This window comes from Enterococcus sp. AZ103 (genome assembly GCF_051714685.1).
Taxonomy (GTDB): domain Bacteria; phylum Bacillota; class Bacilli; order Lactobacillales; family Enterococcaceae; genus Enterococcus_A; species Enterococcus_A alishanensis.
In genome coordinates, this window is sequence record NZ_JBIOSI010000001.1 from 1,092,196 (window position 1) to 1,149,866 (window position 57,671).

A 57,671-nucleotide genomic window follows, 5' to 3' on the forward strand; every position below is an offset into this window, starting at 1 on the left:
GGTATTGGTCACAACTTACAAGAACATAGCGTGGTATTACTACGTGGTGGACGTGTAAAAGACTTACCAGGGGTACGTTACCATATCGTTCGTGGTGCACTTGATACTGCCGGTGTTAACGATCGTAAACAAAGCCGTTCTAAATACGGTACTAAACGCCCTAAAGCGTAATTATTCGAACTAAAAAAATTGAACATATTTCTCGTAAGAAGGAGGAGAGTTATTCATGACTCGTAAAGGTGCAATTGCAAAACGCGATGTTTTGCCAGATCCTATGTACAATTCTAAGTTAGTAACTCGTCTGATCAACCGAGTAATGGTTGACGGCAAACGTGGTACTGCTGCGAATATCGTATATAGCGCATTTAATACAATTAAAGAATCTACAGGAAATGATCCATTGGAAGTTTTCGAACAAGCAATGGAAAACATCATGCCTGTCTTAGAAGTAAAAGCTCGTCGTGTCGGAGGTTCAAACTACCAAGTCCCTGTTGAAGTACGTCCAGAACGTCGTACAACATTAGGTCTTCGTTGGGTAGTTAACTATGCTCGTCTACGTGGCGAACATACTATGGAAGAACGTATGGCTAAAGAAATCATGGATGCAGCTAACAATACTGGTGCTTCTGTTAAAAAACGTGAAGACACTCATAAAATGGCTGAAGCCAACCGTGCGTTCGCTCACTATCGTTGGTAAGATCCTCTTTTGTAGACAACGTCAATCAAAAGACAAGACGCAATTTTTATTTCAATTAAGAGGGGAGAAACAAAAGAAATGCCAAGAGAATTTTCGCTAGAAAACACTCGTAACATCGGTATCATGGCCCATATTGATGCAGGTAAAACAACTGCAACAGAACGTATCTTATACTACACTGGTAAAATCCATAAAATTGGTGAAACGCATGAAGGTGCATCACAAATGGACTGGATGGAACAAGAACAAGAACGTGGTATTACGATTACTTCTGCAGCAACAACTGCACAATGGAAGGGTTATCGTATCAACATCATCGACACTCCTGGACACGTGGACTTCACTGTTGAAGTTGAACGTTCATTACGGGTATTAGATGGTGCGGTTACTGTCCTTGATGCACAATCAGGTGTAGAACCACAAACAGAAACTGTATGGCGTCAAGCGACTACTTACGGTGTTCCACGGATCGTATTTGCTAACAAAATGGATAAAATCGGTGCAGATTTCTTATACTCTGTAGAAACTTTGCATGACCGTTTACAAGCAAATGCTCATCCAATTCAATTACCAATCGGTGCAGAAGATGATTTCGAAGGTATCATTGACCTAGTCAAAATGAAAGCTGAAATGTACACAAACGATTTAGGTACTGAAATTGAAGAAACTGACATTCCTGCTGATTATGTAGATTTAGCAACTGAATGGCGCGAAAAATTAGTGGAAGCTGTAGCTGAAACTGATGAAGAACTAATGATGAAATATTTAGAAGGCGAAGAAATCACTGAGGAAGAATTGGTAAACGGTATCCGTCAAGCGACAGTTAACGTTGAATTCTACCCTGTATTGTGTGGTTCTGCTTTCAAAAATAAAGGGGTACAATTATTGCTAGATGCAGTACTTGCTTACTTACCTTCACCATTAGATATCGAATCTATCAAAGGAATCGATCCTAAAACTGAAGAAGAAGTTGAACGTCCAGCCGACGACAGCGCACCTTTCTCAGCTTTAGCATTTAAAGTTATGACTGACCCATTCGTAGGTCGTCTAACATTCTTCCGTGTTTACTCTGGTGTTTTACAATCAGGTTCATACGTACAAAACGCTACTAAAGGCAAACGTGAACGTGTTGGTCGTATCTTACAGATGCATGCTAACTCACGTTCTGAAATCTCTGAAGTTTACGCTGGAGATATCGCTGCTGCAGTTGGTTTGAAAGACACTACTACTGGGGATACTTTGTGTGATGAAAAACAACAAGTTATTCTTGAATCAATGGAATTCCCTGAACCAGTTATCGAAGTTGCGATTGAACCTAAATCAAAAGCTGACCAAGATAAAATGGGTGTCGCTTTACAAAAATTATCTGAAGAAGATCCTACTTTCCGCGCTGAAACAAACGTAGAAACTGGCGAAACGATCATCGCTGGTATGGGTGAACTTCACTTAGATATCATCGTTGACCGTATGCGTCGCGAATTTAAAGTAGAAGCTAACGTTGGTGCACCACAAGTATCTTACCGTGAAACATTCCGTCAAGGTACGCAAGCTGAAGGGAAATTTGTCCGTCAGTCTGGTGGTAAAGGTCAATACGGTCACGTATGGATTGAATTTGAACCAAACGAAGAAGGTGGCGGATTCGCATTCGAAAACGCAATCGTCGGTGGTGTGGTTCCTCGTGAATACATTCCTGCCGTTGAAGCTGGTTTGAAAGATGCTATGGAAAATGGTGTCTTAGCTGGTTACCCAATCGTAGACGTAAAAGCAAAACTTTATGATGGTTCATACCATGATGTCGATTCAAATGAAACTGCCTTCCGTGTAGCTGCTTCTATGGCACTACGGGCTGCAGCTAAAAAAGCAAACCCTGCAATCTTAGAACCAATCATGGCTGTTGAAGTAGTTATTCCAGAAGATTACTTAGGTGATGTAATGGGACACGTAACTGCTCGTCGTGGTCGGGTTGAAGGTATGGAAGCTCGTACTGGTGGCTTACAAGTCGTCCGTGCAATGGTTCCATTAGCTGAAATGTTCGGCTATGCAACTACTTTACGTTCAGCTACTCAAGGTCGTGGTGTCTTCACTATGACGTTTGACCATTATGAAGCTGTACCAAAAGCTGTTCAAGAAGAAATTATTAAGAAAAACGGCGGAAAAGCTGAATAATTCTTAGAAATTTCTAGGAAAACAGTTGAATTTTGTCAAGAAAGCATTGCTTTTTTGCAAGTTTCAGATAAAATCTATAAATGATGATACGGGCTCACGCTGCTAGTCAGCGTGGACTTATCAGATAAAAAATATTATACATTCATCTAGGAGGAACATTTTTAAATGGCTAAAGAAAAATTTGACCGTTCAAAACCCCATGTAAACATTGGTACTATCGGACACGTTGACCATGGTAAAACTACTTTAACTGCTGCAATCACAACTGTACTTGCTAAAAAAGGCGGCGCAGAAGCAATGGATTACTCTCAAATCGATGGTGCTCCAGAAGAACGCGAACGTGGAATTACTATCAACACAGCTCACGTTGAGTACGAAACTGACGCACGTCACTATGCACACGTTGACTGCCCAGGACACGCGGACTACGTTAAAAACATGATCACTGGTGCTGCTCAAATGGACGGCGCGATCTTGGTAGTATCTGCTGCTGATGGCCCTATGCCTCAAACTCGTGAACATATCTTGTTATCTGGCCAAGTTGGCGTACCTTACATCGTTGTTTTCTTAAACAAAGTTGATATGGTTGATGACGAAGAATTATTAGAATTAGTTGAAATGGAAGTTCGTGACTTATTAACAGAATACGACTTCCCAGGTGATGACACTCCTGTTATCGCTGGCTCAGCTTTGAAAGCTCTTGAAGGCGAAGCTTCTTACGAAGAAAAAATCTTAGAATTAATGGCTGCTGTTGACGAATATATCCCAACACCAGTTCGTGATACTGACAAACCATTCATGATGCCAGTCGAAGATGTATTCTCAATCACTGGTCGTGGTACTGTTGCTACTGGACGTGTTGAACGTGGACAAGTTCGTGTTGGTGACGAAATCGAAATCGTAGGTATCGCTGAAGAAACTGCGAAAACAACTGTAACAGGTGTTGAAATGTTCCGTAAATTATTAGATTACGCTGAAGCTGGCGATAACATTGGTGCGTTATTACGTGGTGTTGCCCGTGAAGACATCCAACGTGGACAAGTATTAGCTAAAACAGGTACAATCACACCTCATACAAAATTCTCTGCTGAAGTTTATGTATTAAGCAAAGAAGAAGGTGGACGTCATACACCATTCTTTACTAACTACCGCCCACAATTTTACTTCCGTACGACTGACGTAACTGGAGTAGTTGAATTACCAGAAGGAACTGAAATGGTAATGCCTGGCGATAACGTAACAATGGAAGTTGAATTAATCCACCCAATCGCTGTAGAAAATGGGACTAAATTCTCAATCCGTGAAGGCGGACGTACAGTTGGCGCTGGTGTTGTAACTAAGATCGAAGCTTAATTCTGTAAAACAAAGCAACATTATACTCGGACGCAAGATCGCTGATTTTTTCAGCGATCTTTTTTTTCGCTTGAAAAAAAATAAGGCAAGCTAAATAATTTTTATGAAAACGCTTGTATTTTTCGTTAATCCATTGTCTAATTAAATTATATGAAGGACGATGAGGTGTTTTTATGAACATATTAGTTTTATTTCCAATACTAATGGGTGCTGGACTAGGCATGCAAACAGCTGTAAATGCGAAATTGAGAACTTTTGTTGAATCTCCCTATTTAGCATCGGCAATTTCATTTACAATTGGCACGATTTTTTTATGTCTGATCACACTCATTAGCGGAAGTGATTTATTAGTAACGGCAAGTGTTTTTCGAGATAATCCAGCTTGGATTTGGATTGGTGGATTATTAGGGACGATCGGCTTAACGATTAATCTTTTATTATTTTCAAAATTGGGTGGTATTCAAGCAGCGGTATTACCAATTTTCGGACAAATAATTATGGGCGTAGTCATCGATCAGTTTGGTCTTTTCAATGCACCGCAATCGATTTTAACTGTAAAACGTGGATTGGGATTGATGCTGGTAGTTATCGGTGTCTTTGTAACTATTGGTATGATGAAGAGAAATAAATTAGTTAAAAAGCCAAGAGAACAACAATTGTTGCCTTGGCAAATCATTGGGGTTGCTGGCGGTATGCTAACAGCTCTGCAAGCTGCGATTAATGGGCAATTGGGCACTGTTCTTGGTTCCCCGATTCAGGCTGCAGCAATTTCATTTACGATTGGAGCGATAGTATTAATTATCGTCTCAATTATAACAAAAGCTGACTTTAATAAAATTCAATCTACCATTAAAAATAGTAAAGATAGTTGGTGGATTTGGATTGGTGGATTCTTAGGTAGCATTTATGTTTTCGGGATGGCATGGCTCGTTCCTAAAATTGGTACTGGACAAGTGGTAGTGATGGCTTTATTTGGTCAGTTATTATTTAGTGCATTGGTTGAAAATTTTGGTTTATTTCGTTCAATTAAAATACCCATCAATTCCTCTAAAGTAATGGGATTAGTAATTATGCTAACGGGGGTCTTGATCGTTCACTTTTTATAAACTGAGATTGAAGGAATAAAAAGATAATCAAAATGTCTATATAATAGAAGAAAAAATAGTTCTCTTTATAATTGTGTAAGAAAATTATCTAGAAGTTGTCTGGTAAGGGCAACTTCTTTTTTTGAAAAAAAGTTGATTGAGTTCCAAATTTCAGAAAAAAGTAATGAAAACACGATTTAACAAAGAAAAACCTTGCAATAGCAGTCGAATTATAATATACTCATAAAGGCGCTGTTTACGAAAGTGAAACAGCACTGGGGGTTCCATTTGGAATCTACCGGCTTTGAAACGAGAGGTTGCGACACGCCCGGACGCTTTGCCACGGAAGGGCATGACGGAGATTTTCGTGGAGCTATGTCTACTTTTAAAATAGGCGAGGAGGGAAACAAGATGGCAAAACAAAAAATTCGTATCCGTTTAAAAGCGTATGAACATGGTATTTTAGACCAATCAGCGGATAAAATCGTAGAAACTGCAAAAAGAACTGGTGCTAGCGTGTCTGGTCCAATTCCATTACCAACTGAACGCAGTCTTTACACAGTTATTCGTGCGACTCATAAATACAAAGATTCACGCGAACAATTCGAAATGCGTACTCACAAACGTCTAATCGACATTGTGAACCCTACACCAAAAACAGTTGATGCTTTAATGAAGCTAGACTTACCATCAGGTGTAAACATTGAAATCAAACTATAATAAGAAATCGGAGGTGTAATCATGACCAAAGGAATCTTAGGGAAAAAAGTGGGAATGACACAAATCTTTACAGAATCTGGCGAACTAATTCCGGTAACTGTTGTTGAAGCAACACCAAACGTAGTTTTACAAGTAAAAACTATGGAAACAGACGGTTACGAAGCTGTGCAATTAGGTTACCAAGATATGCGTGAAGTTTTGTCTAACAAACCTGCGAAAGGTCATGTTGCAAAAGCAAACACGGCTCCTAAGCGCTTCATCAGAGAATTCAAAGATGTTGAGCTAGGAGACTATGAAGTAGGACAAGAAGTGAAAGTTGATACTTTCCAAGCTGGAGACATCATTGATGTTACCGGAACGACTAAAGGTAAAGGATTCCAAGGCGTTATCAAACGTCACGGACAAAGCCGCGGCCCAATGGCCCACGGTTCTCGTTACCACCGTCGTCCTGGATCTATGGGTCCTGTTGCACCAAACCGCGTGTTTAAAAATAAAAAATTAGCTGGTCGTATGGGCGGCAACCGCGTAACAATTCAAAATCTTGAAGTTGTTCGTGTGGATGCTGAACGTAATGTTATCTTAGTTAAAGGTAATGTACCAGGCGCGAAAAAATCATTAATCACTATCAAATCTGCTGTTAAAGCAAAATAATTGTTAAAGGAAAGGAGGAACTAAGGAATGCCAACTGTAGCATTATTTAAACAAGATGGAACTCAAAATGGAGACATCACTTTAAACGAAGAAATCTTCGGTATTGAACCAAATGAAAGTGTTGTTTATGATGCAATCATCATGCAACGCGCTTCATTAAGACAAGGAACACACGCTGTGAAAAATCGTAGCGCAGTATCAGGCGGTGGCCGTAAACCATGGCGCCAAAAAGGAACTGGACGTGCTCGTCAAGGTTCAATCCGTTCACCGCAATGGCGTGGAGGTGGCGTTGTATTTGGACCAACACCACGTTCATACAGCTACAAACTTCCTAAAAAAGTTCGTCGCTTAGCAATTAAATCTGTCTTATCAGAAAAAGTTGCTGAAAATAACTTAGTTGCTATCGATGCATTGAGCTTCGAAGCACCAAAAACCAAAGAATTTAAAGAAGTGTTAGCTAACTTATCAATTGACGCTAAAGTATTGGTAGTTGTTGAACCTGACAATGAGTTCGCTCAATTATCAGCTCGCAACATTCCAAACGTAGCAGTTGTAACTTCAGATAACGTAAGTGTTTTAGACGTTGTTTCTGCAAGTAAAGTCTTAGCAACACAAACTGCTCTTACTCAAATTGAGGAGGTGCTTGCATAATGGAATTATTAGACGTAATCAAACGCCCAGTTATCACTGAAAAATCTACTTTAATGATGGATGATAAAAAATACACTTTTGAAGTAGACGTACGTGCTAACAAAACATTAGTGAAACAAGCAGTAGAAGCTGCTTTTGATGTGAAAGTTAAAAACGTGAACATCCTAAATGCGAAACCAAAAGCTAAACGTGTTGGCCAATATCAAGGCTTCACGAAAAAACGTCGCAAAGCAGTTGTGACATTAACAGAAGATTCTAAAGACATTCAAATTTTCAGCGCTGAATAAGCCTGAAAAAAATCTCATTATAGGAGGGACATAGACGTGGCGATTAAAAAGTACAAACCTACCACAAATGGCCGTCGTAACATGACAAGTTCTGATTTCGCTGAAATCACTACTTCAACACCGGAAAAAACATTGTTGCAACCATTGAAAAACAATGCCGGTCGTAACAACAACGGTCGTATTACTGTACGTCATCAAGGTGGCGGTCATAAACGTCAATACCGTGTCATCGATTTCAAACGAAATAAAGATGATATTGTTGCTAAAGTTCAAACGATCGAATATGATCCGAACCGTTCAGCAAATATTGCATTAGTTCATTATACAGACGGAGTAAAAGCTTACATTTTAGCTCCTAAAGGCTTAGAAGTTGGCATGACTGTCGTTTCTGGACCTAACTCAGATATTAAAGTAGGTAACGCATTACCACTAGAAAACATTCCAGTTGGTACAGTTATTCACAATATCGAAATGAAACCTGGCAAAGGCGGACAATTAATCCGTTCTGCTGGTACAAGTGCACAAGTACTTGGTAAAGAAGGTAAATACGTTTTAGTTCGTTTGAACTCAGGCGAAGTTCGTATGATCTTAGCAACAGCTCGTGCAACAATCGGTTCTGTTGGTAATGAACAACACGAATTAATTAACATTGGTAAAGCTGGCCGTTCTCGTTGGATGCGCAAACGCCCAACAGTTCGTGGTAGCGTAATGAACCCTAACGATCACCCACATGGTGGTGGTGAAGGTAAAGCTCCAGTTGGACGTAAAGCACCAGTATCTCCATGGGGTCAACCTGCATTGGGTTACAAAACACGTAATAAAAAGGCTGCTTCAGACAAACTTATCGTTCGTCGTCGCAAAACTAAATAATTACATTGACCGTGTGTCGTATATTTTGAGAGGAGGTACACCATGGGTCGTAGTTTGAAAAAAGGACCTTTCGCGGATGACCATTTAATGAAAAAGGTCGAAGCGCAACAAGGTGTTGAAAAGAAAAAAGTTATTAAAACTTGGTCTCGTCGCTCAACAATTTTTCCTAATTTTGTAGGATTTACTATTGCTGTTTATGACGGACGCAAACATGTACCAGTTTACATCCAAGAAGATATGGTTGGACATAAATTAGGTGAATTTGCACCATCTAGAACTTATCGCGGACATGCTGCTGACGATAAGAAAACAAGACGTTAATTTTGAGGGGAGGAAATCATCATGGCAGAACAAATTACATCAGCTAAAGCAATTGCGAAAACAGTTCGCACTTCTCCTCGTAAATCTCGTTTAGTTATCGATCTTATCAGAGGAAAAAGCGTAGCAGAAGCAATTTCAATTTTAAAATTCACGCCTAACAAAGCGGCAGGAATTATTGAAAAAGTTTTAATGTCTGCAGTTGCTAACGCAGAAAATAACTTTGACTTAGACGTTGAAAACTTAGTGGTATCAGAAGCATTTGTAAATGAAGGACCAACAATGAAACGGTTCCGTCCAAGAGCAAAAGGTTCAGCATCACCAATTAACAAACGTACAAGTCATATCACCGTAGTAGTATCAGAAAAATAAGGAGGTATAATCAGTGGGTCAAAAAGTTAATCCTATCGGAATGCGTGTAGGCATCATCCGTGATTGGGATGCTAAATGGTATGCTGAAAAAGAGTATGCCGAATTTCTACACGAAGATTTAAGAATTCGTAAATTCATCGCGTCAAAACTTGCTGATGCTTCTGTGTCGACAGTTGAGATCGAACGTGCAGCAAATCGCGTGAACGTTTCAATCCACACAGCGAAACCTGGTATGGTTATCGGTAAAGGCGGATCTGAAGTTGAAAACTTACGTAAAGAATTAAACAAACTAACTGGCAAACGAGTTCATATCAATATTATTGAAATCAAAAAACCAGATTTAGATGCAAAATTAGTCGGCGAAGGAATCGCACGTCAATTAGAAAACCGTGTGGCATTCCGTCGTGCACAAAAACAAGCTATTTCTCGTACTATGAGATCAGGCGCTAAAGGAATCAAAACACAAGTTTCAGGTCGTTTAAACGGTGCTGATATTGCGCGTTCTGAAGGCTATTCAGAAGGAACTGTTCCTTTGCATACATTGCGTGCCGACATCGACTACGCTTGGGAAGAAGCAAACACAACATACGGAAAACTAGGAGTTAAAGTGTGGATTTATCGTGGAGAAATTCTTCCAACTAAAAAAAACGCTGAGAAAGGAGGGAAATAATCATGTTAGTACCTAAACGTGTAAAACACCGTCGTGAATTCCGCGGAAAAATGCGTGGGGAAGCTAAAGGCGGTAAAGAAATCGCATTTGGCGAATACGGTTTGCAAGCGGTAGATTCTCATTGGATCACTAACCGTCAAATCGAAGCTGCCCGTATCGCAATGACTCGTTACATGAAACGTGGTGGGAAAGTATGGATTAAAATTTTCCCTCACAAATCTTATACTGCCAAAGCAATTGGGGTACGTATGGGTTCTGGTAAAGGGGCTCCTGAAGGCTGGGTATCACCAGTAAAACGCGGTAAAATCATGTTTGAAGTTGCCGGTGTTCCTGAAGAAGTCGCTCGCGAAGCATTACGTCTTGCTTCTCACAAATTACCAGTTAAAACTAAGATCGTAAAACGTGAGGAAATGGGTGGTGAATCGAATGAAGGTTAAAGAAATCAGAGAATTAACCACTGCCGAAATGCTTAATCAAGAAAAGCAATTAAAAGAAGAATTGTTTAATTTAAGATTCCAATTAGCAACAGGTCAATTGGAAAACACTGCACGTATTAAAGAAGTACGTAAATCGATTGCACGCATTAAAACTGTATTGCGTGAACAAGCTGACAAATAGTGGAAGGAGGCCTTTTCTCGCATGACTGAAGAAAGAAATCAACGTAAAGTTTATCAAGGTCGCGTGGTTTCCGACAAAATGGATAAAACCATCACTGTTGTCGTAGAAACACAAAAGAATCACCCAATCTATGGTAAACGTATGAAATATTCAAAAAAATATAAAGCGCACGATGAAAACAATGAAGCAAAAACTGGCGACATCGTGAAAATCATGGAAACTCGTCCATTATCAGCAACTAAACGTTTCCGTCTAGTTGAAATCATTGAAAAAGCAGTGATTATCTAATCATCGAGATTTTCCTATAGATGTTCTTTTAAATCTGAAAGGAGGATACACTTGTGATCCAAACAGAAAGTCGTTTAAAAATTGCGGATAACTCAGGTGCCCGCGAAATTTTAACTATTAAAGTTCTTGGCGGATCTGGCCGTAAAACTGCTAACATCGGTGATATTATCGTTGCTACGGTTAAACAAGCAACGCCAGGTGGGGTTGTCAAAAAAGGTGAAGTCGTTAAAGCCGTAATCGTTCGGACTAAAACAGGCGCTCGTCGTGCTGATGGTTCTTACATTAAATTTGATGAAAATGCAGCTGTTATCATTCGTGATGACAAGAGCCCAAGAGGAACACGTATCTTTGGACCTGTCGCTCGTGAATTACGGGAAGGCAACTTCATGAAGATCGTTTCATTGGCACCAGAAGTACTATAATTGGAACTTTTAACCAAAGGAGGTGCGCAACAGTAATGTTCGTTAAAAAAGGCGATAAAGTAAAAGTTATTTCTGGCAAAAGCAGAAATAAAGAAGGCGTCGTATTAGAAGTCTTTCCTAAATTAGACAAAGTCGTTGTTGAAGGCGTCAATGTCGTGAAGAAACATCAAAAACCTTCTCAAACTTCCCCTCAAGGTGGAATCGTTGAAGTAGAAGCGCCAATCCATGCATCAAACGTTCAAGTAATCGATCCTTCAAACGGTGAAGCTACTCGCGTAGGATATAAAGTGGTTGACGGTAAAAAAGTCCGTTTTTCTAAGAAAACCGGCGAAGTTATCGATAAATAAAAAGCTAAGAAAGGAGGACTTCTTAAATGAACCGCCTAAAAGAAAAATATTTAAATGAAATTACACCATCATTGATGGAAAAATTTAACTATAATTCAGTAATGCAAGTTCCTAAAGTTGAGAAAATCGTTGTCAACATGGGTGTTGGCGATGCGGTATCAAACGCAAAAAACTTGGACAAAGCTGTTGAAGAATTAGCTTTGATTACTGGTCAAAAACCTATTATCACAAAAGCTAAAAAATCTATCGCTGGTTTCCGCTTGCGTGAAGGTATGCCAATCGGTGCGAAAGTAACACTACGTGGAGAAAGAATGTATGAATTCTTAGACAAATTAGTGTCTGTATCACTTCCACGTGTACGTGACTTCCATGGTATTAGCAAGAAAGCCTTCGATGGCCGTGGTAACTACACTTTAGGTGTGAAAGAACAATTAATCTTCCCAGAAGTTGATTACGATAATGTTGATAAAGTACGTGGTATGGATATCGTTGTCGTTACAACTGCTAACACTGATGAAGAATCTCGTGAATTATTATCACAACTTGGAATGCCATTCCAAAAATAATCAAGGAGGCGAAATAAATTGGCTAAAAAATCAATGATTGCTAAAAACAAACGCCCTGCTAAATTCTCAACTCAAGCATATACTCGTTGCGAACGTTGTGGACGTCCACATTCAGTTTATCAAAAATTTCATCTTTGCCGTATTTGCTTCCGCGAACTTGCCTATAAAGGTCAAATTCCCGGCGTGAAGAAAGCTAGCTGGTAAAAACAACAAGCGCAAAAAGGAGGTAAATAGTTCAATGGTCATGACAGATCCAATTGCAGATTTCTTAACTCGCATTCGTAATGCCAATATGGTAAAACACGAAGTAGTTGAAGTACCTGCTTCAAAAATTAAACATGACATCGCCGAAATCTTGAAAAAAGAAGGTTTCGTCCGTGATGTTGAATATATCGAAGATGACAAACAAGGCATGATCCGTGTATTTCTTAAATACGGAAAAAATGACGAACGTGTTATCACAAACTTAAAACGTATCTCTAAACCAGGCTTGCGTGCTTACGTTAAAGCTGACGAAGTGCCAAAAGTATTAAATGGTTTAGGTATCGCGATTATCTCTACTTCTGACGGTGTAGTCACTGATAAAGAAGCGAGATCTAAAAATGTGGGCGGCGAAGTGCTAGCTTACGTTTGGTAATTCTATAAAATTACAAGGAGGTGTCTTTAAATGAGCCGTATTGGTAATAAAATTGTCGTTTTACCTGCAGGAGTTGAAGTAACTCAAAAAGGTAATGACGTAACTGTTAAAGGTCCTAAAGGTGAATTAACTCGTACGTTCTCTTCTGATATTACAATGAATATCGAAGGTAGCGAAGTGACATTTACTCGTCCTGATGACAGCAAAGAAATGAAAACAATCCACGGAACAACTCGTGCCAACTTCAACAACATGGTAGTTGGTGTATCAGAAGGGTTCCAAAAAGCTTTAGAATTAATCGGGGTTGGGTACCGTGCACAATTACAAGGATCAAAACTTGTTTTAAGCGTTGGTTACTCACATCCAGTCGAAATCGTAGCACCAGAAGGAATTACGATTGAAGTTCCGGCAAACACTCAAGTAGTGGTTAAAGGTTCAGATAAAGAAGTAGTTGGTGAAGTTGCAGCGAAAATTCGTGGCACTCGTCCACCAGAACCATACAAGGGCAAAGGTGTTCGCTATGTTGGTGAATATGTACGCCGTAAAGAAGGTAAAACTGGTAAATAGTAGGTCGTACCTACAACATGCGGCTTAGGCCAGCTTAAATTAGAGGTGAAAATTGTGATTACAAAACCAGATAAAAACAAAACACGTCAAAAGCGCCACATGCGTGTACGTAAACAAATCTCTGGTACTGCTGAGCGCCCACGCTTGAACGTTTTTCGTTCTAACAAAAACATCTACGCGCAATTAATTGATGACGTAGCGGGTGTAACGCTAGCAAGTGCCTCTGCCTTAGATAAAGATATTTCAGGTGGAAACAAAACAGAACAAGCAAGTGCAGTTGGTAAATTATTAGCTGAACGTGCTATTGAAAAAGGTATTAAAGTCGTTGTCTTTGACCGTGGTGGATACCTTTACCATGGCCGCGTACAAGCTTTAGCTGAAGCTGCTCGTGAAAATGGACTAGAATTTTAGGGAAAAGGAGGAATACCATTCATGGTTTATATCGATCCAAAACATTTGGAATTAGAAGACCGCGTTGTTTCGATTAACCGCGTAACTAAAGTTGTTAAAGGTGGACGTCGTTTACGTTTTGCTGCTTTAGTCGTTGTTGGCGATAAAAACGGACATGTTGGCTTTGGTACTGGTAAAGCACAAGAAGTACCTGAAGCAATCCGTAAAGCAATTGAAGATGCTAAGAAAAACCTTGTGGAAGTACCAATGGTTGGTACAACACTTCCTCACGAAGTCATCGGAGTATTTGGTGGCGGACGCATCTTGATGAAACCTGCAGTAGAAGGTTCTGGAGTTGCGGCTGGTGGACCAGTTCGTGCCGTACTAGAATTAGCAGGTGTTGCTGATGTAACTTCTAAATCTTTAGGTTCAAACACACCAATTAACGTTGTGCGTGCGACAATCAAAGGTTTAACAGAATTGAAAAAAGCAGAAGATGTAGCACAATTACGTGGCGTCTCTGTTGAAAACTTTGCAAGATAAGGAGGACGAAAAAACATGGCTGAATTAAAAATTACTTTAAGACGATCAGTGATTGGACGTCCTCAAAACCAACGTGACACTGTTAAAGCGTTGGGTCTTGGAAAAGTGAACTCTACAGTTGTAAAACCTGCCAATGATGCAATCAAAGGTATGGTTAACACTGTGTCTCACTTAGTGGACGTAGAAGAAGTTAAATAAAGTGAAATTTTGAACTAAGGAGGTGCCAATCAATGAAACTTCATGAATTAAAACCAACAGAAGGTTCACGTAAAGTGCGTAATCGCGTTGGACGTGGTACTTCATCTGGTAACGGCAAAACAGCTGGACGCGGTCAAAAAGGACAAAACTCTCGTTCAGGCGGTGGCGTACGTTTAGGATTCGAAGGTGGACAAACACAATTATTCCGTCGTTTACCAAAACGTGGATTTACTAACGTAAATCGTAAAGAATATGCTGTTGTTAATTTAGATGTATTAAATCGTTTTGAAGACGGTGCTGAAGTAACACCTGTTGCTTTAGTTGAGGCTGGTTTTGTGAAAAACGAAAAAGCTGGAATTAAAGTCTTAGCTAATGGCTCATTAGAGAAAAAATTAACAGTTAAAGCTGCGAAATTCTCTAAAGCTGCCGAAGAAGCAATTAAAGCAGCTGGTGGATCAATCGAGGTGATTTAATGTTCAAGCTTTTAAAGGATTCTTTCAAAGTTAGAGACATTCGATCACGGATCTTTTTCACTATCATCATTTTATTAGTTTTTAGACTTGGTGCACAAATTACGGTACCTGGAGTAAATGTTAGTGGTTTGCAACAATTGAGTGATCTACCATTTTTCAACATGTTGAACTTGGTTAGTGGTTCAGCGATGCAAAACTTCTCAATTTTCTCAATGGGTGTTTCACCATATATCACCGCATCAATCGTGATTCAATTATTACAAATGGATATCGTACCAAAATTTGTTGAGTGGTCAAAACAAGGGGAAGTTGGTCGTAAAAAGTTAAATCAGGCAACGCGCTATTTAACTTTAGTATTAGCTTTTGTTCAGTCTGTTAGTATTACAGCTGGTTTTAACTATTTTGCATCTTATGGTTTCGTACCCGAACAAAATGTTCAAACATTTGTAACAATTGGAGTTATTCTAACTGGCGGAACAATGTTTGTTACCTGGTTAGGAGAACAAATCACCGATAAAGGAATCGGTAACGGTGTTTCAATGATTATCTTTGCGGGGATCATTTCTCGATTGCCAGAAAGTATTCAGGAAATTGCGGAACGTTACTTTATTAATATTGATCAAAGTGATTTATGGAAATCAATTATTTTTATCGCAGTCTTATTGATCGCGATTATTGCAATTGTCGTATTTGTAACTTTCTTTCAACAAGCTGAAAGAAAAATCCCAATTCAATATACTAAACAAATTGTCGGTGCGCCTACTAGCAGTTATTTACCATTAAAAGTAAATGCCGCTGGTGTTATCCCTGTTATCTTTGCCAGCTCGTTTATTGCAACTCCCAATGCAATTTTGCAAGCTTTAGCAAGTAGTTATCAAGCAGAAGATTGGTATTCAGTATTGCAAGACTTATTTAGTTACAATACAGTACCGGGTGCGACGATTTATACAGTTCTGATTGTTGCTTTTACTTTCTTCTATGCTTTTGTTCAAGTGAACCCTGAGAAATTAGCGGAAAACTTGCAAAAACAAGGAAGTTACATCCCTAGTGTAAGACCGGGTAAAGGAACAGAAGAATATGTATCATCTATTTTAATGCGACTAAGTGTAGTCGGAGCATTGTTCTTAGGATTAATTGCTTTACTACCAATCATTGCACAAATGGTTTGGGACTTACCTCAATCAATTGGTTTAGGTGGTACCAGCTTATTGATCGTAGTGGGGGTTGCATTAGAAACAGCAAAACAATTACAAGGACTTATGTTGAAACGACGTTATGTTGGTTTCATGGACGAAGACTAAACGGCATTGTTGAGGATTTCCTCAACGTCCGTGGTCTCTTCTTAAATAAATTCTTTGAAACAATCTAGGAGGGAATGCAATGAACCTCATCTTAATGGGGCTGCCAGGTGCAGGTAAAGGAACACAAGCAGAAAGAATTGTTGCTACATACGGTATTCCACAAATTAGTACTGGAGACATGTTCCGGGAAGCAATTAAAAACGAGACTGCTCTCGGTTTAAAAGCTAAATCATTCATGGATGCAGGCGATTTGGTTCCAGATGAAGTAACAAATGGCATCGTAAAAGAGCGTCTAGCGCAAAAAGATACTGAAAAAGGTTTCTTGTTAGATGGTTTTCCTAGAACATTAGATCAAGCAGAAGCTTTAGAAGCTATGTTAAAAGATCTAAACAAAAAAATCGATGCTGTAATTGAAATTCAAGTTGCAGAAAAAGTCTTAATCGAACGACTTGCCGGTCGTTATATGTGTCGTAATTGTGGCGCTACTTATCATAAAATTTTCAATCCAACAAAAGTTGAAGATACTTGTGATCGTTGTGGTGGCCATGAGTTCTATCAAAGAGAAGATGATAAACCTGAAACTGTTAAAAATCGTTTAGCAGTAAATATGGAAGCTAGTGCACCAATTTTAGACTTCTATAAACAAGCAGGGTTGTTACATTCGCTTGATGGTGACCGTGACATTGACGAAGTCTTTAGTGACGTAGAAAAGATTATTGGTTAATAATTTGACTACCGATTTGAAATGCAGTTTTTCTTGCCAAGTTCGTTAATTTGTGATAGACTATGTCAGTCCGACTTCTGGCTTTACAGAAGTAACGTCAAGAATTAAGGTGGGAACTGCAGGTTTCCGCCATTTTATCGTGTGAAAATGCGAAACAATAACAAGGAGGTACTCTGCGTGGCAAAAGATGATATGATCGAAATCGAAGGGACAGTCGTCGAAACTTTGCCGAATGCAATGTTTAAAGTCGAACTAGAGAATGGACATGAAGTTCTTGCTCACGTTTCTGGAAAGATTCGAATGCACTACATTAGAATTCTGCCTGGCGACAAAGTGACTGTGGAACTTTCTCCGTACGATTTGAGTCGTGGTCGCATTACCTATCGCTTTAAGTAAATTGTACTCCGTAAAACTTCAGGAGGTATTATCATGAAAGTAAGACCATCAGTAAAACCAATGTGTGAACATTGTAAAGTAATTCGTCGTAAAGGACGGGTTATGGTGATTTGCTCAGCAAATCCAAAACATAAACAACGTCAAGGATAATTTGGAGGTGTAATTAAGTATGGCTCGTATTGCAGGAGTAGATATTCCTCGTGAAAAACGCGTAGTAATTTCTCTTACTTATATTTACGGTATCGGAAATACTACTGCTAAACAAGTTTTAGCCAACGCTGGCGTGTCTGAAGATGTTCGTGTTCGTGATTTAACGAATGAACAAGAAGACGCTATCCGTGCTGAAGTTGATAAATTAAAAGTTGAAGGGGATCTTCGTCGTGAAGTGAACTTAAACATTAAACGTTTGATGGAAATCGGTTCATACCGTGGTATCCGTCACCGTCGTGGTTTGCCAACTCGTGGACAAAACACTAAAAATAATGCGCGTACCCGTAAAGGCCCAGCAAAAGCTATTGCAGGTAGAAAAAAATAATTAGTGAAGGAGGTTAAATCTTCATGGTAGCAAAAAAAGTTAATCGTAAACGCCGTGTGAAAAAGAATATCGAATCAGGTATTGCTCATATTCATTCGACTTTTAACAATACAATCGTCATGATTACCGATGCTCAAGGAAATGCTTTAGCATGGTCTTCTGCCGGTGCATTAGGCTTCAAAGGAAGCAAAAAATCTACACCATTTGCTGCACAAATGGCTGCTGAAACAGCATCTAAAGCTGCAATGGAACATGGTTTGAAAACTGTTGATGTAACTGTTAAAGGACCTGGTTCTGGTCGTGAAGCAGCTATTCGTTCATTGCAAGCAACTGGTTTAGAAGTAACAGCAATTCGTGACGTAACTCCAGTGCCTCATAATGGATGCCGCCCTCCAAAACGCCGTCGTGTTTAATGAGTGCCCCAATACATGAGTTTGATTTACCGGAAAACGTCATTGAACAAGACACTTTTCGTTTTGAAAGGGGTAAAAACTAAGAATGATTGAATTCGAAAAACCAAGAATCACAAAAATTGATGAAGACAGAGATTATGGCAAGTTCGTTGTTGAACCTTTGGAAAGAGGTTATGGCACTACCTTAGGTAATTCTCTACGTCGTATTCTACTTTCTTCTTTACCGGGTGCGGCTATTACCAATATCCAAATTGATGGTGTGCTTCACGAATTCTCCACTATCAAAGGTGTTAGAGAAGACGTCGTACAAATCATTTTGAATATTAAAGGCCTAGCTTTGAAATTATTCGCTGAAGAAGAAAAAACCCTTGAGATCGATATTACTGGACCAGCTATCGTAACTGCCGGCGATATTATCGTTGATAGTGACGTTGAAATCTTAAATAAAGATTTGTATATCTGTACTGTTGCTGAAGGCGCGACTTTCCATGCTCGTCTAACAGTAAGACCTGGTCGAGGCTATGTTCAAGCAGACGAAAATAAAAAAGAAGAAATGCCAATTGGCGTTCTTCCAGTCGATTCTATCTATACGCCTGTACGTAAGGTCAACTATCAAGTTGAAAATACTCGGGTTGGTCGAAGAGATGATTTTGATAAATTAACGATGGAAATTTGGACTGATGGTTCAATCATCACCCAAGAAGCATTGTCTCTAGCTGCGAAAATTCTTACTGAACATTTAGACATCTTCGTAAATCTTACTGATGAAGCGAAAAATGCCGAAATCATGGTAGAAAAAGAAGAAACGCAAAAAGAAAAAATGTTAGAAATGACCATTGAAGAACTTGATTTGTCTGTACGTTCATACAATTGTTTGAAACGTGCTGGGATCAATACGGTTCAAGAATTAACTAACAAGTCTGAACCAGAAATGATCAAAGTTCGTAACTTAGGCCGTAAATCACTTGAAGAAGTGAAAGCCAAATTACACGATCTTGGATTAGGACTACGTAAAGACGATTAATATTGTAACAAAGGAGGGAAACCTACGTGAGTTATCGTAAATTAGGACGCACATCTAGCCAACGTAAAGCGATGTTGCGTGATATCACAACTGACTTAATTATCAACGAACGTATCGTTACGACTGAAGCTCGTGCGAAAGAAGTTCGTTCAACAGCTGAAAAAATGATTACTTTAGGCAAACGCGGGGATCTTCATGCACGTCGTCAAGCAGCACGCTTTGTACGTAATGAAGTCGCTGATGTTCGCGAAGAAAACGACGATATCGTTGTAGAAACAGCGCTACAAAAACTATTTTCAGATCTTGGACCTCGCTATGCAGATCGCCAAGGTGGATACACTCGTATCTTGAAAACAGAACCTCGTCGCGGCGACAACGCCCCTATGGTAGTTTTAGAATTTGTATAATCACTCTTCACTTTATAGATGATTCAATTAGAGTGTTATGATGTTGGAGAAGATTCTCCGAGTCTAGCTCAGATCTGCTCCTCATGTATTTGAGGAGCAGACACTCTCATCATAAAGTGTTTTTTTATACCTAAATGATATGTCTTGACATTCAGTATAAAAAAGCATTTTAATAAAAAGCCGACTACTTGATTGAAAATAGTTGGCTTTTTTGCTAGTCTAAGAACAGATTTAAAAAGGATAAGGTGCTGTAATGGAGCCAATTATTGAAATCAATCAAATTGAATATAGTTATCAAGAAGATTTACCTGCAGCTTTAAAAAATGTTAGTCTTTCGATTGAAAAAGGCGAGTGGCTAGCCATCGTTGGTCATAATGGGTCTGGGAAATCAACGTTAGCCAAAACAATTAACGGTTTACATCTGCCACAAAAGGGCGAGGTTAAAGTTGGTGGTATGTTGCTCTCAGAAGAAAATGTCTGGGATATTCGAAAAATGGTGGGGATGGTGTTTCAAAATCCTGATAACCAATTTGTTGGGGCGACGGTGGAAGATGATGTTGCTTTTGGACTAGAAAATCAAGGTATTCCTCGAGATGAAATGTTGATTCGAGTCAAGGATGCTTTAGAAACTGTTAAGATGTCTAAATTTGCAACACGCGAACCTGCCAGATTGTCCGGTGGTCAAAAGCAACGGGTAGCCATCGCAGGTGTTGTTGCTTTGCGCCCTGATATTATTATTTTGGATGAAGCAACTAGTATGTTGGATCCAGAAGGTCGGCGGGAAGTGATTGAAACCATTCACCAGATCAAAGAAGAAAGTAATTTAACGGTTATTTCGATTACCCATGATATTGACGAGGCAGCCTCTGCAAGTCGTATATTAGTTATGCAAAAAGGCGAGTTAGTTCAAGAAGGAACTCCTGAAAAAATTTTTTCTGAAGGCCCACGTCTGGTGTCATTAGGATTAGATTTACCATTTCCTGAAAAATTAAAAGCAGCTTTAAAAGTGCGAGGCATTCAGGTACCAGAAAGCTATTTAGATGAAGAAGGGATGATGAATTGGTTATGGACATCCGTTTTGAAAAAGTAAGTTACGTTTATCAACCAAATACACCCTTTGAATCTCGTGCTTTATATGATATTGATTTAGAGATTAAAGAAGGTTCTTATACAGCATTAGTCGGTCATACCGGTAGTGGGAAATCGACACTCTTACAGCATTTGAATGCTTTATTAAAACCAACTGAGGGTGTCGTTAATATTGGTGATCGTAAAATTACACCAGAGACTGATAATAAGAATTTGAAACCTGTCCGGAAAAAAGTTGGGATTGTATTTCAATTTCCTGAAGCACAATTATTTGAAGAGACTGTGGCTAAAGATATTGCTTTTGGACCACAAAATTTTGGTGTGAGTACAGAAGAGGCACTGGAATTAGCCAAAAAGAATCTTGCTTTAGTTGGTTTAGATGAAAGTTATCTGGAGCGATCACCTTTTGAGCTTTCTGGCGGGCAAATGCGGCGAGTAGCCATCGCAGGTGTGTTGGCGATGGAACCAGAAGTTTTAGTCTTAGATGAGCCAACAGCAGGCTTAGATCCCCTTGGTCGTAAAGAGATGATGGAAATGTTTTGGCGTTTGCACAAGGAAGAAAATATTACCATTGTTTTGGTGACCCATTTGATGGATGATGTGGCAAATTTTGCTGACTTTGTTTATGTTTTAGAAAAAGGTCAAGTGATTGAAGGTGGCTCACCACAAGTTGTGTTTCAAAAAGTTGATTGGTTAAAGGAAAAGCAACTAGGTGTGCCGCAAGCAACGGATTTTGCAGAAAAAATGCAAACAAATGGTGCGCACTTTGCTCATTTACCACTGACAGCTGAAGAATTAGCTGATTGGATTGTCGAGGAAGGGGCGAAGAATCGTGGATAAATTGATTTTTGGCCGTTTTATTCCCGGAGATTCTGTGATTCATCGGATGGACCCTCGAGCGAAATTAGCAGGTAGTTTTTATTTTATTGCGATTGCTTTTTTAGCAAATTCTTGGCCTAGCTTTTTATTTTTAGGAGCAGTAGCCATTTCCGGGGTATTGTTATCTAAAATTGATTTACGCTTCTTTTTAAAAGGAGTACGTCCATTAATTTGGTTAATCATTTTTACAGTTGCCTTACAGATGTTGTTTACGCGTGGTGGTACTATTTATTGGTCGTGGGGTATATTTAGTTTGTCGCAATATGGCGTTCAAAATGGTTTGTTCATTTTTTGCCGCTTTATGTTGATTATTTTTACTTCTACCTTGGTGACTTTAACTACACCGCCGTTGTCGATGTCAGATGCGATTGAATCATTATTAAACCCGTTAAAAAAAATTCACGTACCGGTGCATGAAATTGCTTTGATGTTATCGATTGCTTTGCGTTTTGTGCCCACTTTAATGGATGAAACGGAAAAGATTATGAATGCCCAGCGTGCTCGTGGAGTGGATTTTGGTGCCGGAAGTATTATTCAAAAGATTAAAGCGATTGTGCCATTACTGATTCCTTTGTTTGTTTCTAGTTTTAATCGTGCCGAAGAATTAGCTACGGCGATGGAGGCACGTGGGTATCGTGGCGGCGAAGGTCGGACAAAATATCGGCGTCTAAAATGGGGCAGAAATGATTCTATTTTGGTAGTTATATTTGCAATCGTTACAGTTGGTTTATTATTTTTACGGAAGACTTAGCGTTTACTAAGTCTTTTTTTATGAGGAGAATTTATGAGATATAAAGCGATTATTGCCTATGATGGAACCAATTTTAATGGCTTCCAACGACAACCAAATGGACGGACTGTCCAAGAGGAGTTTGAAAAAACTTTGCAGAAAATTAATCACGGGGAACCGATTATGATTCATGGTTCTGGTCGAACAGATGCAGGTGTTCATGCTTTAGGACAAGTGATTCATTTTGATTATGACGATCCGCGTCCGCTGGAAAAACTGCGTTTTGCTTTAGATACACAAACGCCAGACGACATTGCGGTGCGCTCGGTGGAGCGTGTGGCGGAGGATTTTCATGCCCGTTATCATGTGGTAGAAAAGACGTATCATTACAAAGTACAAATTCAAAAACCACGTAGTCCTTTCAGAAGATATTACGCCGCTTACTATCCTTATCCTTTGGACTTGGAAAAAATCCGTCAGGCATTACCAGCTTTGTTAGGAACCCATGATTTCACTTCTTTTTGTGCTTCCGGTAGTTCAGTTGAAGATAAAGTACGCACGATTTATCAAGCTGATCTGGAAGTTAATGGGGATGGCACTGAACTGACTTTTATTTTTCGAGGTAATGGTTTTTTATATAAAATGATTCGCATTTTGGCAGGTACTTTGCTGAAAATAGGGAATGATCGTTTAGCAGTAGATAGTATACCAGCAATTATTGCCAAAAAAGATCGTAATGCAGCAGGACCAACTGCTCATCCAGAAGGACTTTATTTAGCAGAAGTAAAATATGCAGAAAATCCGTAAAGCGTTAAGCTCTACGGATTTTTTTTGGTCGTTTTAAGAATAGATAGAGAATGAATAGGGTTAGCGAAGCCAAACTAATAAGTATTCCTGGAATAAGTCCCGTTGGTAGATAACTAAAGGTTATTTCATGCTGACCTTTTGGTACATGGATACTTATAAAAGCATCTTGGAAGGCTTTTATTTTAGTTTCTTTGCCATCAATTTTGGCTGTCCAACCTTCATCGTATGGTATCGTAGTGACTAATGTTTGGGCTTGATTGATATCAACGGAACCACTGGCACTGTGTTTACCGACTTTTAAATCAACGCCATTTTCTTTTATTTGATCGGTAGCAAATTGGAAAGCCATCGTGTCTAAAGCTAAAACTTGTGGGCTTTGGAAACTTACCGATTTAGTACCGGAAAAGCTGGCAGTGAAAGTCACGTTGGTTGCGTTTTGATAGTAGCCAAGATCATAGTATTGACCGGTAATATTTATTTGGGCTTCACGAGTTTGACCATTGGTAGTCACTGTTGCTGTCGAACTCTCTAAAGCACTAAAATCAGTTGGATATAAGCTTAAATAAGCTTGTGTGTTAGCCGGGACAGAAACTTGATAAGAAACTGATTTAACCCCTTCAGAATCGCCATCAGCAGTAATCGTCGTTGTCGTACCTGCTGTAGATACTTTGGCATTTGACGTACTGATTTCACGCATAGGTAAAAAGGTATAGTAGGTGTAATCAGAACCAGCTAAGGCGTTGTAAAGTTTTGTTTGGGTGCCTAAATTATCGTTACTCATTTTCTTCAACTGATCAATTGATGGATCAGCGGTAAAGGCTAAAGGTAAAGCATTTTGATTTTCATACAAAAAATAATCGCCGGAGGTATCTTCTTGAGTGAAGCCATATTTACCTAAGTTTTCAGTTTTAGCCAAATTATATTTGATTCCAGTAAAAGCATCCATTAGTAAAGTATTGTTTTGATAACGAATATTTAAGTTGGTTCCTTGTGAACGAAAACCTAATTCGTTTAAATAAGCAGACGAATGACGATTACGAACAGAAGAAAACATGCTGATGCCGCTGTAGCCATAATTTAATCCGTCATTTGCGGAAACAGGGTCGAGATTCTCTAAGCGATAAAATGATTGATTGTCAGCCTTGGTTTGATCTACCAGTGTCTTAATTGATGTTGAAGGCTTAGTATAAAGACTGCGGGAAGCATAATTCCAATCGTCTAAAATCCCTCGCAACATATAATTGCTGTTAATAAAACTTTCGCAAGAAACAATCAGTAATAATAAAAGTGTCACAGTTTTAACCGGGACTTTATTGAAATAGCGTCCTGTAAACACGAGTGCATATAAGCCCAAGAAGCAAACCGATAAGATAAAATTATAGGTTTTCAGATAATTATAGTCTTTGCCTTTAATCCCCCAAAAAATCGAGAAGGCAGCGATTAAAAGTAAAAAGATAGCCACCAATTGCAGCACATTTTGCCGATCTAATTTTTCCCAGCCCCAAGCAGCTAGAGTAATGACTAAGAAAGAAAGTAAATAGGCATAGCGAAATAAAAACATATTGGGTGCGTGCATTCCATGCCAAAATAGATTTAACGGAATGATATAAAAACTGGCTACAATTAATCCACCGACTAAGCCATAAAGCACTTTGTTTTTCCAAGGAATCTTACGATTGATAAAGTAAAAAATACATAAAGCTAAAGGTAAGAGACCAATATAAATAAAGGGAATTGAGCCATATTTTGTCGTATCATAGACGCCAATCATATTTTTAGCCAATAAATCAAACCAACTAGTAGCTTCTGTTTTAAAACCACTGATGGTGGTCAGCTGTTCGCCATTGGCACGTAAATCTAAAATGGCCGGTAAAATCATCACCATTGAAGTGCCGCCAGCTAAAAAGGAGGTAATTATATAGGAAACAATACTTTTTTTGTACACTTTAAAATTGGTAAACAAACGAGCCAAATAATACAGAACCGAAAAAATGCCAACCATAAAGCCTATATAATAACTAGTGAGAAATAACATTAAATAGGAAATAAATAATACTTTTGGTTTTTTATCATCCATTAAACGATTGACACCTAAAATAATCAGTGGTAAATAAACAAAGGTATCTAACCACATAATAATTTCAGAATGGGCAATCGCAAAAGACATCAAGGCATAAGTAACACTCAAAGCGACCGTATTCCAATTGCTGAGTTTAAAACTATTCTTGCCATAAAACCAAAAAGCTAAACCAGCGGCACCAATTTTTAAAAGAGTAATAAAATATAACGCATCAGGCATCATATTATTAGGGAAAAAGATCACCAGTGGGGTAAAAAATCCACCTAAATAATAGGATACCAAAGATAAATAGTTTAAGCCTAAAGAGGCATTCCAAGTATAAAAAAAGCCTTGCTTACCTAACAACATATTACGGAAGCTAGCATGAAAGTTTGAAAATTGAGAAAAGGCATCGCTGGCTAAAACACTGCGAGAACTGCCAGGATAGATACCGATGGTTAAATAAGCAATCACCATTAAGCTTAAGGGAATCAAGAAACTCGCCAGCATGTACCAGCGGTTTTCTTTCAGGAATTTCTTCATAATATAAAATCACCATTCTTCTTTCGAATTCTATTCAAATTTTACCATAGAAGATTTTAATTAAGTATGAAGAAGCTGTGAAAATAACTGAAAGTGTAAAACTCTTAAAGAATATTTTCAAAATAAAAAGCCTATGACTGATTGCCACAAGCTTTATGATAATTAATTTTAACGAGTTTTTTTAATTTTGCTAAACTGTTATCTAAATTTTCTTTGTGCTAATTTTTTGAGCCTAATCTTAAGAAAGGATCATTGGTATAGGAGTTGCTAATCCGTAGATCACCCAGCTTTTTTATGATGAGTGAGCAATTCGGAGTCTCCTTATGTTGTTAAGGTATCAAAAGTATCATTCAAACTTTTTGTCACCTAAAAAAATTATACCTTTTTCAATAGAAGAAAAAAACCACTGATCATAGCGATCAGTGGTTTTTGAAATATGTTTGGTTGAATTTAAACGCGCTCAACTTTTCCAGATTTCAAAGCACGAGTTGATACCCAAACTTTTTTAGGTTTGCCGTCGATTAACACACGAACTTTTTGCAAGTTAGGTTTAACTGTGCGTTTTGTAGCGTTCAATGCGTGTGAACGGTTATTGCCGCTGCTTGTTTTACGACCAGTGAAATAGCATACTTTTGCCATGTTTTGTTTCCTCCTTCGCCTTGATTGTTGGAGCGCTTCTTTGGCTCATACTAAAATAATTTATCACAAAGGAGTTAAAAAAGCAACTGCATTTTCTCAGAAAGATTGACAATTCAGTCATAAGCAGTTAAATTATAGAATGTTGGGCTCGACTGACCAAAGAATCTTTCTTTGAAAAGTTAGTGGGCTATGATAAAATGTTATAGTAGAAAAAATGGGTCAGAAGGCTCGTTTAAGGAGGCTAATACTATGGCTGTCAAAATCAATACACAAGCAGGCACAATTGAAATCTCAAATGATGTGATTGCTACAGTCGTCGGTGGTGCGGTAACAGATGTATTCGGCATTGTCGGTATGGCTAGCAAAAGCCAGATTAAAGATAATATCACTGAAATTTTAAGAAAAGAAAATTATTCTCGCGGTGTCGTGATTCGTCAAGAAGAAAACGGGATTGCTGTGGATGTTTACACGATTGTTAGTTATGGGACAAAAATTTCTGAAGTGTCGCGTAACGTACAAGAAAAAGTGAAATACAACTTGGAAACCTTGTTAGGTGTTAAAGCCAATTCGGTAAATGTTTTTGTCCAAGGTGTGCGTGTCCTGCCTGATTAGGGTAGATTTTAAGGAGGATAATCTTAAGTGAAGATCACAGAGATCAGCGCAAGTCAATTCCAAGAAATGGTGGAAGCTGGCGCTAAACGTCTGCAAGCAAATGCAGAATTTGTTAACTCATTAAATGTATTTCCAGTACCAGATGGTGATACCGGAACAAATATGAATTTATCAATGACCAGTGGTGCAACTGCTGTAGTCAATGCACCAAATGAAAAAGTTGGCGAATTGGCCAATATTTTAGCTAAAGGGTTGTTGATGGGCGCGCGGGGAAACTCTGGCGTTATCTTGTCACAACTATTCCGTGGCTTTTCAAAAGAAATTCCTGATGAAACAACTTTATCTGCACAGCGCTTAGCTGATGCATTGGTTCACGGCGTAGAAACAGCTTATAAAGCGGTGATGAAACCAGTTGAAGGAACGATTTTAACGGTTGCTCGTGAAGCAGCCAAAGCTGGTGAAAGAAAAGCTCGCCAAACGGATGATGTAATTGAAGTAATGACTGCGATTGTGAAATACGGTCGTCGTGCATTAGATAAAACACCAGAAATGTTGCCAGTCTTAAAAGAAGTTGGCGTAGTTGATAGTGGTGGACAAGGTCTATTATTTATTTATGAAGGCTTCTTAAGTGCTTTAAATGGTGAATTTGTTGCAGATGAAAGCTATGAGCCAAGTCCAGCTGAAATGGATGAGATGGTTAATGCTGAACATCATCGCAGTGTACAAGGTCAAATGGCAACAGCAGATATTCATTTTGGTTATTGTACTGAAATTATGGTTCAATTAGGTGAAGGTCCAACGGTTGATAGCCAATTTGATTATGAAACTTTCCGTAACTATTTAAATGAGCTAGGTGATTCTTTATTAGTGGTCAATGATGAGGAAATCGTCAAAGTCCATGTCCATACAGAACATCCCGGCGAAGTAATGAACTATGGTCAAAAATTTGGTTCATTAGTTAAAATTAAAGTCGATAATATGCGTTTACAACACGAAACAATCTTAGAACATGATGAACAAGTCGCTGAGTTTGAAGGCGTGAATGCTGAGCGTAAACCTTATGCGGTGATAGCCATTGCAGCAGGTAGCGGCGTGCAAGAATTGTTCAAATCATTAGGTGCTTCATATATTATTTCTGGTGGACAAACCATGAACCCAAGTACTGAAGATATTTTGAAGGCAGTTAGAGAAGTCAATGCTGACCAAGTTATTATTTTACCGAATAATAAAAATATCTTTATGGCGGCCGACCAAGCTGCTGAAGTGGCAGATGTCCCAGTGGTAGTAGTACCAAGTAAAACTGTTTCTCAAGGGATGACAGCGATGTTAGCCTTCAACGAAACACAAAACTTAGACAACAATAAACAAGCCATGACAGACATGCTAGATTCTGTTGTTAGCGGACAAGTCACTAATGCTATTCGGGACACTGCCATTGACGGCGTGGAAATTCACGAAGGTGATTATCTAGGTATGATCGATGGTAAAATTGTTTTATCAGAAAAAGATTTATACCAAGCCTCACTGGATACTTTAAAACAAATGATCAATGACGATATCGAAATCGTAACAATCATTTTTGGCGAAGAAGGCAATCAAGCCGAAGCTGAAAAAATCAGCAAGGTCTTAACAGAAACCTATCCTGATTTAGAAGTGGAAATCCACGAAGGTAATCAACCAGTTTACCCTTATTTATTGTCAGCTGAATAATAAAGATAAATAAAAACCATCTCTTTTTGAAGGAGATGGTTTTTTTATCGTTGTTTATAGAAAAATTCCCAAAAAAGGTTAAATTTTTGGAAATAATTAGTTATTTTTTGATTTGTGGTTTTGTAAAAGAAAAATTATTTTAACTGAAAATAGACTTATCAAAAGAAAAGAATTTCTGTGAAACACAACTATTAATATTAATAGTAATAGCTGTGTTTCGCTAAAAATATTCATTTTATTTATTTGTAAGTAATATTTTTTGTTTAACGTTCGATTGTAAAAACTTCTCAAATTTTAATAAATGTACTATAATTTATTTTGAAAATTGGGTTATTTTATAACTTAATTTGAAATAATGTTTTTTTGGGAGGATTATATGAAAAGAAAAATGATGTTTTTTGCTGTTGCTTTACTATTAGCACCACAAGCAATGATGCCAATCACCAGTCTTGCTGTTACTGATGACGAGAGTAGCTCGGTTGTTGCAGCTGACGCGACACAAGATAGTTGGATGCCAGATAAAAATTTGCAAAAGATTGTTGGAGATCAGTTAAGCAATCCAGATTTTACGCAAGCAGATATGGCTAATTTGACTAATTTATCAATTAGTAGTGCTGAAATTACAGATTTGACAGGTATTTCTTATGCTACAAATTTAACAAGTTTAGATATAAACAATACGGATTTGTCTAATACTAAGAATCTAGCGGAAATTGGCACACTAAGTAAATTGCAAACATTGACTGTTACAAATGACAATTTATCAGATGTCTCACTTTTGCAAAATAGTCAATTGACAAGTTTGGAGCAAGTGAATATCTCAAATAATTCATTTACTAACATGGATAGTTTTGAGGGTTTACAATTACCGGCTTTAAAAGAAATTAATCTCTCTAACAATCAAATTGAAAATGTAAATGGAATTACAAAAATTAAAGTACCAGTCATTGAAAAGATTGACATTTCTAATAATAAAATCTCAGATGCTTCACCACTGCTTTCTACCGATGCGATTAATTCAGTCAAAGAAATGAATGTATCCAACAATTTATTTACTTCTTTAAGTAGTGTAACGGGCATTAATTTACCTAGTTTAGAAAAAATTGATATTTCTCACAACCAATTAAATGATGTTTCAATCTTGCAAAGTGCCCATGTCCCTGCATTAAACTATATCGATGCTTCTTACAATCAAATTAGTGACATTTCACCAATTGCAAATTCATCTATCACTAGTTTGACAACTTTGATTGCCAGTCATAATCAAATCAAGGATGTTGATGCATTTGCAAACTCTTCTTTTACTAAATTAGAAAGCTTAGATGTCGCGTATAACCAAATTGGTGACATCTCTGTCATGGAAAATTTAGTAGCAAAATATCCTAGTCTGCATACTTATATCGTTGATCATAACAATATTAATAATATTCAATTTATGGAAGGCTACGATTTAAGTTCTAATACTTCAGCAAGAGATCAAGACTATGAAGAAAATGTAACCTTGGTTAAACCAACAAGTGCAAGTGGAGAAGTAGCTAGTCCAATCTTGTCAACAGATTTCCGTTATGATGATAGTTCTGGTTATTACCATGGCTATTCAGACCCAGAAGGAACAACACTTTCAATTAGTTCGATCACTGGAATCACTGGTGTAAAAAAATATGATGACTCAACAGTTACAGCTGCAGAATTAGATGGTGGATCCGTTCAAAGTGTTAAAAGTTTTATGGTTGATCCAGCAAACTTACCAAGTGAAATTACCTTTAACTGGAATGGCGCACAAGGCCAATTTAGTGGAACAGGAAAAATAAATATTACTTGGGTGGATGCACAAGCGCCAACTATTGAAGCAAGTGATCAAACCGTTAAAATGGGTACTGATTTTGATCCAAAAGCTAATGTTACAGCGTATGACCAACAAGCAGATGGTTCTGAAAAAGTTGATTTGACTAATGGCATCAGTGTGATTAATAATACTGTAGATACTTCTCAAGCAGGCAATTACTCAGTGGAATACAGCGTAACTAATTCTTATGGTGTAACGACAACAAAAACAATTCAAGTCACTGTTGCAAAAACTTATACGGTTACTTTTGCTGCCGGTAAAGGTGGTTCATTGACAGGAAATACAAGTGTTGAAGTTCCTGAAGGGACAAAATTAACCGATCTACCACAAACAGTTGCTGACGAAAGCGATGTGGAAGATATTTTCTTCTTAGGTTGGTATCAAGGAGAAAAAGCGGTGAACCCTGCTGATGTAACGATTGATCAAGATACTACCTTTACAGCAAAATTCGGAACCGCTGTTTATCGTTTGTATAATAAAAACAACGGGGATCACTTGTTGACTAAGAATAAAAATGAAAAAAATGATATTGAAGCACAAGGTTGGGTAGTAGAAACAAACCCTGCAAATGAATATGGCAGAGCGGCGTTCTATGTACCAGTTAAAGCAGATAGCGCTGGCAAAAATAAAGTTTATCGGATTTATAACCCAAATACTGGTGAGCATTTTTATTCTACTAATAAAAAAGAATGTGACGCAGCAGTCAAGGCAGGTTGGAGACAAGAAACAGATCCTAACTATACCTGGGTTTCTGAAGGCGATGTAAAAGTCTATCGTGAATTTAATCCTGATGTACACACTGCTGGTAGCCATAATTTCACTACGAATTTAGCTGAGCATGAAAATGTGGTTAAAGCAGGCTGGTTAGATGAATCAAAAGATACATCTCTATGGACTGTTTTAAAAGCTGGATTTTAGAATAAAATAAGAAAACAGTCAGGTAAATTATTTTTTTACCTGGCTGCTTTTTTACTAACTAAAAAGATTTGATTAAAATAAAATGAAATTTTGGATTGACACCGGTTTCAGTCGATGCTATACTTTGGCAAGTGGTCAGATGTTATTACTTCGGGTAAGCATGACTGACTGGATTATTTAAATGATGGATGTTATCACTTGATGTGAGCATGACCTGTTTACCACACGAATTGTACGTGTTTGTAAATAGGCTTTTTTATTGCCATCGATTGCCATCGTTAGTGGGGAAACTTTATGATCATAAAACGAGTACTAAATAATAATACGGTTATCTCAAGTAACAGCAAAGGCTTAGATGTTTTACTGATGGGTCGTGGGATAGCTTTTGGGAAAAAGAAAGGCCAACCAGTTGCGATTGAACAGGTTGAAAAAACTTTTATCCTTCATGACAGAGATACACAAAATAAATTTACTGAACTGATGATTAATGTGCCAATGGAGCAAATTATGGTGGCTGAAAAAATTATTAATTTTGGTAAAATTAAACTAGGCAAAGGTTTAAACGAAATTCTTTATGTCAATCTGACGGATCATATCCATTCGGTGATTGAAAGATACAAAGAAGGAATTATCTTAAAAAATCCTTTACGTTGGGATATTGCAAGATTTTATCCTGATGAGTATGCAGTAGGAGAAAAAGCCTTAGAAATCATGCGCAGTGAATTAAAGCTTGAGCTGGAGATCGATGAAGCGGCTTTTATTGCGACACACTTTGTTAATGCTGAGACTGATCAGACCAATGATTTGGCTTATGAAATTGCAGAAATCACTAAGAAGATTGAAACAATCGTCAAAGATTTTTATCATACAGAATTTGATGAAGCTTCTCTAGACTATTATCGATTTATTACCCATGTGAAATTTTTTGCCCAACGGCTATTAACAGGTGATCATTATGATGATGAAGACAGTGAGCTACTAGAAACGCTAAAGAAAAAATATCAGAATGAGTATCAAGCCGCTTTAAAGATTAAGGAGTTTGTCATGGAGACTTTTGATTATGAACTGAGCTCTACTGAGATTCTCTATTTAACGACACATATTAGACGAATAACAAAGAACTTATAATAGGATTGTTATCCCAAAAGGAGCATGACCTAGAACACCACTATTTTTAGGGGGTTTTAGGTCATTTTTTATTTCTAAAAAAATATGAACTAAGAAAATAACAAATGATAATTGGAGGAATAAAAATGAATTATGCAGATTCAGCGAAAAAAATATTAAAAGAGATTGGCGATCAAGCTAATGTACAATCAGCTACTCATTGTATGACCCGTTTACGTTTTATTTTGAAAGATGAAAGTATTGTAGATGATCAAGCCGTAAAACAGATTCCCGGTGTGATGGGTGTTATGAAAAAAGCAGGTCAATATCAAATTGTGATGGGAAATGATGTGGCAGATTACTATCGTGCTTTGAATAAATTAGGAGATTTTGGTTCAGCTACAGCTGTCGAAGGAGGACCTAAGAAAAACTTATTTGATACTTTTGTAGATGTGATTTCAGGCTGTATGTCTCCTTTGATCCCAGCTTTGATCGGCGGTGGTATGATCAAAGTAATCTTAATTTTATTACCATTGTTAGGTTGGATGAGTGATAGTTCTCAAAGCTTCCAAGTGTTGACCTTCTTTGGTGATGCACCATTTTATTTTATGCCAGTGATGTTGGCATACACGGCTGCCCAAAAATTTGGTGTGACCCCGATGCTAGCAGTTACGATTGGTGGCATTATGCTACATCCTAATTTTGTTAGTATGGTTACAGCCGGCGATCCGATAAGTATTTTTGGCTTACCGATTACTTTGGCTACTTATAGCTCATCGGTGATTCCTATCCTATTAATGGTTTGGATAATGAAATATATCGAACAATTTTTTGATCGAATCATTCCGACTGTATTGAAGAGTTTCTTGAAGCCTTTATTAATTATTTTGATTTCAGGTGTTTTAGCACTTGTAGTAGTTGGACCTTTAGGAACTTATGCCGGACAAGGTTTGTCAGCATTGGTTTTATGGATTCAAAGTAAGGCTGGTTTCTTAGCTTTAGGATTGATGGGAGCTTTGATGCCGTTAATTGTTATGACAGGGATGCATTGGGCATTTTCACCAATTTTCTTAATAGCATCGATTCAAAATCCAGATGTTTTAATTTTACCAGCCATGTTAGCTGCTAACTTGGCTCAAGGAGCAGCGTCATTAGCGGTTTCCTTCAAAGCAAAAGATAAAAATTTAAAAACTTTAGCAATGGCTGCTGGTATTTCAGCGCTATTGGCAGGGGTAACAGAACCGGCTCTATACGGAATTACGTTGAAATATAAAAAACCTTTATACGCAGCGATGATTGCTGGTGGAATTTGTGGTGTTTATATGGGCTTCACTGGTTTATCGGCTTATGCCTTTGCCGTACCATCATTAGTCGCGTTACCCCAATTTGTTGGGCCGAATGGAAATGCGAATATTATTAATGCGATTATTGTCGCAATTGCTTCAATGGTGATTACATTTATCTTAACACTGGTCTTTGGTTTTGATGAAGAACCGATTGTTGCTGATCAAGAAGCCTTGGAAGTGGTTGAAGCAGGTAGTCATGACCCGAAAAAAGTTTTTGCGCCAGTAAAAGGACAAGTCATCCCTTTAGAGAAAGTCAATGATTCAGCTTTTTCTAGCAAAATGATGGGAGAAGGAATTGCGATTATCCCAGAAGAAAATACGATCGTTGCCCCTTTTAACGGTAAAGTTTCTGCCCTTTTTCCAACGAAGCACGCTATTGGATTAACTAGTGATAGTGGTATGGAATTATTGATTCACGTGGGGATTGATACTGTTGAATTAGGCGGTAAGTATTTTGAAAGCTTTGTAGAAGCTGGTGACTATGTGAAGAAGGGGCAGCCATTATTGAATGTTGATTTTGCTGCCGTAAAAGCTGCTGGATATGATATTGTGACACCGATTGTTGTTACGAACTATGATCAATATATCGATGTGGTAGCTAAAGATGAAATGAATGAAACAACAGCTGATGATGCAGTACTGTATGTTGTATAGAAAGGAAAAGATCAATGAATAAATTTCCAGAGAATTTTTTATGGGGTGGCGCGATTGCTGCCAATCAAGCAGAAGGTGCTTATAACGAAGATGGTAAAGGATTGAGTGTGCAAGATGTTGCACCTCATGGTTGGAAAGACCGACCGACTGAGGTACCGACGGAGGACAATTTAAAACTTGTAGGAATTGATTTTTATCATCGCTACCAAGAAGATATCAAATTATTTGCTGAAATGGGCTTTAAGGTTTTCCGACTATCGATTGCTTGGTCAAGAATTTTTCCAAAAGGAGACGAAAAAGAGCCAAATGAAGCTGGCTTAGCTTTTTATGATAAGGTTTTTGATGAATGTGCAAAATATGGCATTGAACCATTAGTTACTTTGTCACATTATGAAATGCCGCTACACTTATCCAAGAGTTATGATGGCTGGCGCAACCGAAAAATGATTGATTTTTTTGAGCATTATGCACGTACCGTTTTAACCCGTTACAAAGACAAAGTAAAATATTGGTTGACATTTAATGAGATTAATTCAATTGGTCACGCGCCACTATTAAGTGGAGGGATTTACACGCCATTGGCAGAATTGACTAAACAAGATATCTATCAAGCAATTCATCATGAGTTGGTTGCTAGTGCCAAAGCAGTGAAAGCTTGCCATGAAATTATTCCAAGTGGGCAAATTGGTTGTATGATCCTAGGAATGCCGGTTTATCCATTGACCCCCGCACCTAAAGATGTCTTGCAATCGTTAGCGACAGAAAGAGAAAACTATTATTTTTCCGATATTCAAGTTCGTGGGTACTACCCAACGTATACCAAGCGCTTCTTCAAAGAAAATGAGATTCAGTTAGAAATCACCAAAGATGATTTGGCTAGCTTAAAAGAAACAGTTGATTTTGTTTCCTTTAGTTATTATATGTCTACTTGTGAATCAGCAAATCCAGATAAAGAAACTGGTGAAGGCAATATTTTAGGTGGTGTTCCCAATCCTTACTTAAAAGCCAGTGAATGGGGTTGGCAAATCGATCCTGAAGGACTACGTTATTATCTAAATAATCTGTATGATCGCTATCAAAAACCAATTTTTATCGTGGAGAATGGTTTAGGAGCAATAGATGAATTAGTTGAAATGCCTGATGGGACAAAAACAGTGATTGATGACTATCGGATTCAATATATGAATGATCATTTAGTCCAAGTAGCGGAAGCAATCGAAGACGGAGTGGATATTATGGGATACACTTCATGGGGCTGTATCGATTTGATCAGCTTTACGACTGCTGAATTGAAAAAAAGATATGGTTTAATCTATGTAGATCGTCATGATGACGGCAGTGGTACTTTGGCACGCTATAAAAAGAAAAGTTTTGATTGGTACAAAGAAGTTATCACAACAAATGGTGCTTCGTTAAAATAAAATGTAAACCGTGAGATGAAATGTTCAATTCTACCTCACGGTTTTTTTCAGCATTCAAATAAAAGAGACAATTTAAAATGAATACCTCCATTAAAAATTGAAAAAAACTATATTAACTCGTACAATATACAGATAATAAAGAAACGACAATACATAGAACAAATGAGGTAAAAAGATGATAACCCAACCAGTCAGTGTTTTACCTGGCGTAGGCGAAAAGCGCCAACAAGTCTTGGCGAGTCTGGGAATTTTCACTATTGAAGATTTGCTGACTTACTATCCTTTTCGCTATGAAGATATTCAAGAACGTAATTTATTAGAAATTAACGATCAAGAAAAGGTGACTTTAAAAGGTGTGGTTGTATCAGCACCGGTCGTTAGTCGTTTTGGCTATAAAAAAAGCCGGATGCAATTTCGCATGATGCAAGAGCATGCTGTCTTTAATGTGTCTTTTTTTAATCAAAGCTATTTAAAAGATAAAGTCGAAGTTGGTGAAGATATCGCCGTTTATGGTAAATGGGATGCGAAACGAAAATCATTAGCTGGCATGAAAATTTTAGCCAGTAAGCAAGAAGAAGATTTTGCCCCAATCTATCATGTGACGAAAGCGATTCGCCAAACGACTTTAATTGAATTAATCAAAGTGGCTTTTGAAAAATTTGATAACCAAATCGAAGAAAATCTGCCGAATCATTTAATTGAGAAGTATCGCTTGATGCCAAGAAATGAAGCCGTTCGAGCGATGCATTTTCCTAAAGATCCAAAGGAAAATCAATTGGCGAAACGCCGGGTTGTTTTTGAAGAGTTTTTTATGTTCCAAATGAAAATGCAAGGTTTAAAACAAAAAGAACATAGTGAGAAAAATGGCATTAGCGTGTTGTATGATGTTGAACGGTTGAAAAATTTTACTCAAAGCCTGCCGTTTGAATTAACTGAGGCTCAAAAAAGAGTCACCAATGAAATTTGTCGTGATTTGCGCAGCCCAAGACATATGCAACGCTTGCTACAAGGAGATGTGGGGAGCGGGAAAACGGTGGTGGCAGCCATTGCTTTGTACGCTACCATGACCGCTGGTTTTCAAGGGGCTCTAATGGTACCAACAGAAATTTTGGCCCAGCAGCATTTAGAAAGTTTGAATCAATTATTTGATCCATTGGAAGTATCGATCGCATTACTAACTGGTTCAACCAAAGCTAGAGATCGGCGTGCGATTTTGACAGGCTTAGCCAATGGAGAAATTGATATTATTGTCGGTACCCATGCGTTAATTCAAAAAGATGTGGAATTTAGCAATCTTGGTCTAGTGATTACCGATGAACAGCATCGTTTTGGCGTGAATCAACGGAAAGTCTTGCGGGAAAAAGGCTGGCATCCAGATGTTCTATTCATGACAGCCACGCCGATTCCACGAACCTTAGCAATTACGGCTTATGGTGAGATGGATGTTTCTATCATTGACGAAATGCCTGCGGGAAGAATTCCAGTGAAAACTTCTTGGATTTCCCAAAAGCAATTTGATTCAACTTTAGATTGGGCCCAGGCTGAATTAAAAAAAGGCCACCAAATGTATGTTATCTGTCCTTTAATTGAAGAATCAGAAGCCTTAGATGTCAAAAACGCGACGGAAATTTATGAGCATTTAGCGGCTTATTATGCACCAGATTATAAAGTCAGCTTACTTCACGGCAAGATGAAAAATGCTGAAAAAGAAACAATTATGGAAGAATTTAAAGATGCTGGCAGTCAGATTTTAGTATCCACTACCGTAATCGAAGTTGGGGTCAATGTTCCTAATGCAACAGTCATGTTTATTATCGATGCTGATCGTTTTGGTCTGGCTCAGCTACATCAATTGCGGGGACGGGTTGGCCGTGGCTCCGATGCTTCTTATTGTATTTTAGTAGCCAATCCTAAAAATGAAATGGGTAAAGAACGAATGAAGATCATGACGGAAACCAATAATGGCTTTGTCTTGAGTGAAAAAGATTTAGAATTACGGGGACCAGGTGAAGTTTTTGGCTTCCGTCAATCAGGCTTGCCCCAATTTTTGATTGCTGATTTGGTGAATGATGCCAATATTTTAGAAGTGGCACGTGATGAAGCAATGGCGGTTTGGCAAATCAAGGATTGGCAAATTTTACCAGAGTTTTCTAGTCTAGCCAAAGTGGTTCAGCCAGATGCGGGTGAAACCTATTTCGATTAATGCTATACTGCTAAAGTAAACTTTTAAAGGAGCGATGTTTGAATGAAAATTGCAGTCGATGCAATGGGTGGCGATTTTGCCCCTAAAGCGATTGTTGAAGGCGTCATGTTAGCAAAACAAAAACATCCTGAAATTGAATTTCAATTATATGGAAAAGAAGACGCGATTCGAGAATTTATTACCGATGAAAAAAATATTACAATTATCCATACAGATGAAAAAATTAACTCTGACGACGAACCTGTTAAAGCCATTCGCCGGAAAAAGACCGCATCTATGGTCTTAGCGGCGCAAGCAGTCAAAGAAGGGAAAGCCGATGCGATTTTTTCTGCAGGAAATACTGGCGCTTTATTAGCGGCTGGCTTATTTATTGTTGGTCGTATCAAAAAAGTCGAGCGCCCTGGTTTGATGTCGACATTACCAGTTTTAGGTGAAGGTCCTGGTTTTGATATGTTAGATTTAGGAGCTAACGCTGAAAACAAACCAGAACATTTACATCAGTATGCTATTTTAGGTTCTTTTTATGCTAAACATGTTCGCAAAATTACCAATCCACGAGTGGGTTTATTAAATAATGGAACGGAAGAAACCAAAGGTAGTGAATTAACGAAAGAAGCCTATAAATTATTAAATGCCGAAGAAAGCATCAACTTTGTCGGTAATGTTGAAGCCCGTGATTTATTAGATGGTGTGGCTGATGTCGTAGTTACTGATGGCTTTACTGGCAATGCTGTCTTAAAAACCATTGAAGGCACAGCTTTAGGTTTAATGACTTTATTAAAAGGCAGTATCACTGACGCAGGTACCAAAGGAAAATTAGGTGCTTTAATGTTGAAAGATACTTTATATAGCTTAAAAGACAAATTGGACTACTCTAGTCATGGCGGGGCTGTTTTGTTTGGTTTAAAAGCACCAGTCATTAAAACTCACGGCTCTACTGGTCCTGAAGCAGTTGCAACTACAATTGATCAGATTGCAACCATGTTAGATACAAATGTGGTGGGTCAATTGGTTCAGTTCTTTGAAACAGAAGATCACCAGTAAAAACCGATGATTTCTAGTCAATTTGTCTGAAAAAGGTAGACAAACTAGATGAAACTCAGTAAAATAAACGTGACCTTCTAGGTGAACGCAAGATAAACAAGCGGAGGTGAATGTTCTTGACTCGTGAGGAAGCTTTTAATAAAGTAGCAGAAATTATTTCGAATCACTTTGAAATTGATAAAGAAAAAGTGACACCCGAATTGAGTATTAAAGATGACTTGAATGCAGATTCAATCAGTATCATGGAGTTCGTTTTAGAATTAGAAGACGAATTTGGCACAGAGATTTCTGATGAAGATGCAGAAAAAATCGAAACAGTAAGTGCAGCTGTAGATTATATCATGGCTAGCGAAAAAGCTTAATGGAACAACCGCGTGAGGATTTCACCTCACGCTTTTTTATTGTTTAAAAATACATAATTAAATTAAAACGATAACTTTTTATCGAAAAACGATAAATTTTTATTGACTTTCATTATTTGGTGGTTTATGCTTAGTTCATCAAATAAATGAAAGAGGTTGTTCAAATGAAAAAGGAAAGTTTATTTAAGGGATTGAAATGGTTATTTACAGGGTTGATGGTTGTAACGGGATTTGCAGTCAGCAGTATTTTGATGGTGGCAGTTTTATTACATGGTTTGGATGTTAGCCAATTTACAGTTGAAGGGGCTGAAGTATTTAGTTCACCAGTATTTACTGGTTTGATGGTTTTAAATTACAGTCTCTTCACAGCTATTTTTTACTTGGCTCGTCGTCTATTTAAAAACTTCCAGTTAGGTGAAATTTTCGGATTAGAAAACCAAAAATTAGCTAAAATTTTGGCAGGATTATTAGCCGTCTTAACTTTTACAAACGGTGTACCGGATCTAGCTTTTCATAGTTATACATTGAATCTAAACTATTTAATTATCGGGATTGTTATTTGGATTGTTGCAGAAAAATTCATTGCTGTTGAACAAACAAGCAAATTTGCATAGGAGGGATCGTCATGAATCGTGAAAAAATGGTCTTTAAAGCTTTGAAATGGTTATTTACCTTTTTCGTCGTAGGGATTGGCATTTCAATCGTAGGTACTGCATTTATGTTTATTGCTTTGCGGTTTATCAATGTAGAAAGTTTAGGCGTGACTGCTACTGAGATGGGCTTTGTTGATTCGCCGATTTTTCTAGGATTATTGATAATCAATTTAGTCTTAATCGGCTTGTTATTTTATTATGTACGAACTTTCTTTAAAAATTTAGAATTGGATCAAATCTTTGTGATACGTAATGTGAAAATGGCCAAGAAAATTAGTTTACTACTATTAATTTTAACCTTTACAAATGGGCTACCAGATCTATTTAAAGAAGCTTATACTTTAGAATTAACTTATTCACTGGCGGCAGCTATTATTTGGGCATTGAGTAAAATTTTAGAAAAAGCCAATATGATTGCCGAAGAAAATCAATTGACGATTTAGGAGGGTGCCGAATGATTCAAGTAAATTTAGACGTCATGCTAGCGAAACGTAAGATTTCTTCTGGTGAATTAGCTAAAAAAATCGGCATGACCAATGCCAACATATCGATTTTGAAAACAGGAAAAGCCAAAGCTATTCGCTTTTCAACGCTGAATGAAATTTGTAAAGTTTTAGCCTGTACACCAGGCGATATTTTAGAATATATAGAAGATGAAGCATAAGATCACCTAGTAAGATTTCGTTAAGAGATTTTACTAGGTGTTTTTAATTATTAAAAATTTAGCGCTTTTAGTAAAGATAAACAAACAATCTCGCTAAGTTCGTTTAAAAATAATTGAAAAAACAGTATAATGAAACATGAATCTGTAAAAAAAGGACTGTAAGCCAATGGATATCGGATTGATCAAAGAATTGAAAGAAAATTACCAAATCGTTTTTCATGATATAAATTTATTGGAACAAGCATTCACCCATTCTTCTTATGTCAATGAGCACCGCAATTTACAAATTTCTGATAACGAGCGTTTAGAATTTTTAGGCGATGCGGTATTAGAAATTCAAGTATCAGATTATTTATTTCGACAATATCCGAACTTGCCAGAAGGAAAATTAACCAGACTACGTTCGGCAATTGTACGAGAAGACAGTTTATCGAAATTTGCCAAAGAGTGTCATTTTGATAAATATGTGTTATTAGGCAAAGGAGAAGAAAATTCTGGTGGCCGTAACCGCGCTTCTTTATTATGTGATTTGTTTGAATCATTTTTGGGGTCATTGTATTTGGATCAAGGCTATGGGGCGGCATTAAAATTCATCGAAGCAGTCATTTTTCCTAAAGTTGCTGCCGGTGATTTTACTCGAGAATTAGATCATAAAACCAAATTGCAAGAAGTCTTACAAAAAAATGGCGATGTGTCGATTGAATATCGTTTAGTCGCTGAGGTTGGTCCTGCCCATGAACGAATTTTTAGTATTGAAGTCTACGCCAATGGCAATTTGATTGGCGCAGGTGAAGGAAAATCAAAAAAATTAGCTGAACAAGACGCTGCTGCTAAAGCCTTACAGGACTTGGAAGCTTAGGAGAGAAATACGTGCATTTAAAACGAATTGAAATCGCTGGATTTAAATCTTTTGCGGATCGGACAAAAATTGAATTTGAACCGGGCGTTACCGCGGTGATTGGGCCAAACGGCAGTGGGAAAAGTAATATTACTGAAGCCATTCGCTGGGTATTAGGTGAGCAATCTGCTAAGAGTCTGCGGGGCGGGAAGATGCCAGACATTATTTTTGCTGGATCAGAGACTCGTCAACAATTAAATATCGCTGAAGTGACGGTTATTTTAGATAATAGTGATCATTATTTGCCGTTAGATTTTAGTGAAGTCAGTGTCACTAGACGCTATCGTCGAACGGGAGAAAGTGATTTTTTCATCAATAAAAAAGCTTGTCGCTTGCGGGATATCCAAGAATTATTTATGGATTCTGGTTTAGGGAAAGAATCTTTTTCGATTATCTCACAAGGGAAGGTTGAAGCAATTTTTGCCAGTAAACCAGAAGATCGACGGGGAATTTTTGAAGAAGCAGCTGGTGTGTTGAAGTATAAGCAACGCAAGAAAAAAGCTGAGCAAAAATTATTTGAAACAGAAGACAATTTAAATCGAGTGGAAGACATCGTCTATGAGTTAGAAGAACAATTGACTCCTTTAGCAGCTCAAAGTGAGGCCGCTAAGGAGTTTTTAGTACTCAAAGAACAATTGCAAAATAAAGATGTTAGTTTGACGGTTGCCAGAATTCTGACTAGTAAAGAAACCTGGGAAGAAACAAAAACTGATTTTGAGGGTTTATCGGCTGAGATTGAACAAAAGAATACACTGATTCAATCGACTGAAAAACAATTGGGAGAGCTACGGCAAAATCGTGGTGTGCTAGACCAGCAATTAGAACAAGGTCAGCAACAATTACTACACCTAACAGAGAGCTTAAAACAAACAGAAGGCCAAAAAGAACTATTGTTGGAACGCTCAAAAAATGCTAAAAAATCTAGCAGTGAATATCAAGCTAGCTTAGCCCAAACCAATAGTAAAATAGAAGAAACCCAAAACCACATTCAACAATTGGAAACGGAACAGACTGAAAAATTGGTCGAACGCAATCAATTAGTCGAAGCTATCAAGATGAAAACAGCTGAGAGTGCCAAATATCAAAAGTCTACCAAAGAACTGATTGAAGATTTGCGAGGCAACTATGTTGAATTGATGCAAGAACAAGCCAATGTCAGCAATGATCTAAAATACTTGGAGCGTCAATATCAACAGGAAACGGCTAAAAATCAACAAAGTGCGACTCGATTTGAAAACTTGAAACAAGAATTGGCTGAATTAAAAGAGCAACAAGCTAATGCGCTAGAAAAAAGCGGACAGATGGAAGTTTTGCTGAAAACCCAACAAACAGACTATAAAGAATTATTGATGCGTAAAAATCAATTAGAGACGAACATTAAGCAAGAACAAAATACGATGTACGATTTGATGAGCCAAGTCCAACAAGCCAAAGCCCGTCAAAAAAGTATGCAAGAAATCAAAGAAAATTATAATGGTTTCTACCAAGGTGTTCGTAGTGTCCTGCAACATCGCAAGGATCTTTCTGGAATTGTTGGTGCAGTGGCAGAATTAATAGAAGTGCCAGACCAATATACTTTAGCGATTGAAACAGCTTTAGGGGCAGCCGCCCAACATATCGTGGTGGAAAATGAACACGACGCCCGCAATGGGATTACTTATTTAAAAGAACATCGTTTAGGTCGCGCGACTTTTTTACCATTGACGACGATTAAAGCCCGTAGTTTAGCCGTTAATCACAAAAGTAAAGGGGAAAATCTACCAGGATTTATTGGCACAGCTAGTAGTTTGGTAAAATTTGATGATCGGGTCAGTAATATTGTTGAAAACTTATTAGGTGGCATTGTGATTGCAGAGGATTTAACGAGTGCCAACCAAATTGCCCGTGCACTAAATTTTCAAGTCCGTGTGGTTTCTTTAACTGGTGATGTGATGAATGCTGGTGGTTCGATGACTGGTGGCGCAAATAAACAAGGCCGCAATAACCATTTATTTAGCCAAGGTCACGAATTAGAAAAACTTACGCAGCAAGCTGAAATGATTCAGCAAAAATTACAGGTCAAAGAAAAGAATGTCGCTGACTTGCAACAACAATTAGCTGATTTAAATCAAGCATTGGAAAACTTGCGAAATCAAGGAGAAGAAACCCGACTAGCTTTTCAAGAAGCACAAAATCTAGCGGAAAGCTTAACTAATGATTTCACTCGCTTAGAAAAAGAACAAAGCTTATTTGCTTATGAAGCCAAAGAGCTGGAAACTTTCCTGGCTGATTATGAAAAACAAAAAAAGGAACTAACAGCTAAACAAATTGATCTGAAAGCACAACAAACCAGTGTTGATCAAGAAATCAAACAGCTGAATGAAGAAAGTGATTTGCTGGAAGAAAAACGCCAAACTTTAGCGAGTGAGCTTAGTCAATTACAAGCCAATCAAGCGGTTTTAGCAGAACAAAGCAATCATTTAATGAGCCAAAAGAATCAATTAAATCAAAGCTTGATGGAATTGCAAACCGAGCAACAACGTTTAGAAAATCAAATCGCGGCTTTATCTGACGCTTCTTTAAATCATGAAGAAACCGATGAAAGCTTAGCCCAACGCTTGGCTGAATTTACGGAAAAGAAAAGCGCTTTGGAAACTGACTTGGCTGATTGGAAAACCAAACGACAAGCCATTCAACTGCAAGTGGATCAGTTGGATGAAGCCTTGACTACCAATAATCGCCTGCAAAAACAATTGCTAGCACAACAATCGCAAGTCGATGTGCAAAAGAACCGTTTGGAGTTGCAGTTAGATAATGAGTTGGCCTATTTGCAGGAAGAATATAATTTAACCTTCGAAGCAGCTGAAAATCAAGCTGATCAAATTGAGAATTTGGCTGAAGCTCAACAAACAGTGACACAATTGAAACGCAAGATTGAACAGTTAGGACCAGTCAATTTAAATGCGATTGAACAATACGAACAAGTTTCAGAACGCTATGACTTTTTGACGACGCAAAGAGATGATTTGCTATCGGCTAAAGAGCAGTTGTTTGAAACAATGGATGAGATGGACGATGAAGTGAAAAAACGCTTCTATCAAACATTCAAAGGTATTCGAGATAAATTCCAAGTAGTTTTCCCGAATATGTTTGGTGGTGGGAAAGCCGAATTAATTTTGACTGACCCCGATGATTTATTAAATACCGGTATCGAGATTGAAGCCCAACCGCCAGGAAAAAAATTGCAAAACTTATCTTTATTATCTGGTGGTGAACGTGCTTTAACAGCGATTGCTTTACTATTTTCGATTATCCAAGTGCGACCTGTACCTTTCTGTGTCTTAGATGAAGTCGAAGCGGCACTAGATGAAGCCAATGTTGCGCGATTTGGTCGTTATTTGCGAAACTTCCAGAATGATACTCAATTTATCGTTGTGACTCATCGTAAAGGTACGATGGAGGCGGCCGATGTTTTATATGGCGTGACGATGCAAGAGTCGGGTGTCTCTAAAATAATTTCTGTACGACTAGAAGAAGCCAATGAAGGTGGAAATTTTACCTCAAAGAAAGAGGAAGCTAAATGATTAAATTGATTGCGATTGACTTAGATGGGACATTGTTAACCAACGAAAAAACCATTTCGGAAAGAAATAAAATAGCACTGCTGAAGGCCAAGGAAAAAGGAGTTAAAGTCGTTTTATGTACTGGACGACCACTAGTTTCTGTCCAAAATTATTTGCAGGAATTAAACTTATTGGATGCCGAAGATTATTCAATTACTTATAATGGTGGCTTGGTGCAAGCGAATACTGGAGAAGTTTTGGGAAAAACCGCTTTTAGCTTAGCTGAAGTGAAAGATGTGATTGAATTATTGAAGAGTCTAGATTTACCGACGGATATTTTATCAGGATCTTCTTCATTACAGATTGAAACTTCTAAAGATCATCCTTCAATTTATCCATCAATTAACCAATTTGTAACTTACTTTGATAAAAAGGAAGCTGACTTAACTGAAGAAATTTTATACAATAAGGTTCTTTCAGCAACGGAAGAAGATATCTTAAACAATAAAATTGCTAAAATTCCAGCCGCATATTATGATCGATATGAAATCTTTAAATCACGCCCAATTTTACTAGAATTTATGCCTAAAGGTGTGACTAAAGCTTTTGGTTTAAGTGTTTTAGGTAAAGAATTAGCGATTGAGGCCAGTGAAATGATGACCTTAGGTGATGAAGCCAATGATCTTTCGATGATTGAATACGCAGGACTTGGTGTAGCGATGGGAAATGCCACTGAAGAAGTCAAGAGTTTAGCGAATTATATTACTGGGACAAATCAAGCTGATGGTGTCGCCCAAGCAGTCGAAAAATTCGTCTTAAATTAAGGAGAGAATCAAGATGGGCTTATTTGATCGAATAAAAAATGCTTTTAAAGCAGAACAAGTAGAAAAACCTGAAGTAACAGAAGAAAATACACCAGTCGAAGAGGCTACAAATCAAACCTCTGAAGAAAATACAGTTATGCCAGAAGAGGTTGCAAGTAATGATGAAACTGAAAAATCTCTGACACAAGAAGCTTTAGAATTATCAGCGGAAAAAAATGCTGGTGCGGCAGAACCAGTAGTTCCAGATGAAAATCTGACAGAGACGGCAGGACCAATTGAAACAACTGAAGAAGTGAATGCAGAAAATGAAGCGATTGAATCAACAGAAACGCCATCAATTACAGAAGCGTTAGAATTATCAGCTGAAAAGAATGCTGGTGCGGCAGAACCAATAGCACCGGAAGCTGAGTCAGTAGAAACACTCGATAATGCAGAAATAACAGAAGCACCGAAGAAAACTTTTGTTGATGAAGTATTGGAAAGAGTTTCAGAAAAAAATGCTGATGAAGAACCCATTGTACCAATTGAAGAAACGGTTGAAGTTGAAGAAATGCCTGTCACGATGGCAGAGCAAGAAAATACAGCTGAGATTACTACTGACACAGAAATTGATTTGCCAGTTGAAACTGTTGCAGAAGCAAATAATCAACCAGAAATAGTCGAAGAAGCTGAAACAGCGGAAGAAATTCAAAATAAATACGACAAAGGTTTGGAAAAAACGCGTAAATCTTTTGGTCAACGGATGAATGAATTATTCGCTCGTTTCCGCCGTGTCGATGAAGAATTCTTCGAAGATTTAGAAGAAACTTTGATTGGCGCCGATGTTGGCTTTGATACGGCATTAAAATTAACTGATGCTTTGCGTCAAGAAGTTAAGTTGCAGAATGCTAAAAAGCCCGCACAAATTCAAAATGTCATTATTGAAAAGTTAGTGGATATTTATGAAGCAGAAGGCGTAGATGAAAATAACCAAATTAATTTGCAAACAGATCAATTAAGCGTGATTTTATTTGTTGGCGTCAACGGTACAGGTAAAACAACCAGTATCGGGAAATTAGCTCATCAATATAAAAATGAAGGCAAAAAGGTTTTACTAGCAGCGGCAGATACTTTCCGGGCTGGAGCGATTGACCAGTTAATTGTTTGGGGCGAACGCTCTGGAGTTGAAGTGGTTCGCGGGAAAGCGGGTGGCGATCCGGCAGCAGTTGTTTTTGATGCGGTCAATCAAGCCAAAAATGGCGATTACGATGTTCTATTGATTGATACAGCAGGTCGTTTGCAAAATAAAGTCAATTTGATGAACGAGTTGGAAAAAATCAAACGAGTGATCCAACGGGAAATTCCATCAGCACCTCATGAAGTGCTATTGGTAGTTGATGCTACAACTGGTCAAAATGCATTGAGTCAAGCCCGTCAATTTAAAGAAACCACGGACTTAACTGGTTTGGTTTTAACAAAACTAGACGGGACTGCTAAAGGTGGGATTGTTTTAGCCATTCGTAATGAATTGCAATTACCGGTGAAATTAGTTGGATTAGGCGAAGGTATCAATGATTTAGAAGTCTTTAATCCTAATGATTTTGCGATAGGTTTATTTAAAGGATTATTACAAGCGGAATAAATTGAAGTCTTTCCCCTAAAAATTGGCCATTCTGTCCAGTTTTTAGGGGTTCTTCATTTGAACGAGAAATTTTAGGGTTTTAAGCAATTATTTTTTGATTCCTGAACTTTTTTTTATATAATGAGCGGGGGAGGAAGAATCCATGAATATTAAAAAAATGATGCAAGCAGATAAAGTGATTCCTTATTTACTGCAGGCACGTTTTGGCATTGAAAAAGAAAGCCAGCGTGTCAATTTAGCAGGTGAATTAGTCACATCAGATCATCCTAAGACTGTAGGTGATCGTTTGTTTCATCCGTATATCCAAACAGATTTTGCAGAAACACAATTAGAATTAGTGACACCAGTTGCCGAAAATATTACTGATGTACTGGCTTATTTAGAAGCGATCCATGATGTGACTCAAAGAAGTATGCCTGAAAATGAAATGATGTGGCCGTTATCAATGCCGCCAGCCTTACCAGAAAATGAAGATGAAATTGATATTGCAAAACTTTTCCGCCACGAGGATGTTTTATATCGTCGTTTTTTAGCGCGGGTTTATGGTAAAAGAAAACAAATGGTTAGCGGGATTCACTTTAATTTTGAATACGGTGAAGATTTGGTAAAACAGTTGTATCGCCAACAAAATGAAGTTGTGACACTAGAAAGTTTTAAGACTGAATTATATATGAAGATTGCCCGTAATTATTTGCATTATCGTTGGCTGGTTATTTATTTATTCGGCGCAAGCCCTTTAAGTGAAGCTCGTTATTTTTATGACGACGATCGTCCAGACGAGCCAGTCCGCAGTATTCGCAGTAGTCGTTTTGGCTATGTGAACAAGCCAGATGTGGTGGTTTCTTATGAAAGCTTAGAAAAATATAACGAAGACCTATTAGAAAATGTTGAGCGGGGACGTTTATCTGAAGAAAAAGAATACTACGCGCCGGTTCGTTTACGCGGTGGGGAGCGGGTTTCTGATTTAATTAATCACGGTATTCGTTATGTAGAGCTGCGCAATATTGACTTGAATCCATTTGATCGTATCGGAATTAACTATCAAGAAGTTGAGTTTTTACAATACTTTATGTTGTATTTATTGTGGACTGATGAAGGCGAAAATGCTGATAAATGGGTGGCAGAAGGTGCTGTCCGTAACGAAGAGGTCTCATTAGAACATCCTTTGAAAGAAACGACTTACTTAGCAGAAGGTCAAAAGATTTTTGCTGAGATGTTAGAGATGGCTGATATCTTAGATTTAGATCGTCAATTAATCGAAGAATTTGCGACTTGGTTAGAGCAGCCAGAGAAAACAATTGCCGCTCGAGTTTTAACGGCTGATAAAAAAGAGGGGCAAGCGGCTTTTGCCACTGACTTAGGAAAAAAATATTATGATCAGGCTTATGAAAAACCTTATCAATTAACTGGTTTTTCCGAGATGGAGTTATCCACCCAAGCATTATTATTTGATGCGATTCAACAAGGGATTGGCGCAGAAGTGTTAGATCGTAGTGATCAATTTGTTCGTTTGCAACATGGCGACCATTATGAGTATGTAAAAAATGGCAATATGACTAGTCGTGATACGTATATTTCGCCGTTATTAATGGCCAATAAAACTGTTACTAAAATGGTCTTAGCTCAAGCAGGCTTCCGAGTGCCTCAAGGGGAAACCTTTAGCAGTTTAATGGAAGCTAGAAAAGCCTATCCAAAATTTGCCCAACAAGCTTTTGTGATAAAACCCAAATCAACCAATTATGGAATCGGGATCACTATTTTTAAAGGCGAAACAGCTTTGGCGGATTATCAAACTGGTTTAGCCTTGGCTTTTAAAGAAGATCAAGAAGTGATTGTTGAAGAATTTATGGTGGGAACAGAATACCGGTTCTTCGTAATTGATGGAGAGGTCACTGCTGTTTTATTGAGAATCCCAGCCAATGTCGTTGGTGATGGCAAAAAAACAGTTAAAGAATTAGTGACTGAAAAAAATCAAGATCCATTACGAGGCAGCGATCATCGGGCTCCTTTAGAAATTATTCAATTAGGCGAATTAGAACAGTTGATGCTGAAAGAACAAGGCATGACCATCCAAAGTGTCCCAGCTGAAGGTCAGCAAGTATTTTTACGGGAAAACTCTAATATCTCTACTGGTGGCGACTCGATCGATATCACTGATGAAGTCGATGAAAGTTACAAAAAAATTGCGGTTGATGCAGTAGCTGCTTTAGGAGCAAAAATTAGTGGGATTGATTTGATTATTCCAGATATTCATAAACCTTATGAAAATGAACAAGATTATGGAATTATCGAAGCAAACTTCAATCCAGCGATGCATATGCATATCTTCCCATACGCCGGACAAGGTCGCCGCTTGACTCAAGACGTGCTGACTTTACTCTATCCAGAAATGCAAATTAAACGCTAAAAAATGTGCCGTAAGTGATTTTTACACTTGCGGCACATTTTTTAATAGGCAAAATCATCAATTTTGATGGTCTGTTTTCTTTCTTCAACAGTTAAGCCAGTTTTTTCTTCCCACCATTTTTTTAATTCTTTTTCGTAGGTACAAGGGAATTGCTTGGCTACTTCTAACAAAGGTTCTCCTTGCATTTTGGCATAAGGAAAGTTGAAAGCAAGATTGTATTTTAGCTCGGTCAATAAGCTATAATATTGGAACATCAAATACATCATTTCTTCCTCATCGTGCACAGCTAAAACGGTTGGTGCACGATCTAACATAAAACCAAAACTGCGCATCATAAATAAAACAGCTGGTAAATGTTCACTTTCGATGTCTTCCACTTCTTTTAAAATATCAATATGCAAGTCTAAGGCAGTAAGTAAATCTTTTTGCAATTCATCATAAGTCATAACAGACACCTCCTGATTATTTAATTATCTTTAGTATAGCATAGCGCTTACATGAGAATTACTAAGAATTTGCATTTCACTGGGAAAATTGGTTTAATTTCCATAGAGCAATGTCGAAGGAGGCGTTTAAAAAATGGGAAAATTAGCTATCATCAGTGATTTGCACGCCGACATTAATCATTTTGAAACGATTGAATTAAATATATTATTGAATGTTTTGAGAGAACACGAAGTAACCTGGGTGCATTTTGCTGGTGACAGCGCCAATAAAATGCAGCGCACCTTGGAAATAAATCAAATTTTTCGTTTGTCTGGGATTGAAACGACTTTCAATTTAGGCAATCATGAAATGGCTGATATTCAAGGAGAAGAAATGATTGAGCATTATCCTGACAGTCATTTTTTAAATTTACGTTATTTACCTTTAAATGATAAAAAAGTTTTACTGGGCTTAAATGGCTGGTACGACTATGGCTTTTCTCAAAATCAAGATGTCGTAGAAAATATTGCTATCAAAAATCGCTATTGGTATGACCGAATGATTACACGAGATGGCAACGATCAGGAAGTTACCCAAAGAATCTTGAAGGAATTAAAACCAATTTTAGATGAATTAGCTGAAAAAAATTATCAAGTGGTGATAGCGACACATTTTGTACCTCAATCGGAGTTTATTGTCCAGATGACTGGTGAATATGCTGTTTGGAATAAAATGAATGCTTTTTTAGGAGCCGCCTCATTAGGAAAACTCTTAGACCAATATGATAATATTGAACAGGTTGCTTTTGGTCATACCCATCGGCGTTTTCCCGATAAGATCATTCACGGCACAAATTATAGTTGTCGACCTTTTGGTTATTTTTATGAATGGCAATTAACCCGCAATTTTATTTTGAGCAATCAATTGGCCGATAGTTTTGTGCCCATGAAAATGCGGCGAATTATTCGTGATCATCAAAAGGCTTTTGATCAATATAAGCATCGTTATCTAGCCGAAGAATTTGCGGCTTGTTTAACTTTTGTCGATTATTAAGTAGGAAGTGAAAAACATGCAAAAAGTTCGTAAAATAGTATCAGCAGCAGTGGAAACCACCCCTTTTCTACTTAGTAATTTGATTACGATAATTCCTTATTTTATGTATATTCATTTGTTAAACGGCCGACAAGTTATATCTGTCTTACCGTTCGTTTTATTTTATACTTTTCGTATGACAGGGATATTTTTATTAAAAGGGTTGAAGGAAACAATTGAAAAATATACGCTAATGATAGTTGCGCTACTAATCGGTAGTTTAGGCAGTATTTTTAGTTTGCTAGGAGAAGTTTATCCAACATTTTATTTAATCGGAGGAATTGGCTTAGGACTTTGTGCCGCTTGGTTGCCACCAGCCAATGTCAGTGTCCATTTTTATGAGAAAAAACAGGGTCAGGCGAAGATGCCTAACTGGCAATATTTATTGGTATTGCTATTATTAATTCCTTTGTTCTGGGGACTGACATTGCCATTAAGTAAGCAAATGTTGATTGTTCCAGCAATATTGACAATTTATTTTATTGCTGCTTATTATGGGATTCGTCGCCATCCTGATTATCAACTGGATTTTAAACATCTGTCACGGCAAATGTTTTCTCTTAGAGAATTTATTTATTTTGCGCTATTTTTTGTCATTTTATTTCTATTACGCAGTGGGCGATTAATGTTCAATGAATTTTATTTAAATATCGCGATTTTGGGGTTTACGCTGCTTTTTCTAACGCTTATTTTCAGTTTACAACGCAAGTATCAGCAGTGGGTATTGCCCCTTTGGCAAAATCTTATAACCTTTCTCAATGGAATCTTTGGTAATTTTATTATATTGTTTGGTTCATTTTACGTATCCGCTGTTTATGGTCGAGCGCAATTGGTTTATATGTTGTTTATTCCTTATGCGGTCGGTATGATTTTGGCTAGTTTGTTTGGTGAAAAAGTTCGGCGTAAGACAAATAAATCATTGCATAGTCAGTTGTTTGGTTTAGGAATCGGCTTATTATTAATGCTTATCCCGAGTTTCTTTTCATTAGGGATTTTTGTACTGACTTTCTTTCAAAAAAGTATCAATCAGTGGTTGAATCAACTTTACGATGAGAGCGATAAGATTCCAGCTAGTCGAAAATTTACGGCAAAATACGCTACTGCAAATTTAGGCAGTATTTTTCATCAATTTATGATGATGGTAGGCATGACTTTGGTGCTGTATTTACGCCATGATCCGTTACAAAGTATTCTATTGTATCAACAACAGCCAGTGGATTTTGTAGCTGTGATGACAATTATCAAACAAGTTTCAATTATTTGCTTGTTAATTGCTTTAATAATAGTGGAAAGGATTGAAAAACATGCGGTTAATCATTGATGGTGACGGTTCACCAGTTAAAGATACGACCATCGAAATTGCTGAAAAATATCATTTACCGGTGGTAATTGTCACTAGTATCGATCATTACTCCACCAAAGAATATCCTGATTTTGTTACCTTCGTGTATGTTGATCGAGGACAAGATTCAGCTGATTTCAAAATCGTTTCAGTCATCCAGTCACCAGATATATTGATTACGCAAGATTATGGCTTGGCTTCATTAACTATCAGTAAAGCTTTTGCCGTCTTGCATCAATCAGGGATGCGCTACACCAAAATGAATATCGATTCTTTATTGGAGCAGCGATTTTACGGCGCACAAATGCGAAAAGCGAATAAGCGTACAAAAGGGCCAAAAGCCTATACTGAAGAAGATCGACAAATTTTTCGAACAAATTTAGAAAAAATAATTCTAGAAAATGAAAGTCACTAGCTTAATTTAAAAAGGGAAAATCCTTACTAGCGCTAAGCAGACACGAAAAGTAACGAAGATAAGCAAAAAAAATTTATAGTCTAAGGTGATTTTGTGCTAAAATAGACAGGATCGAAAAAGTAATGGAGGATATGTTTTGAAAATAGTATTACTATACGGAGGAAAAAGTCCGGAACATGATGTGGCAATCTTATCTGCTTTTTCTGTAATTTCAGCAATTTATTTTGATTATTATCAAGTGCAACTGGTGTATATCTCCCGTGAGGGTCAATGGATCAAAGGACCGTTACTTACGGAGGCTCCTACAACAGATCAAACTTTACGTTTGTCTTGGGATCCTTCTGGTAATGAAACGATTGGCTTTAGCGGAAAATTAATCGCACCTGGCGATATCAAAGAAGAAGATGCGATTGTCTTTCCAGTTTTACATGGACCAAACGGTGAAGACGGTACGATTCAAGGTTTCCTAGAAACAATTGATATGCCTTATGTCGGAGCCGGTGTCATGACTAGTGCCAATGCCATGGATAAAATTATGACTAAATACATTTTACAAGCTGCTGGCATTCCACAAGTTCCATTTGTTCCTGTTTTAAAAAATCAATGGAAAGAAAATCCTAAGCAAGTGTTTGATAAGTGTGAAGGTACTTTGTTGTATCCAATGTTTATTAAGCCAGCTAACATGGGTTCTTCGGTAGGTATTACCAAAGCAGAAAATCGGGAAGACTTACAAAACGCTTTAGAAGAAGCTTACCGATTTGATTCACGGGCATTAGTTGAACAAGGTATTGATGCGCGAGAAATTGAAATTGCGATTTTAGGTAATGATGATGTTCGCACGACTGCACCTGGTGAAATTGTTAAAGAGGTCGCTTTCTATGATTACAACGCGAAATACATTGACAATAAAATCGAAATGGTTATCCCAGCTGATGTGCCAGCTGAGGTGGTTGAGTCTACCCAAAAATATGGTAAATTAGCCTACACTATGTTAGGTGGTAGTGGTTTATCTCGCTGTGATTTCTTTTTAACAAATAAAAATGAACTCTTTTTGAACGAATTAAATACGATGCCTGGATTCACTGAATTTAGTATGTATCCTTCTTTATGGGAGAATATGGGACTAAAATATGGTGATTTAGTTGAAGAATTGATTCAATTAGGTTTAAAACGCTATCGACAAAAAGCGAATTTCGAATAAAAAGTTGGCAGTTGTTTTTTTAACAATTGCCAATTTTATACATAAGAATAAGTCAAAAGGCAAATGGTTTAATCGCTTTGAGCGGTTGTTTTAGGAGGACAAGCATGAATTTTACAGTCAAGATTGTGGCGACGGCTGTTTTAGGTGAATTAGTCGGTGACGAAGAAACTAGAGTAACTGGAGCAGAGTTTGATTCGCGAAAGATCACTCAAGGAAATTTATTTGTCCCGTTGCAAGGAACAAATGACGGTCATGATTTCGTCGATAAGGCGATTGAAAATGGTGCTAGTGCCGTTTTATGGAGTAAAGATGCCAGTTTAGCGCCATCAGAAATTGCTGTTATCTTAGTAGAAGATGTGTTGAAGGCTTTTCAGTCGTTAGCTAGTTATTATTTATTGGAAGAAAATCCTGATGTGATTGGAATTACCGGTTCAAATGGTAAAACAACCACCAAAGATATGACCGCAGCTGTTTTGAGCCAAAAATATCAGACGTATAAAACTCAAGGAAACTATAATAATAATATTGGTTTGCCTTACACTATTTTGCATATGCCTGAAGGAACCGAAAAATTAATATTAGAAATGGGCATGGATCATGCTGGCGAGATTGATATTCTTTCTGAGTTGGCCCAACCAGACGTTGCGGCAATCACGATGATTGGTGAAGCCCACATCGAAAATTTAGGTTCTCGTGAAGCAATTGCAGAAGCAAAATTAGAGATTGTCCACGGTTTAATCGATGATGGCTTGTTAGTCATTCCTGCAGAAGATGCCTTATTGAGTACCCGAGTAGAAAATTTTGTCCAAAAAGTTGAAACTTTTGGGATTGGAGCTGGTGACCTTTCAGCAAACATTGTCGAAGAAACAAAAAATCACACTGTTTTTGAAGTTGATCAAGCTACCTATCAAATTCCGATGCCTGGTAGTTACAATGTCAAAAATGCGTTAATCGCACTTGCTATTGGACGCTGGTACGGACTAGCTGCTGAAGAAATTAGCCGTGGTTTAGCTTTAGTAGAAATCACTCAAAATCGGACTCAATGGTTGAAGGCGACAAATGGTGCGGATATTTTATCGGACGTTTACAATGCGAATCCAACTGCAATGGGCTTGGTTTTAGATACATTTAGTAAATTACCAACAAATGGTCGAAGAATAGCTGTTTTAGCTGATATGTTGGAATTAGGACCAGATACCAATCAATTACATGCTGAAATGGCGAATCATATTAATGAAGCGTATCAAGTACTTTATTTATATGGTGCTGAGATGATTCATTTAAAAAACCGTTTGGCTCAAACTCAGCCTAGCTTAACCGTGCATTATTTTACTAAAGAACAAAAGGCTGAAATGATTGCCCAAATTTTACAGGATTTACAGCCAGAAGATAGCATTGTTTTAAAAGGTAGTAACGGCATGGGGTTGTTAGAAGTGATTACAGCTTTGTAAAATAATAGTGTAAACTTGCAGAAAGCGAGAATTTGTGCTAATATTTTATAGCCGAAAGATGAAGTGATAATTATCATTCAAATAAATTTTTTGGAGTGAGATGACTAACTTGTTGTCTCACTCCAATTGTTTGCAAGATAGATTTGTAGATAAAAAGGTGGAACAAACTCAGTTGTCCTGCCTAGTTGACTTCTAGCGATTTTTCGGTGGTATCACAAGGAATTGACTGATGGGACCAGTCAGTGCGTTGGTTAGATACGACAAATACGCTGAAAAAAAGAGTCAAAATTATTAGGAGGATTTATATTTGAAATTTACAGAATTACAGTTACCAGATACGTTACTAAAAGCGATTGAGCGCGCTGGCTTTGAGGAAGCAACACCGATTCAAGCCCAAACCATTCCATTGGCTTTAGATGGCCGTGATGTAATCGGTCAAGCCCAAACAGGAACTGGTAAAACAGCTGCTTTTGGTTTACCAATGTTAACTAAAATCGATGCCAGTCGTCAAGAATTACAAGGATTAGTGATTGCTCCAACTCGTGAGTTGGCTATCCAAACACAAGAAGAATTATTCCGTTTAGGTCGCGACAAAAAAATTAAAGTGCAAGCTGTTTACGGTGGTGCTGATATTGGTCGCCAAATTCGTGGCTTGAAAGATCGTCCACATATTGTTGTGGGTACACCAGGTCGGATGCTTGACCATATCAAACGTCATACGCTAAAACTTGAAACTGTTGAAACATTAGTTTTAGATGAAGCTGACGAAATGCTAAACATGGGCTTTTTAGAAGACATCGAAAGCATTATTAGTAAAGTCCCAGCGACACGCCAAACCTTATTGTTCTCAGCTACAATGCCTGATGCAATTAAAAAAATCGGCGTGAAGTTTATGAAAGACCCAGAACACGTAAAAATCAAAGCCAAAGAAATGACAGCTGACTTAATTGATCAATATTACGTACGGGCAAAAGATTATGAAAAATTTGACATCATGACTCGTTTATTTGATGTTCAAACACCTGAATTAGCCATTGTTTTTGGCCGGACAAAACGTCGTGTAGATGAATTGGCACGTGGTTTAGAAGCTCGTGGTTACCGTGCTGAAGGTATCCATGGTGATTTATCACAACAAAAACGGATGAGCGTTTTACGTTCATTTAAAAATGGAAACTTAGATATTTTAGTGGCAACTGATGTGGCTGCCCGCGGATTAGATATCTCAGGTGTGACACACGTTTATAACTATGATATTCCTCAAGATCCAGAAAGTTATGTTCACCGCATTGGTCGGACTGGTCGTGCTGGTAAAGGTGGGATGTCAGTAACTTTCGTAACACCAAACGAAATGAGTTACTTACATGTTATCGAAAACTTAACGAAAAAACGCATGACAGCTTTACGTCCACCAACTGAAAAAGAAGCATTCAAAGGTCAATTAGGTGCAGCGATTGAAGAAATTGAAAAACAAATGGAA

General features: G+C 37.8%; 64 protein-coding genes (2 of these 64 only partly in view). 61 read left to right on the top strand and 3 right to left on the bottom strand.

What is annotated here, in order from left to right; translation table 11 throughout:
* The 38 genes from rpsL to truA all read left to right on the top strand — a co-directional run.
* Positions 1 to 171: the 3' portion of a 30S ribosomal protein S12 gene (gene rpsL, locus ID741_RS05690; RefSeq protein WP_218326546.1), read on the top strand. The gene continues 243 nt to the left of window position 1, outside the view; the window shows 171 of its 414 coding nt (coding positions 244–414); the start codon falls outside the window, past its left edge; the stop codon is at positions 169 to 171.
* 55 nt (positions 172 to 226) lie between these two features.
* Entirely contained in the window at positions 227 to 697 is a 471-nt protein-coding gene (rpsG, locus tag ID741_RS05695; RefSeq protein ID WP_218326544.1) for a 30S ribosomal protein S7, read from the top strand.
* A 78-nt stretch (positions 698 to 775) separates the two neighbouring features.
* The gene (gene fusA, locus ID741_RS05700) at positions 776 to 2,863 is read left to right on the top strand and encodes an elongation factor G (protein WP_218326543.1); all 2,088 of its coding nucleotides are present in this window, start codon (positions 776 to 778) and stop codon (positions 2,861 to 2,863) included.
* Positions 2,864 to 3,028: 165 nt separating this feature from the next.
* Positions 3,029 to 4,216 (top strand): elongation factor Tu, encoded by a 1,188-nt coding sequence (gene tuf, locus ID741_RS05705; RefSeq protein WP_218326541.1) that lies wholly within the window; start codon positions 3,029 to 3,031, stop codon positions 4,214 to 4,216.
* A gap of 173 nt (positions 4,217 to 4,389) precedes the next feature.
* Complete coding sequence (locus ID741_RS05710; RefSeq protein ID WP_218326539.1) at positions 4,390 to 5,322, top strand: DMT family transporter; 933 nt, start codon at positions 4,390 to 4,392, stop codon at positions 5,320 to 5,322.
* Between the two features lie 390 nt (positions 5,323 to 5,712).
* Positions 5,713 to 6,021, top strand: coding sequence for a 30S ribosomal protein S10 (gene rpsJ, locus ID741_RS05715; RefSeq protein ID WP_010756438.1), 309 nt, complete (start codon positions 5,713 to 5,715; stop codon positions 6,019 to 6,021).
* A 21-nt stretch (positions 6,022 to 6,042) separates the two neighbouring features.
* A complete protein-coding gene (gene rplC, locus ID741_RS05720; RefSeq protein ID WP_218326537.1) occupies positions 6,043 to 6,672 on the top strand; it encodes a 50S ribosomal protein L3 in 630 nt (209 codons plus the stop codon).
* 27 nt (positions 6,673 to 6,699) lie between these two features.
* Entirely contained in the window at positions 6,700 to 7,323 is a 624-nt protein-coding gene (gene rplD / locus ID741_RS05725) for a 50S ribosomal protein L4 (protein ID WP_218326536.1), read from the top strand.
* Positions 7,323 to 7,610 (top strand): 50S ribosomal protein L23, encoded by a 288-nt coding sequence (rplW, locus tag ID741_RS05730; protein ID WP_218326533.1) that lies wholly within the window; start codon positions 7,323 to 7,325, stop codon positions 7,608 to 7,610. The genes rplD and rplW overlap by 1 nt, the downstream gene beginning before the upstream one ends.
* Before the next feature lie 36 nt (positions 7,611 to 7,646).
* Complete coding sequence (gene rplB / locus ID741_RS05735) at positions 7,647 to 8,480, top strand: 50S ribosomal protein L2 (RefSeq protein WP_218326532.1); 834 nt, start codon at positions 7,647 to 7,649, stop codon at positions 8,478 to 8,480.
* 42 nt (positions 8,481 to 8,522) lie between these two features.
* On the top strand, positions 8,523 to 8,801 hold the full coding sequence (rpsS, locus tag ID741_RS05740; protein ID WP_010782058.1) for a 30S ribosomal protein S19: 279 nt from the start codon (positions 8,523 to 8,525) through the stop codon (positions 8,799 to 8,801).
* Between the two features lie 21 nt (positions 8,802 to 8,822).
* Positions 8,823 to 9,170 (top strand): 50S ribosomal protein L22, encoded by a 348-nt coding sequence (gene rplV / locus ID741_RS05745; RefSeq protein WP_218326530.1) that lies wholly within the window; start codon positions 8,823 to 8,825, stop codon positions 9,168 to 9,170.
* A gap of 13 nt (positions 9,171 to 9,183) precedes the next feature.
* Positions 9,184 to 9,840, top strand: coding sequence for a 30S ribosomal protein S3 (gene rpsC, locus ID741_RS05750; RefSeq protein ID WP_218326529.1), 657 nt, complete (start codon positions 9,184 to 9,186; stop codon positions 9,838 to 9,840).
* A 2-nt stretch (positions 9,841 to 9,842) separates the two neighbouring features.
* Complete coding sequence (rplP, locus tag ID741_RS05755; RefSeq protein ID WP_218326528.1) at positions 9,843 to 10,277, top strand: 50S ribosomal protein L16; 435 nt, start codon at positions 9,843 to 9,845, stop codon at positions 10,275 to 10,277.
* Positions 10,267 to 10,458, top strand: coding sequence for a 50S ribosomal protein L29 (rpmC, locus tag ID741_RS05760; RefSeq protein ID WP_218326527.1), 192 nt, complete (start codon positions 10,267 to 10,269; stop codon positions 10,456 to 10,458). Before rplP ends, rpmC begins: the two co-directional genes overlap by 11 nt.
* Positions 10,459 to 10,479: 21 nt before the next feature.
* Positions 10,480 to 10,746, top strand: a complete 267-nt coding sequence (gene rpsQ / locus ID741_RS05765; protein WP_218326526.1) for a 30S ribosomal protein S17 — start codon at positions 10,480 to 10,482, stop codon at positions 10,744 to 10,746.
* A 53-nt stretch (positions 10,747 to 10,799) separates the two neighbouring features.
* A complete protein-coding gene (gene rplN, locus ID741_RS05770; protein ID WP_218326525.1) occupies positions 10,800 to 11,168 on the top strand; it encodes a 50S ribosomal protein L14 in 369 nt (122 codons plus the stop codon).
* Between the two features lie 35 nt (positions 11,169 to 11,203).
* Positions 11,204 to 11,515 carry a 50S ribosomal protein L24 gene (rplX, locus tag ID741_RS05775; protein WP_218326523.1) on the top strand — a complete coding sequence of 104 codons (312 nt, stop codon included), beginning with the start codon at positions 11,204 to 11,206 and terminating at the stop codon, positions 11,513 to 11,515.
* A gap of 26 nt (positions 11,516 to 11,541) precedes the next feature.
* Entirely contained in the window at positions 11,542 to 12,081 is a 540-nt protein-coding gene (rplE, locus tag ID741_RS05780; RefSeq protein ID WP_218326522.1) for a 50S ribosomal protein L5, read from the top strand.
* Positions 12,082 to 12,099: 18 nt separating this feature from the next.
* On the top strand, positions 12,100 to 12,285 hold the full coding sequence (locus ID741_RS05785) for a type Z 30S ribosomal protein S14 (RefSeq protein WP_218326520.1): 186 nt from the start codon (positions 12,100 to 12,102) through the stop codon (positions 12,283 to 12,285).
* A gap of 34 nt (positions 12,286 to 12,319) precedes the next feature.
* The gene (gene rpsH, locus ID741_RS05790) at positions 12,320 to 12,718 is read left to right on the top strand and encodes a 30S ribosomal protein S8 (protein WP_218326518.1); all 399 of its coding nucleotides are present in this window, start codon (positions 12,320 to 12,322) and stop codon (positions 12,716 to 12,718) included.
* Positions 12,719 to 12,748: 30 nt separating this feature from the next.
* A complete protein-coding gene (gene rplF, locus ID741_RS05795) occupies positions 12,749 to 13,285 on the top strand; it encodes a 50S ribosomal protein L6 (protein WP_218326517.1) in 537 nt (178 codons plus the stop codon).
* A 45-nt stretch (positions 13,286 to 13,330) separates the two neighbouring features.
* Positions 13,331 to 13,696 (top strand): 50S ribosomal protein L18, encoded by a 366-nt coding sequence (rplR, locus tag ID741_RS05800; protein WP_343214720.1) that lies wholly within the window; start codon positions 13,331 to 13,333, stop codon positions 13,694 to 13,696.
* 21 nt (positions 13,697 to 13,717) lie between these two features.
* Positions 13,718 to 14,218 carry a 30S ribosomal protein S5 gene (gene rpsE, locus ID741_RS05805; protein WP_218326514.1) on the top strand — a complete coding sequence of 167 codons (501 nt, stop codon included), beginning with the start codon at positions 13,718 to 13,720 and terminating at the stop codon, positions 14,216 to 14,218.
* A 15-nt stretch (positions 14,219 to 14,233) separates the two neighbouring features.
* Positions 14,234 to 14,416 carry a 50S ribosomal protein L30 gene (rpmD, locus tag ID741_RS05810; RefSeq protein WP_218326513.1) on the top strand — a complete coding sequence of 61 codons (183 nt, stop codon included), beginning with the start codon at positions 14,234 to 14,236 and terminating at the stop codon, positions 14,414 to 14,416.
* Between the two features lie 32 nt (positions 14,417 to 14,448).
* A complete protein-coding gene (rplO, locus tag ID741_RS05815; RefSeq protein WP_218326511.1) occupies positions 14,449 to 14,889 on the top strand; it encodes a 50S ribosomal protein L15 in 441 nt (146 codons plus the stop codon).
* Entirely contained in the window at positions 14,889 to 16,190 is a 1,302-nt protein-coding gene (gene secY / locus ID741_RS05820) for a preprotein translocase subunit SecY (RefSeq protein ID WP_218326510.1), read from the top strand. The genes rplO and secY overlap by 1 nt, the downstream gene beginning before the upstream one ends.
* A 79-nt stretch (positions 16,191 to 16,269) precedes the next feature.
* Positions 16,270 to 16,914: an adenylate kinase gene (locus ID741_RS05825; protein ID WP_218326509.1), complete on the top strand. Its 645-nt coding sequence runs from the start codon at positions 16,270 to 16,272 to the stop codon at positions 16,912 to 16,914.
* A 177-nt stretch (positions 16,915 to 17,091) separates the two neighbouring features.
* Positions 17,092 to 17,310 (top strand): translation initiation factor IF-1, encoded by a 219-nt coding sequence (gene infA, locus ID741_RS05830; RefSeq protein WP_010756460.1) that lies wholly within the window; start codon positions 17,092 to 17,094, stop codon positions 17,308 to 17,310.
* A 33-nt stretch (positions 17,311 to 17,343) separates the two neighbouring features.
* Positions 17,344 to 17,460: a 50S ribosomal protein L36 gene (gene rpmJ, locus ID741_RS05835; protein ID WP_034861773.1), complete on the top strand. Its 117-nt coding sequence runs from the start codon at positions 17,344 to 17,346 to the stop codon at positions 17,458 to 17,460.
* A 19-nt stretch (positions 17,461 to 17,479) separates the two neighbouring features.
* Positions 17,480 to 17,845, top strand: a complete 366-nt coding sequence (gene rpsM, locus ID741_RS05840) for a 30S ribosomal protein S13 (protein WP_218326508.1) — start codon at positions 17,480 to 17,482, stop codon at positions 17,843 to 17,845.
* A 23-nt stretch (positions 17,846 to 17,868) separates the two neighbouring features.
* A complete protein-coding gene (gene rpsK / locus ID741_RS05845) occupies positions 17,869 to 18,258 on the top strand; it encodes a 30S ribosomal protein S11 (protein ID WP_218326507.1) in 390 nt (129 codons plus the stop codon).
* A gap of 85 nt (positions 18,259 to 18,343) precedes the next feature.
* Positions 18,344 to 19,282 (top strand): DNA-directed RNA polymerase subunit alpha, encoded by a 939-nt coding sequence (locus ID741_RS05850; RefSeq protein ID WP_438719395.1) that lies wholly within the window; start codon positions 18,344 to 18,346, stop codon positions 19,280 to 19,282.
* A 26-nt stretch (positions 19,283 to 19,308) separates the two neighbouring features.
* On the top strand, positions 19,309 to 19,689 hold the full coding sequence (gene rplQ / locus ID741_RS05855) for a 50S ribosomal protein L17 (RefSeq protein WP_218326505.1): 381 nt from the start codon (positions 19,309 to 19,311) through the stop codon (positions 19,687 to 19,689).
* 253 nt (positions 19,690 to 19,942) lie between these two features.
* Positions 19,943 to 20,779 carry an energy-coupling factor ABC transporter ATP-binding protein gene (locus ID741_RS05860; protein WP_438719396.1) on the top strand — a complete coding sequence of 279 codons (837 nt, stop codon included), beginning with the start codon at positions 19,943 to 19,945 and terminating at the stop codon, positions 20,777 to 20,779.
* The gene (locus ID741_RS05865; protein ID WP_438719397.1) at positions 20,755 to 21,618 is read left to right on the top strand and encodes an energy-coupling factor ABC transporter ATP-binding protein; all 864 of its coding nucleotides are present in this window, start codon (positions 20,755 to 20,757) and stop codon (positions 21,616 to 21,618) included. The genes ID741_RS05860 and ID741_RS05865 overlap by 25 nt, the downstream gene beginning before the upstream one ends.
* Entirely contained in the window at positions 21,608 to 22,408 is an 801-nt protein-coding gene (locus ID741_RS05870) for an energy-coupling factor transporter transmembrane component T family protein (RefSeq protein WP_218326727.1), read from the top strand. Before ID741_RS05865 ends, ID741_RS05870 begins: the two co-directional genes overlap by 11 nt.
* Positions 22,409 to 22,441: 33 nt before the next feature.
* Positions 22,442 to 23,194 (top strand): tRNA pseudouridine(38-40) synthase TruA, encoded by a 753-nt coding sequence (gene truA / locus ID741_RS05875; RefSeq protein ID WP_438719398.1) that lies wholly within the window; start codon positions 22,442 to 22,444, stop codon positions 23,192 to 23,194.
* Positions 23,195 to 23,198: 4 nt separating this feature from the next.
* Here truA and ID741_RS05880 read toward each other — a convergent pair whose 3' ends face one another.
* Together ID741_RS05880 and rpmB are read right to left on the bottom strand one after the other, a co-directional pair.
* Positions 23,199 to 25,796 carry a YfhO family protein gene (locus tag ID741_RS05880; protein WP_438719399.1) on the bottom strand — a complete coding sequence of 866 codons (2,598 nt, stop codon included), beginning with the start codon at positions 25,794 to 25,796 and terminating at the stop codon, positions 23,199 to 23,201.
* A 450-nt stretch (positions 25,797 to 26,246) separates the two neighbouring features.
* Positions 26,247 to 26,435: a 50S ribosomal protein L28 gene (gene rpmB, locus ID741_RS05885; protein ID WP_071861708.1), complete on the bottom strand. Its 189-nt coding sequence runs from the start codon at positions 26,433 to 26,435 to the stop codon at positions 26,247 to 26,249.
* Between the two features lie 249 nt (positions 26,436 to 26,684).
* Between rpmB and ID741_RS05890 the strand changes: the two genes are divergently transcribed.
* From ID741_RS05890 to gshAB, 17 genes are all read left to right on the top strand, one after another.
* Positions 26,685 to 27,047: an Asp23/Gls24 family envelope stress response protein gene (locus ID741_RS05890; RefSeq protein ID WP_218326498.1), complete on the top strand. Its 363-nt coding sequence runs from the start codon at positions 26,685 to 26,687 to the stop codon at positions 27,045 to 27,047.
* Positions 27,048 to 27,074: 27 nt separating this feature from the next.
* The gene (locus ID741_RS05895; protein ID WP_218326497.1) at positions 27,075 to 28,757 is read left to right on the top strand and encodes a DAK2 domain-containing protein; all 1,683 of its coding nucleotides are present in this window, start codon (positions 27,075 to 27,077) and stop codon (positions 28,755 to 28,757) included.
* Between the two features lie 376 nt (positions 28,758 to 29,133).
* Positions 29,134 to 31,521, top strand: a complete 2,388-nt coding sequence (locus ID741_RS05900) for a leucine-rich repeat domain-containing protein (protein WP_438719400.1) — start codon at positions 29,134 to 29,136, stop codon at positions 31,519 to 31,521.
* Positions 31,522 to 31,815: 294 nt separating this feature from the next.
* On the top strand, positions 31,816 to 32,649 hold the full coding sequence (licT, locus tag ID741_RS05905) for a BglG family transcription antiterminator LicT (RefSeq protein WP_438719401.1): 834 nt from the start codon (positions 31,816 to 31,818) through the stop codon (positions 32,647 to 32,649).
* Between the two features lie 125 nt (positions 32,650 to 32,774).
* Complete coding sequence (locus ID741_RS05910) at positions 32,775 to 34,628, top strand: beta-glucoside-specific PTS transporter subunit IIABC (RefSeq protein ID WP_438719402.1); 1,854 nt, start codon at positions 32,775 to 32,777, stop codon at positions 34,626 to 34,628.
* 14 nt (positions 34,629 to 34,642) lie between these two features.
* Positions 34,643 to 36,049, top strand: a complete 1,407-nt coding sequence (locus tag ID741_RS05915; RefSeq protein WP_438719403.1) for a glycoside hydrolase family 1 protein — start codon at positions 34,643 to 34,645, stop codon at positions 36,047 to 36,049.
* 175 nt (positions 36,050 to 36,224) lie between these two features.
* A complete protein-coding gene (gene recG, locus ID741_RS05920) occupies positions 36,225 to 38,252 on the top strand; it encodes an ATP-dependent DNA helicase RecG (RefSeq protein ID WP_438719404.1) in 2,028 nt (675 codons plus the stop codon).
* A 42-nt stretch (positions 38,253 to 38,294) separates the two neighbouring features.
* Positions 38,295 to 39,296 carry a phosphate acyltransferase PlsX gene (gene plsX, locus ID741_RS05925; protein WP_218326491.1) on the top strand — a complete coding sequence of 334 codons (1,002 nt, stop codon included), beginning with the start codon at positions 38,295 to 38,297 and terminating at the stop codon, positions 39,294 to 39,296.
* A gap of 116 nt (positions 39,297 to 39,412) precedes the next feature.
* A complete protein-coding gene (gene acpP, locus ID741_RS05930) occupies positions 39,413 to 39,658 on the top strand; it encodes an acyl carrier protein (RefSeq protein WP_281419031.1) in 246 nt (81 codons plus the stop codon).
* A 164-nt stretch (positions 39,659 to 39,822) separates the two neighbouring features.
* Entirely contained in the window at positions 39,823 to 40,272 is a 450-nt protein-coding gene (locus ID741_RS05935) for a hypothetical protein (protein ID WP_218326488.1), read from the top strand.
* Between the two features lie 11 nt (positions 40,273 to 40,283).
* The gene (locus ID741_RS05940; protein WP_218326487.1) at positions 40,284 to 40,754 is read left to right on the top strand and encodes a hypothetical protein; all 471 of its coding nucleotides are present in this window, start codon (positions 40,284 to 40,286) and stop codon (positions 40,752 to 40,754) included.
* 11 nt (positions 40,755 to 40,765) lie between these two features.
* Complete coding sequence (locus ID741_RS05945) at positions 40,766 to 40,975, top strand: helix-turn-helix domain-containing protein (RefSeq protein ID WP_218326486.1); 210 nt, start codon at positions 40,766 to 40,768, stop codon at positions 40,973 to 40,975.
* Positions 40,976 to 41,141: 166 nt separating this feature from the next.
* Positions 41,142 to 41,834, top strand: coding sequence for a ribonuclease III (rnc, locus tag ID741_RS05950; RefSeq protein WP_218326484.1), 693 nt, complete (start codon positions 41,142 to 41,144; stop codon positions 41,832 to 41,834).
* 11 nt (positions 41,835 to 41,845) lie between these two features.
* Positions 41,846 to 45,436, top strand: a complete 3,591-nt coding sequence (gene smc / locus ID741_RS05955) for a chromosome segregation protein SMC (protein WP_438719405.1) — start codon at positions 41,846 to 41,848, stop codon at positions 45,434 to 45,436.
* Positions 45,433 to 46,239, top strand: a complete 807-nt coding sequence (locus tag ID741_RS05960; protein WP_218326482.1) for a Cof-type HAD-IIB family hydrolase — start codon at positions 45,433 to 45,435, stop codon at positions 46,237 to 46,239. Before smc ends, ID741_RS05960 begins: the two co-directional genes overlap by 4 nt.
* A gap of 136 nt (positions 46,240 to 46,375) precedes the next feature.
* Positions 46,376 to 47,860, top strand: coding sequence for a signal recognition particle-docking protein FtsY (gene ftsY / locus ID741_RS05965; RefSeq protein WP_218326726.1), 1,485 nt, complete (start codon positions 46,376 to 46,378; stop codon positions 47,858 to 47,860).
* Positions 47,861 to 48,002: 142 nt separating this feature from the next.
* Entirely contained in the window at positions 48,003 to 50,267 is a 2,265-nt protein-coding gene (gene gshAB, locus ID741_RS05970) for a bifunctional glutamate--cysteine ligase GshA/glutathione synthetase GshB (protein ID WP_438719406.1), read from the top strand.
* 41 nt (positions 50,268 to 50,308) lie between these two features.
* On the opposite strand, the gene ID741_RS05975 is transcribed toward gshAB, so the two are convergent.
* Positions 50,309 to 50,713, bottom strand: a complete 405-nt coding sequence (locus tag ID741_RS05975) for a hypothetical protein (RefSeq protein ID WP_218326480.1) — start codon at positions 50,711 to 50,713, stop codon at positions 50,309 to 50,311.
* Positions 50,714 to 50,846: 133 nt separating this feature from the next.
* On the opposite strand from ID741_RS05975, the gene ID741_RS05980 reads away from it, so the two are divergent.
* The 6 genes from ID741_RS05980 to cshA form a co-directional block, all read left to right on the top strand.
* Positions 50,847 to 51,746: a metallophosphoesterase gene (locus tag ID741_RS05980; protein ID WP_218326479.1), complete on the top strand. Its 900-nt coding sequence runs from the start codon at positions 50,847 to 50,849 to the stop codon at positions 51,744 to 51,746.
* Between the two features lie 16 nt (positions 51,747 to 51,762).
* Entirely contained in the window at positions 51,763 to 53,106 is a 1,344-nt protein-coding gene (locus ID741_RS05985; RefSeq protein WP_438719407.1) for a hypothetical protein, read from the top strand.
* Positions 53,090 to 53,542 (top strand): YaiI/YqxD family protein, encoded by a 453-nt coding sequence (locus ID741_RS05990; RefSeq protein WP_218326477.1) that lies wholly within the window; start codon positions 53,090 to 53,092, stop codon positions 53,540 to 53,542. The genes ID741_RS05985 and ID741_RS05990 overlap by 17 nt, the downstream gene beginning before the upstream one ends.
* Before the next feature lie 136 nt (positions 53,543 to 53,678).
* Positions 53,679 to 54,743 (top strand): D-alanine--D-alanine ligase, encoded by a 1,065-nt coding sequence (locus ID741_RS05995; protein WP_218326476.1) that lies wholly within the window; start codon positions 53,679 to 53,681, stop codon positions 54,741 to 54,743.
* A 104-nt stretch (positions 54,744 to 54,847) separates the two neighbouring features.
* Complete coding sequence (locus tag ID741_RS06000) at positions 54,848 to 56,194, top strand: UDP-N-acetylmuramoyl-tripeptide--D-alanyl-D-alanine ligase (protein ID WP_438719408.1); 1,347 nt, start codon at positions 54,848 to 54,850, stop codon at positions 56,192 to 56,194.
* A gap of 307 nt (positions 56,195 to 56,501) precedes the next feature.
* Positions 56,502 to 57,671: the 5' portion of a degradosome RNA helicase CshA gene (gene cshA / locus ID741_RS06005; RefSeq protein WP_438719409.1), read on the top strand. The gene runs 396 nt beyond the window's last position; 1,170 of the gene's 1,566 nt are visible here — the first part of the coding sequence; it begins with the start codon at positions 56,502 to 56,504; its stop codon lies beyond the right edge, outside the window.

Bases quoted from the DNA above. Each gene is read 5' to 3' on its own strand.
- rpmC (WP_218326527.1), top strand. From the start codon at position 10,267: ATGAAGGTTAAAGAAATCAGAGAATTAACCACTGCCGAAATGCTTAAT.
- ID741_RS05915 (WP_438719403.1), top strand. From the start codon at position 34,643: ATGAATAAATTTCCAGAGAATTTTTTATGGGGTGGCGCGATTGCTGCC.
- rplV (WP_218326530.1), top strand. From the start codon at position 8,823: ATGGCAGAACAAATTACATCAGCTAAAGCAATTGCGAAAACAGTTCGC.
- rplO (WP_218326511.1), top strand. From the start codon at position 14,449: ATGAAACTTCATGAATTAAAACCAACAGAAGGTTCACGTAAAGTGCGT.
- ID741_RS05825 (WP_218326509.1), top strand. From the start codon at position 16,270: ATGAACCTCATCTTAATGGGGCTGCCAGGTGCAGGTAAAGGAACACAA.
- ftsY (WP_218326726.1), top strand. From the start codon at position 46,376: ATGCCAGAAGAGGTTGCAAGTAATGATGAAACTGAAAAATCTCTGACA.
- rpsG (WP_218326544.1), top strand. From the start codon at position 227: ATGACTCGTAAAGGTGCAATTGCAAAACGCGATGTTTTGCCAGATCCT.
- rpmB (WP_071861708.1), bottom strand. From the start codon at position 26,435: ATGGCAAAAGTATGCTATTTCACTGGTCGTAAAACAAGCAGCGGCAAT.
- ID741_RS05980 (WP_218326479.1), top strand. From the start codon at position 50,847: ATGGGAAAATTAGCTATCATCAGTGATTTGCACGCCGACATTAATCAT.
- ID741_RS05945 (WP_218326486.1), top strand. From the start codon at position 40,766: ATGATTCAAGTAAATTTAGACGTCATGCTAGCGAAACGTAAGATTTCT.
- ID741_RS05985 (WP_438719407.1), top strand. From the start codon at position 51,763: ATGCAAAAAGTTCGTAAAATAGTATCAGCAGCAGTGGAAACCACCCCT.
- ID741_RS05910 (WP_438719402.1), top strand. From the start codon at position 32,775: ATGAATTATGCAGATTCAGCGAAAAAAATATTAAAAGAGATTGGCGAT.
- ID741_RS05900 (WP_438719400.1), top strand. From the start codon at position 29,134: ATGAAAAGAAAAATGATGTTTTTTGCTGTTGCTTTACTATTAGCACCA.
- ID741_RS06000 (WP_438719408.1), top strand. From the start codon at position 54,848: ATGAATTTTACAGTCAAGATTGTGGCGACGGCTGTTTTAGGTGAATTA.
- rpsS (WP_010782058.1), top strand. From the start codon at position 8,523: ATGGGTCGTAGTTTGAAAAAAGGACCTTTCGCGGATGACCATTTAATG.
- rplP (WP_218326528.1), top strand. From the start codon at position 9,843: ATGTTAGTACCTAAACGTGTAAAACACCGTCGTGAATTCCGCGGAAAA.
- ID741_RS05990 (WP_218326477.1), top strand. From the start codon at position 53,090: ATGCGGTTAATCATTGATGGTGACGGTTCACCAGTTAAAGATACGACC.
- secY (WP_218326510.1), top strand. From the start codon at position 14,889: ATGTTCAAGCTTTTAAAGGATTCTTTCAAAGTTAGAGACATTCGATCA.
- ID741_RS05975 (WP_218326480.1), bottom strand. From the start codon at position 50,713: ATGACTTATGATGAATTGCAAAAAGATTTACTTACTGCCTTAGACTTG.
- ID741_RS05940 (WP_218326487.1), top strand. From the start codon at position 40,284: ATGAATCGTGAAAAAATGGTCTTTAAAGCTTTGAAATGGTTATTTACC.
- rpsM (WP_218326508.1), top strand. From the start codon at position 17,480: ATGGCTCGTATTGCAGGAGTAGATATTCCTCGTGAAAAACGCGTAGTA.
- rplC (WP_218326537.1), top strand. From the start codon at position 6,043: ATGACCAAAGGAATCTTAGGGAAAAAAGTGGGAATGACACAAATCTTT.
- fusA (WP_218326543.1), top strand. From the start codon at position 776: ATGCCAAGAGAATTTTCGCTAGAAAACACTCGTAACATCGGTATCATG.
- truA (WP_438719398.1), top strand. From the start codon at position 22,442: ATGAGATATAAAGCGATTATTGCCTATGATGGAACCAATTTTAATGGC.
- rnc (WP_218326484.1), top strand. From the start codon at position 41,142: ATGGATATCGGATTGATCAAAGAATTGAAAGAAAATTACCAAATCGTT.
- ID741_RS05935 (WP_218326488.1), top strand. From the start codon at position 39,823: ATGAAAAAGGAAAGTTTATTTAAGGGATTGAAATGGTTATTTACAGGG.
- gshAB (WP_438719406.1), top strand. From the start codon at position 48,003: ATGAATATTAAAAAAATGATGCAAGCAGATAAAGTGATTCCTTATTTA.
- ID741_RS05860 (WP_438719396.1), top strand. From the start codon at position 19,943: ATGGAGCCAATTATTGAAATCAATCAAATTGAATATAGTTATCAAGAA.
- rpsQ (WP_218326526.1), top strand. From the start codon at position 10,480: ATGACTGAAGAAAGAAATCAACGTAAAGTTTATCAAGGTCGCGTGGTT.
- ID741_RS05960 (WP_218326482.1), top strand. From the start codon at position 45,433: ATGATTAAATTGATTGCGATTGACTTAGATGGGACATTGTTAACCAAC.
- tuf (WP_218326541.1), top strand. From the start codon at position 3,029: ATGGCTAAAGAAAAATTTGACCGTTCAAAACCCCATGTAAACATTGGT.
- rpmD (WP_218326513.1), top strand. From the start codon at position 14,234: ATGGCTGAATTAAAAATTACTTTAAGACGATCAGTGATTGGACGTCCT.
- ID741_RS05880 (WP_438719399.1), bottom strand. From the start codon at position 25,796: ATGAAGAAATTCCTGAAAGAAAACCGCTGGTACATGCTGGCGAGTTTC.
- rpsE (WP_218326514.1), top strand. From the start codon at position 13,718: ATGGTTTATATCGATCCAAAACATTTGGAATTAGAAGACCGCGTTGTT.
- rpmJ (WP_034861773.1), top strand. From the start codon at position 17,344: ATGAAAGTAAGACCATCAGTAAAACCAATGTGTGAACATTGTAAAGTA.
- rpsK (WP_218326507.1), top strand. From the start codon at position 17,869: ATGGTAGCAAAAAAAGTTAATCGTAAACGCCGTGTGAAAAAGAATATC.
- rplW (WP_218326533.1), top strand. From the start codon at position 7,323: ATGGAATTATTAGACGTAATCAAACGCCCAGTTATCACTGAAAAATCT.
- rpsJ (WP_010756438.1), top strand. From the start codon at position 5,713: ATGGCAAAACAAAAAATTCGTATCCGTTTAAAAGCGTATGAACATGGT.
- licT (WP_438719401.1), top strand. From the start codon at position 31,816: ATGATCATAAAACGAGTACTAAATAATAATACGGTTATCTCAAGTAAC.
- plsX (WP_218326491.1), top strand. From the start codon at position 38,295: ATGAAAATTGCAGTCGATGCAATGGGTGGCGATTTTGCCCCTAAAGCG.
- rplX (WP_218326523.1), top strand. From the start codon at position 11,204: ATGTTCGTTAAAAAAGGCGATAAAGTAAAAGTTATTTCTGGCAAAAGC.
- rplD (WP_218326536.1), top strand. From the start codon at position 6,700: ATGCCAACTGTAGCATTATTTAAACAAGATGGAACTCAAAATGGAGAC.
- ID741_RS05710 (WP_218326539.1), top strand. From the start codon at position 4,390: ATGAACATATTAGTTTTATTTCCAATACTAATGGGTGCTGGACTAGGC.
- ID741_RS05890 (WP_218326498.1), top strand. From the start codon at position 26,685: ATGGCTGTCAAAATCAATACACAAGCAGGCACAATTGAAATCTCAAAT.
- ID741_RS05865 (WP_438719397.1), top strand. From the start codon at position 20,755: ATGGACATCCGTTTTGAAAAAGTAAGTTACGTTTATCAACCAAATACA.
- rpsH (WP_218326518.1), top strand. From the start codon at position 12,320: ATGGTCATGACAGATCCAATTGCAGATTTCTTAACTCGCATTCGTAAT.
- rplE (WP_218326522.1), top strand. From the start codon at position 11,542: ATGAACCGCCTAAAAGAAAAATATTTAAATGAAATTACACCATCATTG.
- recG (WP_438719404.1), top strand. From the start codon at position 36,225: ATGATAACCCAACCAGTCAGTGTTTTACCTGGCGTAGGCGAAAAGCGC.
- ID741_RS05850 (WP_438719395.1), top strand. From the start codon at position 18,344: ATGATTGAATTCGAAAAACCAAGAATCACAAAAATTGATGAAGACAGA.
- rplF (WP_218326517.1), top strand. From the start codon at position 12,749: ATGAGCCGTATTGGTAATAAAATTGTCGTTTTACCTGCAGGAGTTGAA.